Source organism: Citrobacter sp. 50677481 (genome assembly GCF_001463265.1).
In the GTDB taxonomy this organism is placed as follows: Bacteria; Pseudomonadota; Gammaproteobacteria; order Enterobacterales; family Enterobacteriaceae; genus Citrobacter_A; species Citrobacter_A sedlakii.
The window spans coordinates 57,672-115,342 of record NZ_LNHZ01000036.1 but is presented as its reverse complement, the minus strand read 5'-3'; the positions used below and the strand labels follow the sequence as shown (position 1 = coordinate 115,342).

Annotated in this window: 54 protein-coding genes (2 of these 54 cut by a window edge); 26 read left to right on the top strand and 28 right to left on the bottom strand. The window is 55.0% G+C overall.

The window, feature by feature from the left end; genetic code table 11:
- On the bottom strand, positions 1–183 hold the 5' portion of the coding sequence (locus APU02_RS09385; RefSeq protein WP_042285063.1) for a DksA/TraR family C4-type zinc finger protein. The gene continues 84 nt to the left of window position 1, outside the view; the window shows 183 of its 267 coding nt (coding positions 1–183); the start codon lies at positions 181–183; the stop codon falls past the left edge of the window.
- 112 nt (positions 184–295) lie between these two features.
- Positions 296–556: a DUF1471 family periplasmic protein McbA gene (gene mcbA, locus APU02_RS09380; RefSeq protein ID WP_042285061.1), complete on the bottom strand. Its 261-nt coding sequence runs from the start codon at positions 554–556 to the stop codon at positions 296–298.
- A 284-nt stretch (positions 557–840) separates the two neighbouring features.
- On the opposite strand from mcbA, the gene rlmF reads away from it, so the two are divergent.
- Positions 841–1,767 (top strand): 23S rRNA (adenine(1618)-N(6))-methyltransferase RlmF, encoded by a 927-nt coding sequence (gene rlmF, locus APU02_RS09375; RefSeq protein WP_042285059.1) that lies wholly within the window; start codon positions 841–843, stop codon positions 1,765–1,767.
- Here rlmF and ybiO read toward each other — a convergent pair.
- From ybiO to rhtA, 6 genes are all read right to left on the bottom strand, one after another.
- Entirely contained in the window at positions 1,764–4,004 is a 2,241-nt protein-coding gene (gene ybiO, locus APU02_RS09370; RefSeq protein ID WP_060569907.1) for a mechanosensitive channel protein, read from the bottom strand. The genes rlmF and ybiO overlap by 4 nt on opposite strands.
- 117 nt (positions 4,005–4,121) lie before the next feature.
- Positions 4,122–4,844, bottom strand: a complete 723-nt coding sequence (gene glnQ, locus APU02_RS09365) for a glutamine ABC transporter ATP-binding protein GlnQ (protein WP_042285053.1) — start codon at positions 4,842–4,844, stop codon at positions 4,122–4,124.
- Positions 4,841–5,500 (bottom strand): glutamine ABC transporter permease GlnP, encoded by a 660-nt coding sequence (glnP, locus tag APU02_RS09360; RefSeq protein WP_042285051.1) that lies wholly within the window; start codon positions 5,498–5,500, stop codon positions 4,841–4,843. The genes glnQ and glnP overlap by 4 nt, the downstream gene beginning before the upstream one ends.
- Positions 5,501–5,605: 105 nt before the next feature.
- On the bottom strand, positions 5,606–6,352 hold the full coding sequence (gene glnH, locus APU02_RS09355; RefSeq protein ID WP_060569906.1) for a glutamine ABC transporter substrate-binding protein GlnH: 747 nt from the start codon (positions 6,350–6,352) through the stop codon (positions 5,606–5,608).
- A 364-nt stretch (positions 6,353–6,716) separates the two neighbouring features.
- Positions 6,717–7,220, bottom strand: a complete 504-nt coding sequence (gene dps, locus APU02_RS09350; RefSeq protein ID WP_042285046.1) for a DNA starvation/stationary phase protection protein Dps — start codon at positions 7,218–7,220, stop codon at positions 6,717–6,719.
- 309 nt (positions 7,221–7,529) lie between these two features.
- Entirely contained in the window at positions 7,530–8,417 is an 888-nt protein-coding gene (rhtA, locus tag APU02_RS09345) for a threonine/homoserine exporter RhtA (RefSeq protein ID WP_060569905.1), read from the bottom strand.
- 412 nt (positions 8,418–8,829) lie between these two features.
- On the opposite strand from rhtA, the gene ompX reads away from it, so the two are divergent.
- Positions 8,830–9,345, top strand: coding sequence for an outer membrane protein OmpX (gene ompX, locus APU02_RS09340; RefSeq protein ID WP_042285041.1), 516 nt, complete (start codon positions 8,830–8,832; stop codon positions 9,343–9,345).
- 58 nt (positions 9,346–9,403) lie between these two features.
- Here the strand turns inward: ompX and APU02_RS09335 are convergent, their stop codons facing one another.
- Positions 9,404–10,984 (bottom strand): phosphoethanolamine transferase, encoded by a 1,581-nt coding sequence (locus tag APU02_RS09335; protein WP_060569904.1) that lies wholly within the window; start codon positions 10,982–10,984, stop codon positions 9,404–9,406.
- A 277-nt stretch (positions 10,985–11,261) separates the two neighbouring features.
- A complete protein-coding gene (gene mntS, locus APU02_RS25055) occupies positions 11,262–11,390 on the bottom strand; it encodes a manganase accumulation protein MntS (RefSeq protein ID WP_072014953.1) in 129 nt (42 codons plus the stop codon).
- Positions 11,391–11,576: 186 nt separating this feature from the next.
- Here mntS and mntR point away from each other — a divergent pair, with 186 nt between their 5' ends.
- Together mntR and APU02_RS09320 are read left to right on the top strand one after the other, a co-directional pair.
- A complete protein-coding gene (mntR, locus tag APU02_RS09325) occupies positions 11,577–12,050 on the top strand; it encodes a manganese-binding transcriptional regulator MntR (RefSeq protein ID WP_042285036.1) in 474 nt (157 codons plus the stop codon).
- A complete protein-coding gene (locus APU02_RS09320) occupies positions 12,047–13,156 on the top strand; it encodes an anion transporter (protein ID WP_060569902.1) in 1,110 nt (369 codons plus the stop codon). The genes mntR and APU02_RS09320 overlap by 4 nt, the downstream gene beginning before the upstream one ends.
- Positions 13,157–13,244: 88 nt before the next feature.
- On the opposite strand, the gene ldtB is transcribed toward APU02_RS09320, so the two are convergent.
- Positions 13,245–14,165, bottom strand: coding sequence for a L,D-transpeptidase (gene ldtB / locus APU02_RS09315; protein ID WP_042285033.1), 921 nt, complete (start codon positions 14,163–14,165; stop codon positions 13,245–13,247).
- Positions 14,166–14,383: 218 nt separating this feature from the next.
- On the opposite strand from ldtB, the gene APU02_RS09310 reads away from it, so the two are divergent.
- Together APU02_RS09310 and APU02_RS09305 are read left to right on the top strand one after the other, a co-directional pair.
- Positions 14,384–15,976 (top strand): ABC-F family ATPase, encoded by a 1,593-nt coding sequence (locus APU02_RS09310; RefSeq protein ID WP_042285031.1) that lies wholly within the window; start codon positions 14,384–14,386, stop codon positions 15,974–15,976.
- 121 nt (positions 15,977–16,097) lie between these two features.
- Complete coding sequence (locus APU02_RS09305) at positions 16,098–17,012, top strand: DUF4019 domain-containing protein (RefSeq protein WP_239692860.1); 915 nt, start codon at positions 16,098–16,100, stop codon at positions 17,010–17,012.
- Between the two features lie 55 nt (positions 17,013–17,067).
- Here APU02_RS09305 and APU02_RS09300 read toward each other — a convergent pair whose 3' ends face one another.
- The 4 genes from APU02_RS09300 to APU02_RS09285 form a co-directional block, all read right to left on the bottom strand.
- A complete protein-coding gene (locus APU02_RS09300; protein ID WP_060569900.1) occupies positions 17,068–18,330 on the bottom strand; it encodes a DUF1479 domain-containing protein in 1,263 nt (420 codons plus the stop codon).
- 142 nt (positions 18,331–18,472) lie between these two features.
- The gene (locus APU02_RS09295; RefSeq protein WP_060569899.1) at positions 18,473–19,288 is read right to left on the bottom strand and encodes a Cof-type HAD-IIB family hydrolase; all 816 of its coding nucleotides are present in this window, start codon (positions 19,286–19,288) and stop codon (positions 18,473–18,475) included.
- 172 nt (positions 19,289–19,460) lie between these two features.
- Positions 19,461–21,893 (bottom strand): formate C-acetyltransferase/glycerol dehydratase family glycyl radical enzyme, encoded by a 2,433-nt coding sequence (locus APU02_RS09290; RefSeq protein ID WP_060569898.1) that lies wholly within the window; start codon positions 21,891–21,893, stop codon positions 19,461–19,463.
- A 4-nt stretch (positions 21,894–21,897) separates the two neighbouring features.
- Complete coding sequence (locus APU02_RS09285) at positions 21,898–22,797, bottom strand: glycyl-radical enzyme activating protein (protein WP_060569897.1); 900 nt, start codon at positions 22,795–22,797, stop codon at positions 21,898–21,900.
- A 132-nt stretch (positions 22,798–22,929) separates the two neighbouring features.
- Between APU02_RS09285 and fsa the strand changes: the two genes are divergently transcribed.
- Positions 22,930–23,592: a fructose-6-phosphate aldolase gene (gene fsa, locus APU02_RS09280; protein ID WP_060569896.1), complete on the top strand. Its 663-nt coding sequence runs from the start codon at positions 22,930–22,932 to the stop codon at positions 23,590–23,592.
- Positions 23,593–23,738: 146 nt separating this feature from the next.
- Here fsa and moeB read toward each other — a convergent pair whose 3' ends face one another.
- Positions 23,739–24,488 carry a molybdopterin-synthase adenylyltransferase MoeB gene (moeB, locus tag APU02_RS09275; protein ID WP_060569895.1) on the bottom strand — a complete coding sequence of 250 codons (750 nt, stop codon included), beginning with the start codon at positions 24,486–24,488 and terminating at the stop codon, positions 23,739–23,741.
- On the bottom strand, positions 24,488–25,723 hold the full coding sequence (moeA, locus tag APU02_RS09270; RefSeq protein ID WP_042285012.1) for a molybdopterin molybdotransferase MoeA: 1,236 nt from the start codon (positions 25,721–25,723) through the stop codon (positions 24,488–24,490). The genes moeB and moeA overlap by 1 nt, the downstream gene beginning before the upstream one ends.
- 184 nt (positions 25,724–25,907) lie before the next feature.
- On the opposite strand from moeA, the gene iaaA reads away from it, so the two are divergent.
- From iaaA to gsiD, 5 genes are read left to right on the top strand one after another with little or no spacing between them, the layout of a single operon-like run.
- Positions 25,908–26,873: a beta-aspartyl-peptidase gene (gene iaaA / locus APU02_RS09265; RefSeq protein ID WP_042285009.1), complete on the top strand. Its 966-nt coding sequence runs from the start codon at positions 25,908–25,910 to the stop codon at positions 26,871–26,873.
- Entirely contained in the window at positions 26,860–28,731 is a 1,872-nt protein-coding gene (gene gsiA, locus APU02_RS09260) for a glutathione ABC transporter ATP-binding protein GsiA (RefSeq protein WP_060569894.1), read from the top strand. The genes iaaA and gsiA overlap by 14 nt, the downstream gene beginning before the upstream one ends.
- A gap of 28 nt (positions 28,732–28,759) precedes the next feature.
- A complete protein-coding gene (gsiB, locus tag APU02_RS09255; protein ID WP_060569893.1) occupies positions 28,760–30,298 on the top strand; it encodes a glutathione ABC transporter substrate-binding protein GsiB in 1,539 nt (512 codons plus the stop codon).
- A gap of 17 nt (positions 30,299–30,315) precedes the next feature.
- Complete coding sequence (gene gsiC / locus APU02_RS09250; RefSeq protein ID WP_060569892.1) at positions 30,316–31,236, top strand: glutathione ABC transporter permease GsiC; 921 nt, start codon at positions 30,316–30,318, stop codon at positions 31,234–31,236.
- Positions 31,237–31,238: 2 nt separating this feature from the next.
- Positions 31,239–32,150 (top strand): glutathione ABC transporter permease GsiD, encoded by a 912-nt coding sequence (gene gsiD, locus APU02_RS09245; RefSeq protein WP_060569891.1) that lies wholly within the window; start codon positions 31,239–31,241, stop codon positions 32,148–32,150.
- Positions 32,151–32,221: 71 nt separating this feature from the next.
- Here the strand turns inward: gsiD and rimO are convergent, their stop codons facing one another.
- Positions 32,222–33,556 carry a 30S ribosomal protein S12 methylthiotransferase RimO gene (gene rimO / locus APU02_RS09240; protein ID WP_042285002.1) on the bottom strand — a complete coding sequence of 445 codons (1,335 nt, stop codon included), beginning with the start codon at positions 33,554–33,556 and terminating at the stop codon, positions 32,222–32,224.
- A gap of 264 nt (positions 33,557–33,820) precedes the next feature.
- Here rimO and bssR point away from each other — a divergent pair, with 264 nt between their 5' ends.
- Both bssR and APU02_RS09230 read left to right on the top strand, forming a co-directional pair.
- Entirely contained in the window at positions 33,821–34,204 is a 384-nt protein-coding gene (gene bssR / locus APU02_RS09235) for a biofilm formation regulator BssR (RefSeq protein WP_060569890.1), read from the top strand.
- A gap of 128 nt (positions 34,205–34,332) precedes the next feature.
- Entirely contained in the window at positions 34,333–35,448 is a 1,116-nt protein-coding gene (locus APU02_RS09230) for a PQQ-dependent sugar dehydrogenase (RefSeq protein WP_060569889.1), read from the top strand.
- Here the strand turns inward: APU02_RS09230 and APU02_RS09225 are convergent.
- The gene (locus APU02_RS09225) at positions 35,445–36,731 is read right to left on the bottom strand and encodes an ABC transporter substrate-binding protein (protein ID WP_060569888.1); all 1,287 of its coding nucleotides are present in this window, start codon (positions 36,729–36,731) and stop codon (positions 35,445–35,447) included. The genes APU02_RS09230 and APU02_RS09225 overlap by 4 nt on opposite strands.
- Before the next feature lie 22 nt (positions 36,732–36,753).
- On the bottom strand, positions 36,754–37,845 hold the full coding sequence (locus APU02_RS09220) for a cellulase family glycosylhydrolase (protein ID WP_042284995.1): 1,092 nt from the start codon (positions 37,843–37,845) through the stop codon (positions 36,754–36,756).
- A gap of 143 nt (positions 37,846–37,988) precedes the next feature.
- Between APU02_RS09220 and APU02_RS09215 the strand changes: the two genes are divergently transcribed.
- Entirely contained in the window at positions 37,989–39,026 is a 1,038-nt protein-coding gene (locus APU02_RS09215; protein WP_060569887.1) for a LacI family DNA-binding transcriptional regulator, read from the top strand.
- Positions 39,027–39,044: 18 nt separating this feature from the next.
- On the opposite strand, the gene APU02_RS09210 is transcribed toward APU02_RS09215, so the two are convergent.
- Complete coding sequence (locus tag APU02_RS09210) at positions 39,045–39,671, bottom strand: glutathione S-transferase family protein (RefSeq protein ID WP_060569886.1); 627 nt, start codon at positions 39,669–39,671, stop codon at positions 39,045–39,047.
- A 248-nt stretch (positions 39,672–39,919) separates the two neighbouring features.
- Between APU02_RS09210 and dacC the strand changes: the two genes are divergently transcribed.
- Entirely contained in the window at positions 39,920–41,122 is a 1,203-nt protein-coding gene (dacC, locus tag APU02_RS09205; protein ID WP_060569946.1) for a serine-type D-Ala-D-Ala carboxypeptidase, read from the top strand.
- Between the two features lie 39 nt (positions 41,123–41,161).
- Here dacC and deoR read toward each other — a convergent pair whose 3' ends face one another.
- Positions 41,162–41,920, bottom strand: coding sequence for a DNA-binding transcriptional repressor DeoR (deoR, locus tag APU02_RS09200; protein ID WP_042284989.1), 759 nt, complete (start codon positions 41,918–41,920; stop codon positions 41,162–41,164).
- A gap of 71 nt (positions 41,921–41,991) precedes the next feature.
- The gene (gene ybjG, locus APU02_RS09195; RefSeq protein WP_060569945.1) at positions 41,992–42,600 is read right to left on the bottom strand and encodes an undecaprenyl-diphosphate phosphatase; all 609 of its coding nucleotides are present in this window, start codon (positions 42,598–42,600) and stop codon (positions 41,992–41,994) included.
- 299 nt (positions 42,601–42,899) lie between these two features.
- On the opposite strand from ybjG, the gene APU02_RS09190 reads away from it, so the two are divergent.
- Positions 42,900–44,132, top strand: a complete 1,233-nt coding sequence (locus APU02_RS09190) for an MFS transporter (protein WP_042284986.1) — start codon at positions 42,900–42,902, stop codon at positions 44,130–44,132.
- A 93-nt stretch (positions 44,133–44,225) separates the two neighbouring features.
- Here the strand turns inward: APU02_RS09190 and APU02_RS09185 are convergent, their stop codons facing one another.
- Both APU02_RS09185 and APU02_RS09180 read right to left on the bottom strand, forming a co-directional pair.
- Positions 44,226–45,038 (bottom strand): Cof-type HAD-IIB family hydrolase, encoded by an 813-nt coding sequence (locus APU02_RS09185; RefSeq protein WP_042284982.1) that lies wholly within the window; start codon positions 45,036–45,038, stop codon positions 44,226–44,228.
- Entirely contained in the window at positions 45,039–46,247 is a 1,209-nt protein-coding gene (locus APU02_RS09180) for an MFS transporter (protein WP_060569885.1), read from the bottom strand.
- Between the two features lie 85 nt (positions 46,248–46,332).
- Here APU02_RS09180 and APU02_RS09175 point away from each other — a divergent pair, with 85 nt between their 5' ends.
- A complete protein-coding gene (locus tag APU02_RS09175; protein WP_042284976.1) occupies positions 46,333–46,875 on the top strand; it encodes a TetR/AcrR family transcriptional regulator in 543 nt (180 codons plus the stop codon).
- A 175-nt stretch (positions 46,876–47,050) separates the two neighbouring features.
- Here APU02_RS09175 and APU02_RS09170 read toward each other — a convergent pair whose 3' ends face one another.
- Positions 47,051–47,842: a DUF6216 family protein gene (locus tag APU02_RS09170; protein ID WP_042284974.1), complete on the bottom strand. Its 792-nt coding sequence runs from the start codon at positions 47,840–47,842 to the stop codon at positions 47,051–47,053.
- Between the two features lie 559 nt (positions 47,843–48,401).
- Positions 48,402–50,087 carry an aspartate:alanine antiporter gene (locus APU02_RS09165; protein ID WP_042284971.1) on the bottom strand — a complete coding sequence of 562 codons (1,686 nt, stop codon included), beginning with the start codon at positions 50,085–50,087 and terminating at the stop codon, positions 48,402–48,404.
- 268 nt (positions 50,088–50,355) lie between these two features.
- Here APU02_RS09165 and APU02_RS09160 point away from each other — a divergent pair, with 268 nt between their 5' ends.
- The gene (locus tag APU02_RS09160) at positions 50,356–50,733 is read left to right on the top strand and encodes an inner membrane protein YbjM (RefSeq protein ID WP_042284968.1); all 378 of its coding nucleotides are present in this window, start codon (positions 50,356–50,358) and stop codon (positions 50,731–50,733) included.
- 47 nt (positions 50,734–50,780) lie between these two features.
- Here the strand turns inward: APU02_RS09160 and APU02_RS09155 are convergent, their stop codons facing one another.
- Complete coding sequence (locus tag APU02_RS09155) at positions 50,781–51,044, bottom strand: GrxA family glutaredoxin (RefSeq protein WP_042284966.1); 264 nt, start codon at positions 51,042–51,044, stop codon at positions 50,781–50,783.
- A 189-nt stretch (positions 51,045–51,233) separates the two neighbouring features.
- Here APU02_RS09155 and nfsA point away from each other — a divergent pair, with 189 nt between their 5' ends.
- The 7 genes from nfsA to potI form a co-directional block, all read left to right on the top strand.
- Positions 51,234–51,956 (top strand): nitroreductase NfsA, encoded by a 723-nt coding sequence (gene nfsA, locus APU02_RS09150; RefSeq protein WP_060569884.1) that lies wholly within the window; start codon positions 51,234–51,236, stop codon positions 51,954–51,956.
- Between the two features lie 60 nt (positions 51,957–52,016).
- Positions 52,017–52,919, top strand: a complete 903-nt coding sequence (gene rimK / locus APU02_RS09145; RefSeq protein ID WP_060569883.1) for a 30S ribosomal protein S6--L-glutamate ligase — start codon at positions 52,017–52,019, stop codon at positions 52,917–52,919.
- Positions 52,920–53,007: 88 nt separating this feature from the next.
- A complete protein-coding gene (locus APU02_RS09140; protein ID WP_042284958.1) occupies positions 53,008–53,484 on the top strand; it encodes a YbjN domain-containing protein in 477 nt (158 codons plus the stop codon).
- Between the two features lie 364 nt (positions 53,485–53,848).
- The gene (gene potF / locus APU02_RS09135) at positions 53,849–54,961 is read left to right on the top strand and encodes a spermidine/putrescine ABC transporter substrate-binding protein PotF (RefSeq protein ID WP_042284956.1); all 1,113 of its coding nucleotides are present in this window, start codon (positions 53,849–53,851) and stop codon (positions 54,959–54,961) included.
- 106 nt (positions 54,962–55,067) lie between these two features.
- Complete coding sequence (gene potG, locus APU02_RS09130; RefSeq protein WP_042284953.1) at positions 55,068–56,201, top strand: putrescine ABC transporter ATP-binding subunit PotG; 1,134 nt, start codon at positions 55,068–55,070, stop codon at positions 56,199–56,201.
- A 9-nt stretch (positions 56,202–56,210) separates the two neighbouring features.
- Positions 56,211–57,164, top strand: a complete 954-nt coding sequence (gene potH / locus APU02_RS09125; protein WP_060569882.1) for a putrescine ABC transporter permease PotH — start codon at positions 56,211–56,213, stop codon at positions 57,162–57,164.
- Positions 57,161–57,671: the 5' portion of a putrescine ABC transporter permease PotI gene (gene potI, locus APU02_RS09120; protein WP_060569881.1), read on the top strand. Its footprint extends 335 nt past the window's final position; only the first 511 of its 846 coding nucleotides appear in the window; it begins with the start codon at positions 57,161–57,163; the stop codon falls past the right edge of the window. The genes potH and potI overlap by 4 nt, the downstream gene beginning before the upstream one ends.

Below are 57,671 nucleotides of genomic sequence, written 5' to 3'. Positions count from 1 at the left end.
GAGGCATAGCCGCACGCCGGGTATCGCCTGGCGTCGTGCTTCAGGGATGGGATCACCGCATTCTGCACATTCATACAGACTATCACCACGCGGAATTTCACCGCGTACGCGGGCAACGGCATCTTCAATCGTACTGTTGATCTGTTCGTTTACGGCGTCATCATTAGCCCAACCGGAGGCCATAGCGTGTTCTCCTTATGATAGATGGATAATTAAGTATAACGGGTCTGCGGATTCGCAGGGTATCAGCCCGAAAGACGCATGCGCCATCGGGCCGGAGGAGATAAAAGGAAGGTTATTTATAGATCGTGGCCGTGCCATACATCTGATTTTTACCGCCTGCGGAATTAACGACGAAGCCGGTTGCGCCTTGCTCCTTCGCTTTTTCCGCCAGTTTGTCTTCCAGTTCGCTCAGGTTGGTTGCGCCGGTGGCGGAAACGGTGCCCGATGCGCGCAACTGTCCGGCATCCGGACTGCTCAGAGGCTGTGCGGCTGACGCCGCGGACGCTATACCGGCAAACGCGGTGGCGAGGAGGAAGGCGAGGCATTTTTTCATGATGCGCTCCTTGGTGAAACAACGTGTTGTGCCTCCTAAGTGTAGGTCGCCACAGTCGCGGCAACAGCGGAAAAAATTGATGAAGATATGCTCAATTTTTGAACGATAATAATTGACGTATTTTTACAAATCAATAACATACATCATGCTGATTTTCTGAGGATTTGAGCGCAGCCCGTCACAGGACGACGCTGATCAGGTCATTTGAACGGGTTTTCGCTTTGCACAGGTTTACCACATTGCGTTATGCGGGTATCTTACGCCGCTGTTAAAAGGAGAAAGCTATGGCCCCCCAGAAACCGGGATTACACCCGCGTAACCGTCACCACAGTCGCTACGATCTGACCGCGCTCTGTAAAGTCACGCCTGAGCTGACGCAGTTTCTGACCCGAACACCCGCAGGCGAACAAAGCGTCGATTTCGCCAATCCGCAGGCGGTCAAAGCGTTGAATAAAGCGCTGTTGGCCCATTACTACGGGGTGGCGAACTGGGATATCCCTGACGGTTTTTTATGCCCACCGGTACCGGGACGGGCGGATTACATCCATCACCTGGCCGATCTGCTGGCTGAAACCACGGGCAGCGTTCCCTCATCGGCCACGCTGCTTGATATCGGCGTGGGGGCAAACTGTATTTATCCGCTGATTGGCGTTCATGAATACGGCTGGCGCTTTACCGGTAGCGAGACCAACGATCGCGCCTTTGCCAGCGCACAGGCGATTATCAACGGCAACCCCGGACTGACGCGCGCAATACGTTTGCGTCGGCAGAAAACCGCTTCGGCTGTCTTTAACGGCGTTATCCATAAAAACGAGCAATACGATGCGACGCTGTGCAATCCACCGTTTCATGACTCTGCCGCCGCCGCGCGTGCGGGTAGCGAGCGTAAACGGCGTAACCTGGGGCAGGATAAAGACGACGCGCTGAACTTTGGCGGCCAGCAGCAGGAGCTGTGGTGTGAGGGAGGCGAAGTGGCGTTTATTAAAACCATGATTGCCGAAAGCCGGGCTTTTGGACGCCAGGTGATGTGGTTTACCACACTGGTGTCACGGGGGGAAAATCTGCCGCCGCTGTATCGGGCGCTGACGGATGTCGGCGCCGTCAGGGTGGTGAAAAAAGAGATGGCCCAGGGCAATAAGCAGAGTCGCTTTATCGCCTGGACCTTTATGGACGATGACCAGCGCCGCCGTTTTAACGCGCGTCAACGCTAAAGCGTCGGGGCGTTTGGCGGTAGCGGCGTGGAAGCGGTTTCTGCCGCCGGCGACATCGTCGGCGCAGGCAGGACCTGATACGTCTGCACCGGTGGGCGCACCCCGGCCAGGTCGAAATGTTTTTTCACCTGGCTGTCCAGCGCGAAGCGGACCGTCCACTGTTTTAGCGGCAGGGTCGTGAACGACACGCGCAGGGTAAAGGCGGTGTTGGTCAGCCCTACGATACCGGCAAAGGTCGGCTCACCGATGATCAGGCCCCGCACCTCCTCATTTTCCATCACCGCGTTAACCGCGTCTTTCAACGCCTGATTGGCTTTGTCGGCATCTTCCTGACGGTCCACGTCGTAGTTCGCCACCACCGAACCAATGCCGCGCACAAAGTTGGCGAAGGTCGTGATCGAGGACCAGGGAATAATATGATATGCCCCGGTGTCCTGCCGCACGCCAACCGAACGAATTGACATCCGCTCAACCGTTCCGGTCAGCGGCCCGATGGTGACCAGATCGCCGGTATTCATGCCATTTTCGAACTGGATAAACACGCCGGTAATAATATCTTTGACCAGCGTTTGCGACCCGAACGAAATCGCCAGTCCCAGCGCGCCGGCGCCTGCCAGCAGCGGAGCGATATTCACCCCGATCTCCGAAAGCACAATCATAATGGTGATGGTGCTGATGATCACCGCCAGCGCATTGCGAAACAGCGTCAGCAGCGTGCGGGTGCGCGCACTGGGTAACGGACGACCATGAATATCGGAGGCCAGACGGTTTTCGATTAGGCTGGCGAGAACGGTCCAGCCCACCGCCGAGAAGAACAGGATCAGCGCGATACGGATCAGGATATCCACCGTCTTTTCACCCGCGCCGTTGTGCAGCCAGTTCCAGAAGTCGAACAGTCCCCAGGCATTCAGCAACAGCATGATGGCGACGCACACCGTCAGGAAACGCGCCACTTTAAGCGCGGTGGACAGCCAGCCGTTCAGGCGCTTTTGCAGTTCAGGATAATTTCGCTGCGTGTGTGGAGAGAGGGTAATGGTTTTGGCGATCCAGCGAGAGAACATCCCCGACACGAAAGCGGCAATGGCGATGATGGCCAGACTGCGCACCGTTGCGCCCATCATAAATTTCAGGCTGTTCCCCGGATCGAACAGCGAAAAGAAAAACAGGACGATGAAATAGGCGCTTGCCAGCCAGTGCCACACCAGCGCAAAAGCGCGAATAAACAGGCTAAAAAAGGCCAGCGAACGATCGGCCAGGTTCAGCAGATGCCCGGTGATATCCTTTTTATTATGAAAGATCAGATACAGCGCCCACAGCGTTATGCACAGCATGATCGCCACGTTCGCCATCGCGCCGACCTGCACGTTGACCTGATTAGAAATAATGGGAACGGCGACGATCAGCCCATAGCCAATCAAACTGCTCAACGAGCTTAACCGGCGGTTCCAGTACCGGGCATTGCTGTCCTGAATTGAAAACGGACGCAGCTCCGCCACTTTCGGGCAGAAGATCAGACGCAGTATCGCTTTAAAAAACTCAATCAGGGCAAAGGCATTGAGAAACAGACTCTGCTGAAACGCAATGGTGCGGCTTCCGGCGTTTAGCCTGTCGCTCAGTAACTGCCCGACAAATAGCGTCAGCGCCAGCAGTAGCAGATCGATAATAAAAGCCCCGACGATCATCGCCGGAAGCTGAAGCCAGTTGCGGCGCTCACGATTTTTCTTCCGCGCCCAGTTACCCATTTTGCGATACAGCGGAAGCGCGCACCGACGAATCAGCCAGTAAAAGCTGAACACGGCGACCGCCAGCATCAGGAAGTGGGTGAGGGCGTTGGTGAACGTCTGGCTGTTAAAGGGTTTATGCGGTGCGTCGGTGATATTACGATAAAGCTGGGCGAAGCGCCCGGCGAAGGCCGCACCGTAGCGATGACTGATGTCGGTGATATTCTCCAGCACCGTTTTTTCTTCCACAACGGCAGGAGGAACGATTTTGGGGGGGGACTCAGGCGCGGATGTTGTGGCGGCGCTGCGCAACTGGCCAATGAGTTCCTTGCGCGACGCCTCATTTTCCAGCACATCGGCCAGAGCGGCATAAGCCGCTTTTTTTTGTTCAATGTCCGGCTCGGGCGCGGGCGTAGTTTTAGCATCTGCCGCCGGGCTGGCGGTCACGCCGGGAATCGTCACCGCATGGGCGGGCGCCCCCGCCAGACAAATGAGGACAAACAGGATCCACCGCATGACTCCTCCAATGAGAAAATTGTGCAAAACAATAAGTATAGTTGCTGGAGGGATGAGGTTTGGATTTGGGAGGAGTCGTAGAAAACCTCCCCTTCGGCGCGAAAGGGAGGCGAATCGTCAGGAAACGTGCTGCAAAAATTCCTGTAGACGCTGACTTGGCGGGTTTTCAATCAGCGCCTGCGGATTGCCGTCTTCGGCAATCCGGCCTTTGTCAATGAAGATAAGACGCGAGGCCACTTTTTCGGCAAAGCCGATTTCATGGGTTACGATGACCATGGTCATGCCTTCTTCCGCCAGATCCTGCATGACTTTCAGAACCTCGTGGCGCAACTCGGGGTCAAGCGCAGAGGTCGGCTCATCAAACAGCATCATTTTCGGCTTAACCGCCAGGGCGCGGGCAATCGCCACACGCTGCTGCTGCCCGCCTGAAAGCTCAGACGGATAGTGGTGCGCGCGTTCGGCAAGGCCGACCTTCGCCAACAGCGCTTTCGCCTGTTTTTCCGCCTCTTCTTTACGGGTGCCGCGCACGCGCAGCGGGCCGAACATGACGTTTTCCAGGGCGGTCAGATGAGGAAACAGGTAAAACTGCTGGAATACCATTCCCGCTTCCTGGCGAATCAGACGCTCGTCTACCTTCGGATCGTTGACCTTCAGGCCGTCAACGATCAGATCGCCGGAGGTGATCTCCTCCAGTTTATTAATGCAGCGTAACAGCGTGGATTTTCCGGAGCCTGACGGCCCGATAATCACCACCACTTCGCCCTGTTTGATGTTCAGATCGATATTATGCAGCACCTGGGTTGGGCCAAAGTGCTTGGAGACGTTTTTAAATTCAATCACAGGATTTTCATCCTTCTTTCCAGACTACGAAGCACGATGTTCAGAACCTGCGTGATGATGAGGTAAATCACGCCGACAGCGGTCCAGATTTCCAGCGCGCGGAAGTTGCCGGCGATGATCTCCTGGCCGCTGCGGGTCAGCTCAGCCGCCCCAATCACGATGAACAGCGAGGTGTCTTTAATGCTGATAATTAACTGGTTGCCAAGCGATGGCAGCATGCGGCGCAGCGCCAGCGGCATAATCACGTGACGAATGGTTTCGCGACGTGAAAGCCCGAGCGCCAGCCCAGCTTCGCTGAACCCTTTGTGGATCGACAAGACCGAACCGCGGGTAATTTCCGCGATGTACGCGCCGGAGTTAATCATGATGGTGATTACCGCCGCGCTAAAGGTGTCGATGCGCAGGTCCGGGAAGGCCATCGGCAGGGCGAAGTAGATGTACATCACCTGCACGACGATAGGCGTGCCGCGAATGATTTCGATAAACACAAGGGCGACGTGATTGGCGATCCAGCCGCCGTAAGTACGGGCTAACCCCGCCAGCAGGCCAATGACGATCCCCCCGGCGAGGCCGAGGATCGAGATCCACAGGGTCATTTTGGCGCCCTGAAGCAGGATCGGAATGGCGGGCCAGATGGCGCTCCAGTCAAACTGCATATGTTATTCCTGTTACCGTGGTGAAAATAGCCGATCGTACGATGGCTAAAAGTGTAGGCCCGGCAAACGCTGCCGGGCGTTACAGAGCCTGGCTCTCAGGCTGTTTTATTTCGGTTCAGTACCGAACCATTTTTTGTAAATTTCGTTGTAAGTGCCGTTCTCACGCAGGGTTTTAAGCGCGCCGTTCACTTTTTCACGCAGATCGTCACTGCCTTTCGGGAACGCGATACCGTACTGCTGCGCTTCCAGAGACTCACCGACCGCCTTGAACTGGCCGTTGCCGGCGGTTTTGATGAAATAGAGGATGTTTGGCGTGTCGTGCAGAACCGCGTCCGCGCGATTGGTGCCCAGCTCCATATAGGCGTTATCGATATTCGGGAACTGGCGCAGATCTTTGGTTTTGATGTTCGCTTTCGCGTAGTCAACGGAGCCGGTGCCGCTCTTCACCGCCAGCACTTTACCGTCCAGATCATTCACGCTTTTCACATCGTTGTTATTCGCTTTCACCATCACTAACAGGCCGCTTTTGTAGTAGCCGTCAGAGAAATCGATCGCTTTTTTACGCTCGTCGGTAATGGTGATGCCCGCCAGCGCCAGGTCGACGTTGCGGGTTTGCAGTGCCGGGATAATGCCGCTGAAATCCATCGGCTTCAGTTGATAGTCCAGCTTCAGCTCTTTCGCGACGGCAGCCCACAGATCCACATCAAAGCCAACGTATTTGTCACCTTGTTTGAATTCAAACGGAACGAACGCGGTGTCAGTCGCCACAATCAGTTTTTTTTCCGCCGCGTGAGAAGAGACGGCAAAAGCCAGGGTAAGTGCTGCCAGTGAAACGTTTAATAAAGACTTCATAGCATTTCCTTTTTTATCCACGGGGCGATCCCCTGCAAGAACAGTAAGCGTAATGAAAGATTCGTGCCAGTTTTGCAACCCCTTGTTTTAACAAGAGGCCGCAACGCAAGTTTGCACACGCAGCGTGGCAAGTGTCGCTTTTTGCACCAAAACGGGGCACTAAATGAGTGCATGACCGGAGTGGCGCTAGCAGTCTGCTTATTTAGCGTAAATATTGCTGTTAAAACAATCTTTCGTTAACGATTGTGTGAGGTGATTATTACAATAAATTTACTTTATTGCGGCAGGGAGGCCGGGCGATGCACTATAAAAGTGCAAAACCCCCGCCGAAGCGAGGGTTGTAGAGGTCTTACTTATGACGCGATTATTCGATGTTAGATTCGATAAACCACAGGAATTTGTCGAGATCGCGTGACGCGGCGGTGAAGATATCAGCGGTGTCTTCATCCTTCGCTTCGCCAATCGCTTTACGCACGTCGTTTGCCACGACAGCATAACGATCTGCCAGCTCCTTCAGGTGATCCTGAACGGTATGGATGTCCAGCGGATAGCTTTTCAGCGGGGTTTTGCTGTTGATAACCTGAGTCGTCCCTAAGGCAACGCCACCCAGTTGTACGGCACGTTCGGCCATAGTATCCAGATGATCGGTTAACGCAGTACGGAAGCCATCCAGCATTTCGTGTACGGCAATAAAATTAGCACCGCGCATGTTCCAGTGAGCCTGTTTCGTAATCAGAGACAGGTCGATAAACTGGATAACCTGACGATTCAGCAACTCAACCGTTGCTTTCTTATCGCTGTCGGAGACATCGTTGCGGGTATAAAGCAGATTGGACGCTTTTGTTTTTACCAATTTAGCGGTACTCATAATTTCATATCCTCTTGATGTTATGTCCCGGTAATTAACGAAACTAAGTATAGCACCGGTTATCGATCCTGCTTTTCTGGCTCTCCCTATCGCTTTAATAGCGCATTGCCATGTTCATCAGGAATTGCATTGCTATTCATAATGTTGCAAATGAAAAATTATTCCGTAACGCCATAGCGATATTAACCTGAGTCCAGGAAAATCCTTGCAAATAAACATCGGTAAAACACATAGCGCCAGGGCGGAAAATAGCGTGGGTAAGCGGAAGGATATTCTGCATGATTATGCAAACCATGCAGAAATGTAAAATTACTTTACGTCAACTTTTTTAATTTCAGTATCGCGTCGAATCGTTAACGTTGAACCCATAGAGGCGGCAATGATAGCCCCCAGCGCCAGCAACTGGATGACGGTCAGCGTTTCGCCGAGGAACACGATGCCGGCTACCGCCGCCAGCGCGGGCTCCATGCTCATCAACGTGCCAAACGTTCGTGTCGGCAGTCGGGTTAAGGCGATCATCTCCAGGGAGTAGGGGAGCGCAGTAGACAGCACCGCGACGGCCAGTCCCAGTGGGATTATCGACCAGTGCCAGAGCGCCTCGCCAGCCTGTGCTGCGCCGAGAGGAACAAACACAATGGCGGCAATCAGCGAGCCGACTGCGACCGTTGCCGGCCCATGTTCCGCCCCGGCGCGCTGGCCGCTAAGAATATAGATAGCCCAGCAGGCGCCCGCGCCCAGCGCCAACGCTGCGCCTGCCAGGTCGACATGCGACACATCCTGACCCAGCGGCAGCAAAAACCACAGCCCGAGTACCGCCAGCACCACCCAGATGAAATCCACCGGACGTCGAGACGCGAACAGCGCCACGGCCAGCGGCCCCGTAAATTCCAGCGCAACCGCGATGCCGAGCGGCACCGTCTGAATCGACAGGTAAAAAAGATAATTCATCCCACCCAACGACAGTCCATAGAAAAGCAGCGGCAGCCGCTGTTCTTTCGCAAAGCGCAGACGCCAGGGTTTAAAAAAGGCAACCAGAATAAGTGTGCCCAGCGCCAGGCGCAGCGCGGTAACGCCCGGCGCGCCAACCAGAGGGAACAACGATTTTGCCAATGATGCGCCGCTCTGAATGGAGCACATCGCAATCAGCAGTACGACTATCGGCAACCAAACTGGGATTTTACGTGAAGACCCTGGCATCCTTTCTCCTGACACTGGACGGTAAAACACGCCATCGTTGAGCCTGGCAAAGAACCAGCCGCACGATGGGGCGCGTGATGTATAGAAAAGTAAAACAGGCAGTGTAATGGAATAAACCTTTAACGGTTGAGTCTTTGTTGAAAAATTTTTCGTGAAACGTCGTAGAATGAAAGGGTATTGATGAATTAATAAACTTTATGATTAGGAATAATCTGGATGAATGTCCGTTGTTATGCGCGTAATAATGTGCTGTATTTCCAGAAAAGTGATGTTATTTGAATAGGATAGCGGGTTGTGGAAATGTTTTGTTACATGAATTGACCCGTTAGACATCGTGAATCGCAAAGAGTTTCTCATCAATTTTTGATATATTTAAAACTTAGGACTTATTTGAAGCACATTTGAGGTGGTTATGAAAAAAATTGCATGTCTTTCAGCACTGGCCGCTGTTCTGGCTTTCACTGCAGGTACCGCTTCTGCAGCAACTTCTACTGTTACCGGCGGTTACGCACAGAGCGATGCTCAGGGCGTAGCGAACAAAATGAACGGTTTCAACCTGAAGTATCGTTATGAGCAGGACAACAACCCGCTGGGCGTAATCGGTTCCTTCACTTACTCTGAAAAAGATCGTACTAACAGTGCGGGCGATTACAACAAATCCCAGTACTACAGCATCACCGCGGGTCCGGCTTACCGTCTGAACGACTGGGCAAGCATCTACGGTGTTGTGGGTGTTGGCTACGGTAAATTCCAGCAGACTAACTACCCTGGCTACAAAGATGACACCAGCGACTACGGCTTCACCTACGGTGCTGGCCTGCAGTTCAACCCGATCGAAAACGTAGCTCTGGACTTCTCCTACGAGCAGAGCCGTATTCGTAGCGTTGACGTTGGCACCTGGATCGCCGGCGTTGGTTACCGCTTCTAATCACTTCGGTGATATAAAAAATCCGCCTTTCGGGGCGGATTTTTTTTGCCTGTGCCGGTTACTTCGTCGAGAAAATGTCCGTCCCCAGATGGTTATAATCCACTTTCTGTAACTTGAAGTTGGTAATGTACACTGGCCCGGCCTTTTGCTCGGAGATAAAACGGTAGCGGGTTTTGATCTCCTTCGCGCGAATCCCCGTCCACTGGGAGAAGAAAGCGAGAAAGTCGTTAGCCGAGCGCCGCGCTTTAATCACCTTATGCGCTTTGTCATCGCTGGAAAGCACCATAAACGGCACCTGGAAGTTTTGCTGGAACGCGTCATCGTGCGCCAGATACTGCACCTCTTTTCCGCGTTCCTTAAAGGCCAGTCCGTGATCGGAGAAATACACCAGCGAGAAACTGTCGCCGCTGTTGCGCAGTTGATCGTAGAGTTGACGAAGCAGGTCGTCGGTCTGCGTCATGGTATAAAGGTAGCAGGAGGTCTCTTTCGACTGTACAAACGTTGCGTATTTGCCAAGTGTCCGGTCGCAGGCCTGCGGATGTGAGCCCATTAAATGCAGCACAATAAGCTGCGGCTGGGTGCGCTCGGTCGCCAGTACCTGAGCGGTCATTTTCAGCAGGGCGGTGTCCTGAGTGTTTTTATCCGCTTCGAAGTCGCCGCTTTTCAGGAACTGAACTTCGTCTGCCCGCCTGGCGATGCTGGCGATGGCGGTGTCGTACTCCCCGATTTGCCCCTGATTTGAGAACCACCAGGTCTGAAAGCCCGCGCGGTTCGCCAGCGTGACAAAGTTATCCTGGAACTGCGGTTTGTCCTCCACCACCCGATTAAGCGTAAGGCCCAGTGATTTTTGCGTGGAGCCGCTGGCGGCGACATAGTCGGTAAACAAATACCCGTTAACGCTGCTGGCAAACGGTGTGTTATCCCAATGTCCACCAAACGCGCCAAGCGCATCGCGACGGGCGCTTTCGCCTATCACCACCACGTAGGTGTGATATTTCGGCTTCACGGCGGTGACGGTCCATGTATCTTTCATGCTGGCAAGTTTCGCCATGCGCGCCTGTTCGTCAATCACCTCGTTATTGTTTACGATAACGTCTTTTGCAAAGCGGAACACCGGATAACCGGTATCTTTGAGCTTAAATACCCCGCCCCAGGCCAGGTTTTGCAGTGGCGCGACAAAAAATGCAACTACGCTGAAGAGCAGGCAGAGGCTGTCAAACGTGTTCCAGCGCGCCTGCACTTCCTCTTTTTTGCGACGAACGGCAATAACGCCGAGCGCAAAAATAAACACGCCAACCAGATAGCTGTACCACGGGAAGATGGTCAGTATTTCCGTTGACTCTTCCATATTGGTGGAATGCAGCGCCAGCAGTGTATTAAAGTTCGGCGCGCCGTAAGCCTGGCCAAAAGGGAAATACATCGCCGCCACCAGCGAGCAGAGGCCAATCAGTCCTTTTTGTACACGCGGCGCGGTACGCCACAGCAGAAGCAAAATGCAGGTAAAGGCCGTGGTATAGAGCAGACTAAACGGGTAGCCCAGCGCCAGGTTGATCAGCAGAGACTGTAATAAATAAAAGGCCGTCCACGGGCTCATTGCCCGGGTGCGCGTCAAAAGCGTCTCTTTGAGGGTTACATTCATATGCCACTATCTTAAAAACGCCATGTGCTCACCCTGGCGCCAAGGGTCATCGCCTGCTGAGCGTGCGTTAAGAGGGGAAGAGGTCCGCATCTGCGAGCCGCAATATAGGCAGGGCTGCAAGAAGATAGAGCCTGTGAAACAGAAGGTCAACTGGCAGTATGAAATTGTTTTGCGAAGACGTTAGCAAATCCGACAAAAAGAAGGGATATTCTGGCTGGCAGGTGAGTATAGCCGTCGAACATGACAGCAAGATGAAGCGGCGTACCGCGACGCCGCATTATTTTTTTGACGGGGTGTCCTGTTCCGGTTTGCTGCTAATCATATCGCACAGCATCGAGAGCAGCATTAACCGAACCTTAAAGGGAGAATGGCTGAACACGCTTAAGCACCTCTTGAACTCATTCATTGTGACCTCCTGACTGACCGATCCCCTCGATCCGTGAAGGGTGTCTGCATTACATACAGATATAGCACAGGCTATATTATATAGCTATTGCTAAAACGTTAATTTTTTGTGCCGGGGCAACTCTGGTTTACAATGAGCGTTCTCCAGAACGATGCGGTCAATGCGTCACAGGAATGAGGAAGCAGAATGAGTCGTCGCGCAGGTACGCCAACAACGAAAAAAGTGACGCAGTTAGTGAACGTTGAGGAACACGTCGAAGGGTTTCGCCAGGTCAGAGAGGCTCACCGTCGCGAACTGATTGACGACTATGTGGAGCTAATCTCCGATCTGATCATTGAGGTCGGCGAAGCGCGTCAGGTCGATATGGCGGCGCGTCTTGGGGTTTCCCAGCCTACGGTGGCGAAAATGCTGAAACGCCTGGCGTCGGTAGGTCTGATCGAAATGATCCCCTGGCGCGGCGTCTTTTTAACGCCGGAAGGGGAAAAGCTGGCGCAGGAAAGCCGCGAACGGCATCAAATCGTTGAAAACTTCCTGCTGGTGCTGGGGGTGAGTCCGGAGATTGCCCGGCGTGACGCGGAGGGGATGGAGCACCACGTCAGTCAGGAGACGCTGGACGCTTTTCGCGCGTTTACGCAGCAGCATGGAACAGCCTCTGAATGAACCTGCCTTTTTTTCGGGCACTGAAACGCGACCGTTTTTTCCATCTCTTGCTCGTTGTGGGCGTGGGATTAAGTTTTTACGTGCCCTTCAGGCCGCAAAGCTGGGTCGCAGCGATTGACTGGCATACGATCGTTACCCTGAGCGGGCTGATGCTGCTTACAAAAGGCGTAGAGCTGAGCGGCTATTTCGATGTAGCAGGGCGGAAAATGACCCGACGGCTGGCGACAGAGCGCCGTCTGGCGATATTTATGGTGCTGGCCGCCGCGCTGCTTTCCACGTTTCTCACTAACGATGTCGCCTTGTTTATCGTTGTTCCGCTGACCATCACCCTTAAAAAGCTGTGCGCCATTCCGGTAAACCGACTGATTATCTTTGAAGCGCTGGCAGTCAACGCCGGTTCGCTGCTTACGCCTGTCGGCAACCCGCAAAACATCCTGATGTGGGGACGCAGCGGGCTTTCATTCGCCGCGTTTATCCTGCAGATGGCCCCGCTTGCCGCGGCGATGATGCTGACGTTGTTGGTACTATGCTGGTTCTGCTTTCCGAACAGACCGCTGGAATTTCACAGCGGAACGCGGTCGCCAGAATGGCAGCCGCGGCTGGTGTGGAGTTGTCTGGCGCTGTATCTCGTCTTTCTGACGGCGTTAGAGCTGAAACAGGCGCCTGTAGGGCTGGCGATTGTGGCGGTGGGTTTTTTGCTGCTGGCGCGTCGCGTGGTGCTGAGCGTGGACTGGACGCTGCTGTTGGTGTTTATGGCGATGTTCATAGACGTTCATTTACTGACGCAGTTACCCCTGTTACAGGGAGCGTTAAATCATGTCAGCACGCTCTCTGAACCGGGACTGTGGCTGACGGCGATCGGCCTGTCGCAGGTTATCAGTAATGTGCCCGGCACCATCCTGCTGCTGAATTATGTGCCGCCGACGATGTTGCTGGCGTGGGCGGTGAACGTGGGCGGGTTTGGCCTGTTGCCTGGCTCGCTGGCGAATTTGATTGCCTTACGGATGGCGAATGACCGACGCATCTGGTGGCGCTTTCATCTTTATTCGCTGCCGATGCTGGTGTGGGCGGGACTGGTAGGATACGGGCTGTTGTTGGTGTTGTGATGGCCCGATGGCGCGGTGCTTATCGGGCCGACGATCTGACTCAGCAGGATGGGTAGGGCGCAAGCCGCTACCCAACGCTGGTCACTGATTAGTTCAGACGAACCGGCATACCGGAGCGGTTTTCAATGGCCTGGGAGAGAACCGCCTGGTCAACGTCAGCCTGTTCGGTGATGCTCTTCACGCCCTTCGTCAGGGTGATCGGTACGATCTCTTCGCCTTCGAACTGCGCTTCGGTGGTAGACAGCGGATTATGTACCTCGATATAGCGGCTACCGTCTGGCTCGGTGGTGGCCTTGACCGGCTCATCGATAAACTGTACGCGGGTACCGACAGGCACGTTTTCGAACAGGAATTTAATGTCCTCGTTACGCAGACGTACGCAACCGTGGCTCACGCGCAGGCCGATGCCGAAGTTAGCGTTGGTGCCGTGGATCGCATACAGGCGGCCAATGTATAGCGCGTAAAGACCCATCGGGTTATCCGGGCCAGCCGGTACGACAGCCGGCAGCGGTTCGCCCGCCGCGCGGTACTCGGCGTGCATTTTCGCGGTTGGCGTCCAGGTCGGGCCCGCTTTCTTACGTTCAACCTTCGTGGTCCAGTTGATCGGCGTATCTTTGCCTAACTGACCGATACCGATAGGCAGTACGATCACGGTATTGGTGCCTTTCGGATAGTAATACAGGCGCATTTCCGCGCTGTTAATGACGATGCCTTCATGCACGGTGTCCGGCAGGATCAACTGTTGCGGAATATTCAGCACCGTACCGCCTTTTGGCAGGAAGGTGTCCACGCCCGGGTTTGCTTCGAGCATGTTTGAAAGCCCCATCTGGTATTCAGCCGCAAAATATTCCAGCGGCTGGGTATTACCTTCCGGGATGGTGATAACCTGGTTTTGACCAATCAGACGGCTACCATCGGTTGGCAGCGGATAAGTCACGGCAGAAGCGGTACTGCAAAAGCCGACTACAGCGAGTGCCGCCGCGAAAAACGTTGTTAATTTCATATTCATGTTATGCGAGATTCAATGCCTGGCAGGCTGTTGGGTTGAGAATTCTGTAGTGTTGGGAGCGCATTATATGTGCATTCCCGCTAACAGGGAATTCGGATGTGTACGAAATCACATTTTTTTCCCCCGGTTTAACGCGTCGCCGTTTACCGCAGGGCGGGATCTTATTGAAGACTTGTGGCATAATGCGCGGTTTGTCACATCTTCTTTAGGATACGTCCGTGTTAGTTTCCAGTAACGTCACCATGCAGTTCGGCAGTAAGCCGCTGTTCGAAAACATTTCCGTCAAGTTTGGCGGCGGCAACCGTTACGGCCTGATTGGCGCCAACGGTAGCGGTAAATCCACCTTTATGAAGATCCTCGGCGGCGATCTTGAGCCGACGCTCGGCAACGTGTCTCTCGATCCCAACGAGCGGATCGGTAAACTGCGCCAGGATCAGTTTGCCTTTGAAGAATTCACGGTGCTTGATACCGTGATCATGGGTCACGGCGAGCTGTGGGAAGTGAAGCAGGAGCGCGATCGCATTTACGCGCTGCCTGAAATGAGCGAAGAAGACGGCTACAAGGTGGCCGATCTGGAAGTGAAGTATGGCGAGATGGACGGCTATTCCGCGGAAGCGCGCGCCGGTGAACTGCTGCTCGGCGTGGGTATCCCCGTAGAACAGCACTACGGCCCGATGAGCGAAGTCGCGCCAGGCTGGAAGCTGCGCGTGCTGCTGGCGCAGGCGCTGTTCTCCGATCCGGATATTCTGCTGCTCGACGAACCGACCAACAACCTGGATATCGATACCATTCGCTGGCTGGAACAGGTGCTCAACGACCGCGACAGCACCATGATCATCATTTCGCATGACCGTCACTTCCTGAATATGGTCTGCACTCACATGGCGGATCTGGACTACGGCGAACTGCGCGTGTATCCCGGCAACTACGATGAATATATGACTGCCGCGACCCAGGCGCGTGAACGCCTGCTCGCCGATAATGCCAAGAAAAAAGCGCAAATTGCCGAGCTGCAGTCTTTTGTCAGCCGCTTTAGCGCTAACGCGTCAAAATCACGTCAGGCCACGTCCCGCGCCCGTCAGATTGATAAAATCAAACTCGACGAAGTCAAAGCGTCAAGCCGTCAGAACCCGTTCATCCGCTTCGAGCAGGACAAGAAACTGTTCCGTAACGCGCTGGAAGTGGAAGCCCTCAGCAAAGGGTTTGACAACGGTCCGCTGTTTAAAGGCGTTAACCTGCTGCTGGAAGTGGGCGAGAAGTTGGCGGTGCTCGGCACCAACGGCGTCGGTAAATCCACCCTGCTGAAAACGCTGGTCGGCGATCTGGAAGCGGACAACGGCACCGTGAAATGGTCTGAAAATGCGCGCATAGGGTATTACGCGCAGGATCACGAATATGAATTCGAAAACGATCTGACGGTGTTCGAATGGATGAGCCAGTGGAAACAGGAAGGCGACGATGAGCAGGCGGTGCGCAGCATTCTGGGGCGTCTGCTGTTCAGCCAGGACGATATCAAAAAGCCGGCAAAAGTGCTCTCCGGTGGCGAGAAGGGGCGGATGCTGTTTGGTAAGTTGATGATGCAGAAGCCTAATATTCTGATCATGGACGAACCGACGAACCACCTGGATATGGAGTCTATCGAGTCGCTCAATATGGCGCTGGAGATGTATCAGGGTACCCTGATCTTTGTTTCCCACGACCGCGAATTCGTTAGCTCGCTGGCGACCCGCGTGCTGGAAATTACGCCGGAACGCGTCATCGACTTTAGCGGAAGTTATGAAGACTACCTTCGCAGCAAAGGTATCGAATAGTTTTTCCGTCGTCTTTCACACGACAGGCGCAGCGAATGCGCCTGTCGCGCGAAATACAGAGAAATAAATCATTAATCCCTGCTGTGGTGTTAATCTGAAAGCGTGTCACAAGTGATGAAATGTGGCCGACATTCCGGCTAAGATGCTTCCCGTTTATTTTAACAAGGACAGGGAAGAAAGAATGAATCAGCCAGTAACGGTCTCTTTAGCTACGCTTAAAACACAGTTATTAAACCTGAATGCCAACAACGACAAGCCGTTTATTCTTCAGGAAGAGGGCAATGAAATCGTTGCCACATGGAATATTGTGGATGCCAAATGGCAGGAAATTTTAGGCAAAGCAGGTCTGAAGAAACAGTACGAGCTACGGCTGTTTTTCGATGAACGCAAAAAACAGGTTCGCTATCGCGAGACATCCACCGACGTGGAATGGAATGCTAATGCTGGCGGTTTTACGTTTGGCAAGTCAGCGCATCTCGGTAAGCGACTGGAATTCTCTACGGGTAATGCCTGGGGCGTCAAAGAAGATGGCAGCGTGGGCAAAATTTATGGTTATACATTTGTCTCAACAGAAATAATGGATCCCGTCTTCGACATCGTCCGTAATGCCGGTTGGCAGGTACAGGGCATTCTGGCAGACAAGAAAAAAAGAAAATATGTTGTCGCAGGCGTCATTGGCGCAATATTGCTCGCCGTCGTGGGTATCGCTTCAATCCTCTTCGTTTCGTTGGGCGGAGTAAAAGAGGCTGCCCGTGCGGAAATCGATCTGCTGCGCAATGAGCAATATGGTGAAGCCTGGCGGGCGAGCGCCCATGCTATTCAGCGGAAAATGACGGAAGAGGAATTTATTCAGGCGACGAAAGCCATTAACTTCTCTGAAATTGACGATTATTCATTTAATAGCATTAGCGTTGCCGACAATGTCGGAACCTTGTCGGGCAAAGTCACGTTCAGGAATGGTGCGCCGGGGGTGATTACCGTCACTATGTACAAAGAAAACGAACAGTGGAAACTGGCCGGGGTTTCCGTCAATTAAAAGCGTTCCGGTTTTCTTTCTGCGGGAAGAAAACCGGAATGATTGAGGGTAAGTATTAAACCATTCCCAACGCCCGTTTGCCGTGAATATTCAAATCATTCAGCGTAAAGCGGCCTTCCCAGTTCATTTCATAATCTTCACGTGGGAAATCTCCCGGGGATGCGCCTTTCTCCAGGGCGGCTCTTACCGTGTGCGCGTACGCCAGATTCTTTTCGCACATGGGCGCGGCGGGAATATACATCACGTTTCCCCAGCCCTGCTGGTTTTCGACCGGGGCGACAGCGTGGATTACGTCGCAATGCCACCAGACGGAGTCCCCGGCTTCGAGTTGAGGAATACTGGTCAGCGCCTCCATCAACAGCGGATGCCACTGTTCTGAGACGGGCAGTACCCTGCCGGGCGCCACGCCGCACAGTTCATCGTCTGGTACATCGTCCAGCAGCGGACGCAGCAGGAGATATGCCATCGCTTCAGGAATGGGGACCACATGCAGTAAACCTTGACCAGGAAGCATATCGGACAACGCTGTCCAGCCCTGGAAAGTGCGGAAGACCGAGCATTTTGTGGTGTTATCGACGGTATATTCTTCCACGTCGGTACGGTATGCCGCATCCCACGGATCGTATTTCGCCAGATTACCGTTAAACACGTTGGCGAAGACGCGCTGATAGGCCGGGAGCAGCCAGCGTTCCAGTGCGCCGGAATCGGTATGCGCGCCAAGCCCTTTCGACGTGGTTCCCGGTGGTCGACGACGAATGCGGTCCGGATAAATCACGCTGACGTCCGGGTCAAACCACTGCTTACCGTCACGGGCAAATGTCCACAGCCGGTTAAGGAAAGACTGAACGTTTGCCATCTCTTCACTTTGTCGGGCCTGCATTTGCGCCTGAGACCAGTAGATCGGAAAGATCTCCGGGCGGGAGGCGGACAGCGTCCCGAAGAAGTTATCCCCCGGACCTTTATACACGTCATCAAAGTGATTGCGGTCGAGGTAGTTGAGCATGGACTGATCCCAGTCAAGCGCCTGCTGACGAGGGAAATGGCCTTTAATTACCGCGCAACCGCGCCGTTTGATGAGTTCGCGCTGCTCTGCCGTGATCTTGCCCGCGTTGAGGTCCGCATATGTCAACTCAGGCCAGACTGCTGCTCCCCGCGCTTTAAGGTCATTGATCTCGGCTACCCGGGTAGCGAGGGCATTATTCAATTGATTAAAGAGTCGTTGTACATCACCCAACTGCGCGCGCAGTTCTTTTTTCATCTGGCGGATCGCCGCTTTGTGATCGACAGGTAACGTCTCGCTTGTAAATGTAAAGGCCATAACTACCTCGCATAACTTTCATTCGAAACTTATTTAAATTACAAATGACACTATAAGTTATAAATAGGTTAATGCAAGTTTAAAAAATTGAATGCTTAGGGTGACGCTGGAGAACCGGAGCGCAGGGCTCCGGCATGTGGGATCAGGCGTTGAAAGGGGAGGTATTGTCCAGAACGGCCTGAATGACGTTTAGCGCGCCCTGATGGTTATTGTCATCGGTGCGGTAGCGGGAGAGGGCTTTGATGCTGTCGGCGGCATTGGCCATGGCAAAGGAATAGCCCGCCATTTTGAGCATTTCGGCATCGTTACCGCTGTCGCCTATCGCCACCACGTTTTTTGGCGACAGCGCCCAGCGTTTCAGCAGGCGGGAGATACCATTGGCTTTATGCAAACCCGGAATAATTAAATCAATAAAGCCAAAACCGCTGGTCACTGGCTTCATTATGCCGTCAAGCGAGGTATGTAACGCATCCATCACCAGAGGGATCTGCTCGTCCGCCAGGTTCAGCGAAAACTTGAACAGCACGTCGTCAATGTCGTGATAGTCCTTAACTGGCTTCAGGCGATGGTAATGTTTTGACATTAAAGCGACAAACTCTTCGGGGGCGTTTTCACTTACATAAGCGCTTTGCAGACCGCAGGCCACAAAGTTAAGTTGCTTATCTTTCAGCAGTTCGCCGATCACAATGCGTGATTCGTGACGGGTCAGTTCGCCATGAAAAAGCTGCTTGCCATGCTCAAACACCAGCGCGCCGTTTTCGGCCACGAAACTGATTTCATCCTTGAGTTCAGGAAAGAAAGAGATGAGCTGGTAATACTGATTGCCGCTGGCGACGACAAACTCAATATTACGTTTTTTGAGTTCCTGATACTGGGCCATAAAGCGGGTACGATCGTACTTTTTGGCGTCATCAAGAAACGTACCGTCCATATCGGTGACGATAACGTTGACTGTCATATAAGTGCTCCTGGCTCAAAACTGCGACCAGAAACATTTTAATAACAATGTGACCGAAACCACAAATTTATTTCGAATGAAAGCAACAGGCCGGAGAAGCGCAAGCCGCTCCGGCGACAGGGGGATAAGGCCGGACGGCAACGCTTAGGCGTTTTCTCCGGCCAGAAGCGCATTACAACATATGCTCGGTACGGGCGATGATATCGTCCTGCGCATCCGGTGAGAGGGCGGTAAAGAAGGCGGAATAGCCAGCCACTCGCACCACCAGATCGCGATACTGATCCGGATGTTTCTTCGCCTCCAGCAGCGTTTCACGGGAGACAATGTTGTACTGAATATGCCAGCCCTTGTGATCCTCAAAGAAGGTACGCAGCAGGATCATCAGCTTCTGCTTGTCGGATTCATTCTCCAGCGTGGCTGGATTCAGCTTCTGGTTCAGCAATACGCCGCCAAGAATCGAACCGGTCGGCAGCTTACCGACGGAGCCAATCACCGCGGTTGGCCCAAGGTGGTCGGTACCGGAGGCCGGGCTTGCCCCTTCCGCCAGCGGCGTATGGGCTTTTCGGCCATCCGGAGTTGCCATCGTCGCCGCGCCAAACGGCACATTTGCGGAAATAGATGACGTCCCTGCGTAATAGTTACCGCCAACCGGGCCGCGTCCATAGCGTGGGTTATGGTATTGCTTCAGTTCGTCGATATAGGTCTGATAGGCGCGTGCCAGCAGGGTATCGACGGAATCATCATCGTTACCGTATTTCGGCGCGCCGTTGATTAAACGCTGGCGCAGTTGCTCGTGGGTCAGGCCGTCAAAATCCGCCGCCAGCGCGGCCGCCAACTGTTGCTGACCAATAGCGCCTTGTTCAAACACCAGTTTTTTCACCGCCGCCAGGCTGTTGCCGAGGTTGGCAATGCCCACCTGTAAACCGGACACCCAGTCATACTTCGCGCCGCCCTGCTTGATGCTTTTCGCGCGTTCGATACAGTCATCCACCAGCGCTGAACAGAGGATATCGTGCACATTCTCCTCCAGCATTGTGTCGACAACGTACTCAATTTCGATCGATTTACGCGTGTAGTAACGAATCTGGGTATCCCAGGCCGCCATCACGTCGTCGAAATCCGTGAAGTTACCGGCAGAGAGCGCTTTTTCCTGCGGCAGGAACACCTTGCCGCTGGTGGCGTCGCGGCCGCCTTCCAGCGCCGCCAGCATGACGCGGGCAAAATTGATGAAGCTCATTCCGGTGCAGCGATAGCCCCATTTGCCGCCAACGGCGGTTTCGATGCAGCCAATCGCCGCGTAATCGTAGGCGTCCTGCGGTTCAATACCGAGCTTAATGAATTCGGGAATGACAATTTCATCATTGTTAAAGGCGGGCATCCCGAATCCGCAGCGGATCACCTGCACGCAGGCATCGAGGAAGTCGTTGCTCATACCGGCGTGATAACGCACGCTCAGATTCGGCTGGGTAGAGCGCAGACGACCGCAGGATTCCAGAATGGCATAAGAGAGCGGGTTCACCGCATCCATCGGCTGGCCGTTAACCAGATTCTGACCGCCAATGGTCACGTTCTGGTACAGCGGGCTGCCCGCCGAGGCTTTAGAGTGCGAGCCGGAGCGGATCTTGTTCACCTCCAGCAGCTTGAGCCAGCAGCTGTGCAGCAGCTCGATGGCATGCTCGCGATCCAGGCTCTGGTCCAGCTCCACGTCGCGGCGGTAATACGGATAAAGGTACTGATCCATACGGCCAAACGAGACGGAGTGACCGTTAGACTCAATTTGCAGAATCAGTTGAATGAAGTAGCACAGCTGGAGCGCCTGCCAGAACGTTTGCGGCGGCTGATGGGCGATGACGTCGCAGTTCTCCGCCATCGTCAGTAGCTCCGTGCGGCGGCTCTCGCGGGTTTCTTCACTGGCCATTTTACGCGCCAGCTCAGCGAAACGCGCGATATGATCGCTGACGGCAACCAGCACGATATCAATGGCTTTCAGGAACTGTTCGCCGTGCAGATCGTCAAGGACGGTGAGGTTAATGCGTGAACGACGTTCCGCCACTTTGCCACGCAGACCGTCGAGCCCTTTTTCCAGTAGCAGCGGGAAATTCACCGCCAGATGCGCGTCGCCGGAGGTCATATTGCCTTCGGCTTTGATGATGCCGGTTTCCAGCAGCGCTTTTTGTTCATCGGTAAACATCCCGTAGCAGCGATCCTGTACGGTCTGGCCTCGCCACCACGGGCAGACTTCATGCAGCACGCGCTTATTCTCTTCGCTGACTGCGAAGCCCGCGCCCGGTCTGTCCGCCAGGTCGTCAATTTCTTTTTCAATCCACGAGACGGTATATTCCGGGAAGATCGGCGCGGCGCGCACTTCGCTCGCCTGGTTGCCGATGATCAGCTCGTCGTGCTTGATCCAGATGGTGCGTTCCGCCAGGTGGTGCGCCAGCGCCAGCGCGCGGCGTACCGGAATCGGTTTGTCGAGATGCTGTTTGTACATTTCGGTATAGTGCTGTGCGCGTTCGGTACATACCGGCGGTTTAACGATATGCACCAGCGCGGTTTTGTGCGCTTTAATGCGTTCGCTGAGCGTGTCCAGTTTCAGTTGCGTCATAGGGCTATCCTCGTAAAGTCGCGGTTAAACCTTTCGCGCAGGCGTACTGCTGCGCATAGGCAAGCAGTTCTGGCGCATCCAGCGGTTTTTCCGGCGCGTTGTAGGGTTGATTGAGTAAGTGATATTTGTTGATGCCCAGCGTGTGATAGGGCAGAAAGTGAATTTCGCGAACGCGCAGCGTGTCGGCGGCAAAATCGGTGATGGCTTCGATCGCTTCTTTGTCGGCGTTAAATCCCTGAATCAGTGGGACGCGGATAATCATCTGCTTACCCGCCGCCGCGACCCGCTTCAGGTTGCCCAGCACCCGCGCGGCGCTGCCATCGGTCCACTGTTTGAACGGCGCCTCGGCGACGTGCTTCAAATCGGCGAGGAATAAATCAACGTATTCCAGCGAAGGCGCAATGTACTTCCACGGGACATGCAGGCAGGTTTCAACTGCGGTATGGATCCCTGCTTCATGGCTGGCTTTCAACAGCGAAGCGGCAAGAGCCGGTTGCATAAAGGGTTCGCCGCCGGAAAGGGTGATGCCGCCGCCGCTGCGATCGTAAAAGGGTTTGTCGCGCAGCACGGTAGCCATAATGTCGTCCACGTTCCGTTCTTCGCCACAAACCGTCAGGGCCTGAGTCGGACAGCAATCGTTCAGCGCGGCGATCTGTTTTTCGGTAAGATTTTCACGGTGGATCACAAGGCCATTCAGCGCGCGTTCGATCACGGCTGGCGCAGCCTGGGCGCACAGCTGGCAGCCGTCCAGACACAGGCGCGGATCAAACAGCAGATCCGGCGTGCGCGACCGGCTTTCCGGATTCTGGCACCAGCGACAGCCCAGCGAGCAGCCCTTCAGGAACACGACGGTGCGGATGCCGGGACCATCGTGGGTTGAATAACGCTGAATATTAAAAATCATAACCGGCCTCACTTGTTTCGTATAAAGATTAAAATACTTTCGAATGAAAGTTATATTGACGTGTATCAACTAACATGGCGGTTTTATCGTGGTATCTTGGTTTTAAGCTAACGATCAGTTTGAGGAATAGGTATGGAACTTTATCTGGATACTTCCGACGTTGAGGCCGTTAAGGCACTGGCGCGGATTTTCCCTCTCGCGGGCGTGACCACCAACCCGAGTATTGTCGCCGCAGGCAAAAAACCGCTGGAGGTATTGCTGCCTGAATTACGTGATGCGATGGGCGGTCAAGGGCGTCTGTTTGCCCAGGTGATGGCGACGACGGCGGAAGGGATGGTCAGCGATGCGCGCAAGCTGCGTGGGATCATTGCGGATATCGTGGTCAAAGTTCCGGTAACGGCGGAAGGGCTGGCGGCGATTAAATTGCTGAAAGCGGAAGGCATTCCGACCCTCGGCACGGCAGTGTACGGCGCGGCGCAAGGGCTTCTCTCCGCCCTGGCGGGGGCAGAGTATGTCGCGCCATACGTTAACCGCATGGATGCGCAGGGAGGGGACGGGATCCAGACCGTGACCGATCTCCAGAACCTGCTGAAAATGCACGCTCCTCAGGCGAAAGTGCTGGCGGCGAGCTTTAAAACCCCGCGTCAGGCGCTGGATTGCCTGCTGGCAGGCTGTGAGTCGATCACCCTGCCGTTGGACGTTGCGCAGCAGTTGATCAGCTATCCGGCAGTGGATGCCGCCGTCGCCAAATTTGAGCACGACTGGCAGAGCGCGTTCGGTCGTACCTCAATCTGATCCCAGGCCGGCTGGGGCGTAAGCCTTATCCGGCCTCATAGCAGTCCGGTCCAGACAAACATGCGCATGGCGCGCCAGCGTTACAGCGCGACGTTTTCCTAACGCTCGAGTCCCTGTGCGCCAGTGGGTCGTCACCGGGACGTATGTTATTTCCCGCACACTTCGCAGGTTGGATTGCGCATCAGTTTCATTTCGCGAAACTGGCAGGTCATCGCGTCGTAGATGACAATTTTGCCGCGTGCGGGCTGTCCATAACGCGCCAGCAGTTTTATTGCCTCCATTGCCTGTAGCGAGCCAATCACGCCAATCAGCGGCGCCATGACGCCCGCTTCGACGCAGGTGAGGGCGTTTTCGCCAAACAGGCGGCTCAGACAGCGATAGCAGGGTTCGCCTTCCTGATAGGTAAAGACGCTGATCTGACCCTCCATGCGGATTGCCGCGCCGGATACCAGGGGAACCCTAGCGGCAAAGCAGCCCGCGTTGAGCTGGTTGCGAACGGCGACATTATCGGTACAGTCCAGCACCAGATCGTGTTTAGCGATAAGCGCGCTAAGCGCTGTGTCATCCAGCAGAGCGTTGATCGGCGTAATCGTAATGTGTGGATTAATCCGTTGCAGCGCCTCCCGCGCAGACTCAACTTTAGCCTGCCCGATCGTCGCGTCGCTGTGCAGGGTCTGACGCTGCAGGTTGGACAACGACACGGTATCGAAATCCAGTAGCGTCAGTTGTCCGACGCCTGCGCTTGCCAGATATTGCGAGGCGGCGCAACCGAGTCCGCCGAGCCCGACGATCAGTACTCTGGCCGCCTTCAGCGCTTCCTGACCGTCAAAATCGAAGCCGCGCAGGATGATTTGCCGGTTGTAGCGCAGCATCTCCTGGTCGCTGAGTTCCGCCATTACAGGCCCCCAAACAGTGCGTTAAACGGCTCGACGTCCACCCATTCGCCGGCCTCCACATTCCCGCGCTCGCGCTCCAGCACAATGAAGCAATTTCCTTGGCTGAAGGAGCTAAAAATATGCGAGCCCTGGTGTCCCGTCGTGCTCACTTCCAGCTCGCCGTTTGCGTTGCGCTGTAACACGCCGCGCTGGAAGTCGAGACGTCCCGGCGTTTTTTTCAGACGCGAGGCGGTGCGGACCCGCTGACGGGGCGGTAAGCCGCTGGCGTTGTTACCGCTCAGTTTCGCCAGCAACGGTTGCACCAGCTGGTAAAACGTCAGCGCTGCGGAGACGGGGTTGCCCGGCAGGCCACAGAACCAGCTGTTGCTGAGCTGACCGAACGCGAACGGTTTGCCTGGCTTGATCGCCAGCTTCCAGAAAGCGATCTCGCCGAGTTCTTCCAGAATGGTTTTGGTGTAATCCGCTTCGCCAACCGATACGCCGCCGGAACTGATAACCACGTCGGCCTGGCTGTCGGCTTCAATAAACGCCGCGCGCAGGGCGTTCGGGTCGTCGCGAATAATCCCGAGATTGATCACCTCACAACCCAGTTGTTCCAGCATCAGGTGCACCGCCAGGCGGTTGGTGTCATAAATTTGCCCCTCGCCGAGCGGCTGACCCGGCAGCTGCAGTTCATCCCCCGTGGAAAACAGCGCAACGCGCACTTTACGCACCACCGGCACCCCGGCAATGCCGAGCGACGCCAATACCGGCAGCTCTGCGGTGGTCAGGCGCGTACCGACAGGAAATACCACCGCGTTTTGGCTGATATCTTCTCCGCGACGGCGAATATTTTGCCCGGCGCGAACGTCAGCGGTAAACCGAATACCGCTGTCCGTTTGTTCGGTGTGCTCCTGCATTACCACCGCCTCACAGCCTGCGGGAACCGGCGCGCCGGTCATAATGCGAATGCAGCTTCCGGCGGGCCAATCACCGTCAAACGGCTGACCGGCAAAGGCTTTACCGGCGACGGGCAGGGGGTGCCCGGCAGCGAGGTCGGCGAGGCGTACGGCGTAACCGTCCATTGCGGAATTATCAAAGCCCGGCACGTCCAGCGGCGAGACCACATCGGTGGCCAGAATACGACCAAAGCACTGCACCAGCGGCAGCGTCTCAACGGCGGTAAGCGGGGTCACACGCGACAGCATATTGGTAAGCGCCGTTTCCAGCGGCATCAGTCCGGCGGTAAATTCCATGAAAACACTCCTGCGGGGCAAACTCGAATCCGTCTATTATGTCAGAAAATGGCGGGGGACTGTATGCTCCCTCGGACGTAGCCTGCGTCCTGAACCTTTACATGCCAAACGCATCTTTCTATATTCAAAAATCGAATCAATAACTCTACGAAATTCTGATATTTGTAGAAGACGGATGATAATCATGGGCAAAGCAGTCATTGCAATTCACGGCGGCGCTGGCGCTATCTCGCGCGCACAGATGAGCCACGAGCAGGAGTTACGCTATATCCAGGCGTTGTCTGACATCGTAGCGGTCGGACAAACGATGCTGGAAGCAGGAGAAAGCGCACTGGATGTGGTGACGGAGGCCGTGCGGTTGCTTGAAGAGTGTCCGCTGTTTAACGCGGGCATCGGCGCGGTATACACCCGCGACGCCACCCATGAACTGGATGCCTGCGTCATGGACGGTAACACCCTGAAAGCCGGGGCGGTGGCGGGCGTCAGTCATCTGCGTAATCCCATTCTCGCCGCCAGGCTGGTGATGGAACACAGTCCCCATGTCATGATGATTGGCCCTGGCGCGGAAGCATTTGCTGCCGGACTGGGGATGGCGCGTGTCTCCCCGGAAATTTTCTCGACGCCGGCACGTCTGGAACAGCTTCTGGCCGCGCGCGCCAGCGGTGAAACGCGGCTCGACCATAGCGCCGCGCCGTTGGATGAAAGTAAAAAAATGGGCACTGTTGGCGCGGTGGCGCTCGATTTACAAGGTAACCTGGCGGCGGCAACCTCGACGGGCGGCATGACCAATAAACTGCCAGGACGCGTGGGCGACAGCCCGTTGGTCGGCGCGGGCTGCTATGCCAATAATGCCAGTGTGGCGGTGTCCTGTACCGGCACCGGGGAAGTGTTTATTCGCACGCTGGCCGCCTATGACATTGCCGCGTTGATGGAGTACGGCGGCCTGAGTTTATCCGAAGCCTGCGAGCGCGTGGTGATGGAGAAATTACCGGCATTGGGCGGCAGCGGAGGGCTGATCGCCGTTGATCATGAAGGGAATGTCGCGTTGCCCTTTAACAGTGAAGGCATGTATCGCGCCTGGGGCTACGCGGGCGATACACCAACCACCGGAATCTACCGGGAACAAGGGGATACCGTTGCCACACAGTGATGAGCTTGCCGCCAGCGATGTACTGGCGGTCAGCAAACTGACCATTGCCTTTCGGCACGAGCAGCAACGCGTCGAGGCGGTGCGGGATCTGTCGTTTCGCCTCAAGCGCGGCGAGACGCTGGCGATTGTCGGCGAATCCGGATCGGGAAAATCGGTAACCGCGCTGTCGCTGATGCGGCTGCTTGAGCAGTCCGGCGGAGAAGCGCACAGTGAACAGATGCTGCTGCGCCGACGAAACCGCGACGTGATTGAGCTGGGGGAGCAAAGCGCCTCGCAGCTGCAGCGCATTCGCGGCGCCGATATCGCGATGATTTTTCAGGAGCCGATGACCTCCCTCAACCCGGTGTTTACCGTAGGCGAGCAGATCGCCGAGTCGATCCGTCTGCATCAGGGGCTAGGGCGGGAAGAGGCGATGGCGGAAGCTAAACGCATGCTCGATCAGGTTCGCATTCCTGAAGCAAACGCGATTCTGTCGCGCTATCCCCATCAACTTTCCGGCGGGATGCGCCAGCGGGTTATGATCGCGATGGCGCTCTCCTGTCGTCCGGCGGTGTTGATCGCCGACGAACCGACAACCGCGCTGGATGTCACTATACAGGCGCAGATCCTGCGCCTGATCAAGGTGTTGCAGCAGGAGATGTCGATGGGGGTGATTTTCATCACGCACGATATGGGCGTGGTGGCCGATGTCGCCGACCGCGTACTGGTGATGTATCAGGGCCAGGCGGTAGAAACCGGCGATGTTCAGCATATTTTCCGTGCGCCGCAGCATCCCTACACACGGACGCTCCTGGCGGCAGTACCAACACTGGGCGCGATGCAAGGGTTGCCTTATCCGCGCCGCTTCCCGCTCATTTCCCATGACGAACCGGATACCTGCGAGCCGCCGACGGATCAGAATACGGTGGTGGACGGCGAGCCAATATTGCAGGTGCGCAATCTGGTTACCCGTTTTCCCCTGCGTAGCGGCATCCTGAACCGCGTGACGCGGGAAGTACATGCGGTTGAAGACGTCAGCTTCGATCTCTGGCCGGGCGAAACCCTGTCGCTGGTGGGGGAGTCCGGCTGCGGTAAATCCACAACCGGCCGGGCGTTGCTTCGGCTGGTGGAAAGCCAGTCCGGCGAGATTATTTTTCAGGGGCAGCGTATAGATAACCTGCCTGCCCGCAAGCTGCAGTCTTTGCGGCGTGATATTCAGTTCATCTTTCAGGATCCTTATGCCTCGCTCGATCCCCGCCAGACCGTAGGGTATTCCATTGGGGAACCGCTAAGAGTACATGGGGTGCTTGAGGGGGACGCGGCGGCAAAAAGAGTGGCGTGGCTGCTGGAACGGGTTGGGTTGCGCGCCGAGCACGCCTGGCGCTATCCGCATGAGTTCTCTGGCGGACAGCGCCAGCGTATCTGCATTGCCCGCGCGCTGGCGCTGAACCCGAAGGTGATCATCGCCGATGAGGCGGTTTCGGCGCTGGACGTCTCGATTCGTGGTCAGATTATTAATCTGCTGCTCGACTTACAGCGGGAAATGGGCATTGCTTATCTGTTTATTTCGCATGATATGGCGGTGGTGGAGCGCATCAGCCACCGCGTCGCGGTCATGAACAGGGGGCGTATTGTGGAGATAGGGCCGCGCGCAGCGCTGTTTGAACATCCGCATCATCCCTACACGCGCAAGCTGATGGCGGCGGTTCCGGTGGCTGACCCCGGGCGGCAACGACCGCAACGCGTGTTGTTATCGGACGAACTTCCCAGCAATATTTATCGACGCGGGGAGAGGGTGGCGCCTGTTTCATTGCAGTTAGTCGGGCCAGGGCACTATGTCGCACGTCCGCAACAAGAAAATGCGCTTTCGCGCTTATAACAATCAGGCAGGGTACAGGAGAAAAATTATGACAACATTCGTTCCCCGGCAGTGGCTATTGGCTCTCGGCGCGGCCTCCGTACTGGCCGCCACGCCCGCGTTTGCGGCGAAAGACGTCGTGGTGGCGGTAGGTTCCAATTTCACCACGCTCGATCCTTACGATGCGAATGACACCTTATCGCAGGCGGTCGCTAAATCTTTTTACCAGGGGCTGTTTGGACTGGATAAAGAGATGAAGCTGAAAAACGTGCTGGCGGAAAGCTACACCGTTTCCGATGACGGCCTGGTGTATACCCTAAAACTGCGTCAGGGCGTGAAGTTCCAGGACGGAAGCGACTTTAACGCCGACGCGGTGAAAGCGAACCTCGATCGCGCCAGCAACCCGGATAACCGACTTAAACGTTATAACCTGTATAAAAATATCGCTAAAACGGAAGTGGTTGATCCCGCGACCGTAAAAATTACCCTGAAGCAGCCTTTCTCGGCGTTTATCAACATTCTGGCGCATCCGGCAACCGCGATGATTTCGCCGAAAGCGCTGGAAAAATATGGCAAAGAGATCGGCTTTCATCCGGTCGGGACCGGGCCTTACACGCTTGAAACTTGGAACCAAACCGATTATGTGAAGGTGAAAAAATTCCCCGGTTACTGGCAAAAAGGGTTACCGAAGCTCGATACCATTACCTGGCGTCCGGTAACTGACAACAATACCCGCGCGGCGATGCTGCAAACCGGCGAAGCGCAGTTTGCGTTTCCTGTTCCTTACGAGCAGGCCGCGCTGCTAGAGAAAAACAAAAATTTGCAACTGGTGGCCAGCCCGTCGATCATGCAGCGTTATATCAGCATGAACGTGACGCAAAAACCGTTTGATAACCCGAAAGTGCGTGAGGCGTTGAACTACGCCATTAACCGCCAGGCGTTGGTGAAGGTGGCGTTTGCTGGCTATGCGACCCCGGCGACCGGAGTGGTACCGCCGTCCATTGCCGGGGCGCAAACCTACACGCCGTGGCCTTACGATCCGGCAAAAGCGCGTGAGCTGCTGAAAGAGGCCGGATACCCGAACGGCTTTAGCACCACGCTGTGGGCTTCGCACAATCACAGTACCGCCCAGAAAGTGCTGCAGTTTACTCAGCAGCAACTGGCGCAGGTGGGCGTTAAGGTTCAGGTGACGGCGATGGACGCCGGACAGCGCGCAGCGGAAGTGGAAGGTAAGGGGCAGAAAGAGAGCGGGGTGAGGATGTTTTACACCGGCTGGTCGGCTTCTACCGGCGAAGCGGACTGGGCGTTGTCGCCGCTGTTTGCCTCGCAAAACTGGCCGCCGACGCTGTTTAACACCGCCTTTTACAGCAATCAACAGGTAGACCGCGATCTGGCGCAGGCATTGAAAACCACCGACCCGCAGGAGAAGGCGCGGCTGTATAAAGAGGCGCAGGATATCCTCTGGCAGGCGTCGCCGTGGATCCCGCTGGTGGTAGAAAAACTGGTTTCGGCGCATAACAAAAAGCTGACTGGCTTCTGGATTATGCCGGATACGGGCTTCAGCTTTGACGACGCCGACTTGCAATAAGCCACCCCGGGAATCTGATGCTTAACTATATTCTCAAGCGCTTGTTGGGGTTGATTCCGACGCTGTTTATTGTGGCGGTGCTGGTTTTTTTATTCGTCCATCTGCTCCCCGGCGATCCGGCGCGGTTGATCGCCGGGCCGGAAGCCGACGCGCAGGTCATCGAACTGGTGCGTCAGCAACTGGGGCTTGACCAGCCGCTGCATGTCCAGTTCTGGCATTACATGACCAACGTGTTGCGCGGCGATTTTGGCCTTTCGATGGTCTCCAGGCGACCCGTTTCCGAGGAGATTGCCAGCCGTTTTATGCCTACGCTGTGGCTGACGCTCACCAGTATGGCGTGGGCGGTTCTGTTCGGCATGGCCGCGGGTATTGTCGCCGCTGTCTGGCGCAACCGCTGGCCCGATCGCCTCAGCATGACGCTCGCCGTTACCGGGATCTCCTTTCCGGCCTTTGCGCTGGGGATGCTGCTGATGCAGGTGTTTTCCGTCGGGCTGGGCTGGCTGCCGACCGTGGGGGCCGATAGCTGGCAGCACTATATTTTGCCGTCAATCACCCTGGGCGCAGCGGTGGCGTCGGTGATGGCGCGCTTTACCCGCGCGTCCTTTGTCGATGTGTTAAGCGAAGATTACATGCGCACCGCGCGGGCGAAAGGGGTGAGTGAAACCTGGGTGGTGCTCAAGCACGGACTGCGCAACGCCATGATCCCGGTCGTCACCATGATGGGGCTGCAGTTTGGCTTTTTGCTCGGCGGTTCCATCGTGGTGGAGAAGGTCTTTAACTGGCCGGGGCTGGGGCGTCTGCTGGTGGATTCGGTGGAAATGCGGGATTACCCGGTGATACAGGCCGAAGTGCTGTTATTCTCGCTGGAGTTTATTCTTATCAACTTAGTGGTGGATGTGCTCTACGCAGCCATTAACCCGGCTATCAGGTACAAGTAAGGATGCGATTACGTCACTGGCGCCGTCAGGCGATATTGAACGCGATGCCTCTGGTGAAACCGGAGCGGGTGCGCACGCCGTGGTACGAATTCTGGCGGCGCTTTCGTCGCCAGCATGCGGCGCTGATTGCCGGTCTGTTTGTGCTGGCGCTGATTGTGGTGGCGGTGTTTGCCCGCTGGCTGACGCCGTTTGATGCGGAAAATTATTTCGACTACGACCGGCTCAACGAAGGTCCGTCGGCGCTGCACTGGTTCGGCGTGGACTCGCTGGGCAGGGACATCTTCAGCCGGGTGCTGGTCGGCGCGCAAATCTCCCTCGCGGCGGGGGTATTCGCTGTGCTGATCGGCGCGGCGATCGGTACGGTGCTGGGGCTGCTGGCGGGCTACTATGAAGGCTGGTGGGATCGGCTGATTATGCGCATCTGCGATGTGTTGTTCGCCTTTCCCGGCATTCTGCTGGCGATAGCCGTGGTGGCGGTGCTCGGCAGCGGCATTGCTAACGTGATTATCGCCGTGGCGATATTCTCGATCCCGGCCTTCGCGCGCCTGGTACGTGGCAATACGCTGGTGTTGAAGCAGCAAACATTTATCGAGTCGACCCGAAGCATTGGCGCCAGCGATGCGACGATCCTCTTCAACCATATTCTGCCCGGAACCGTTTCGTCGATTGTGGTGTTTTTTACCATGCGCATAGGGACGTCGATCATTTCGGCGGCAAGTCTGTCGTTTCTTGGTTTAGGGGCGCAGCCGCCGACGCCGGAGTGGGGCGCGATGCTTAATGAAGCGCGAGCGGATATGGTGATCGCGCCGCACGTGGCGCTGTTCCCGGCGGTGGCGATATTTTTGACGGTACTGGCGTTTAACCTGTTAGGCGATGGACTGCGGGACGCGCTGGATCCGAAAATTAAAGGGTAAGCGAGGGGAAGGGACCGGTGTTGACCGGATGCGACATAGATGGCGCATCCGGCAATCCTGAGGGGCAAACGTTAAACCCGGGAACCCCACAAATCATATTCGTCGGCGTTTTCCACCTTAACGCGAATCACATCGCCGGGCTTCACGTGGGTCTCACCGTTCAGGTAAACCGCGCCGTCAATTTCCGGTGCGTCCGCCATGCTGCGGCCGATCGCGCCTTCCTCGTCCACCTCATCAATGATGACCAGTATCTCGCGGCCCACTTTCTCCTGCAGGCGTTCGGCGGAAATCTGTTGCTGTAGCTGCATAAAGCGGTTCCAGCGCGCTTCTTTTACCTCTTCCGGCACCTGATCCGGCAGCGCGTTCGCGCCTGCGCCCTCGACCGGGCTGTATTTGAAACAGCCGACGCGGTCGAGGCGCGCTTCTTTCAGGAAGTCGAGCAGCATCTGGAAATCGTCTTCCGTCTCACCCGGGAAACCGACGATAAACGTCGAACGCAGCGTCAGTTCCGGACAGATTTCACGCCACTGTTTGATGCGCGCCAGCTGGCGGTCAACGGAACCCGGACGCTTCATGAGCTTTAGAATGCGCGGGCTGGCGTGCTGCAACGGAATATCCAGATACGGCAGGATTTTGCCTTCCGCCATCAGTGGGATCACGTCATCGACATGTGGATACGGATAGACGTAATGCAGACGCGTCCAGATGCCGAGCCTGGACAACTGCTCGCACAGACTCACCATGCTGGTTTTCACCGGCTCGCCGTTGTGGAAACCGGTGCGGTGTTTCACGTCCACGCCGTAGGCGGAAGTGTCCTGGGAAATCACCAGGATCTCTTTTACCCCTGCGTCGACGAGGCGTTTGGCTTCGCTCAGTACTTCGCCAATGGGACGGCTGACAAGATCGCCACGCATGGACGGAATAATGCAGAAGGTGCAGCGATGGTTACAGCCTTCGGAAATTTTCAGATAGGCGTAGTGACGCGGGGTCAGCTTCACGCCCTGTTCCGGCACCAGGCTCAGGAACGGATTATGCTTCGGTTTGGGCACGTAATGATGGACGTGTTCCAGAACCTGCTCATAGCTGTGCGGTCCGGTAATTTCCAGCACTTTCGGATGGACTTCGCGGATCTGATCTTCTTTCGCGCCCAGACAGCCTGTCACGATCACTTTGCCGTTTTCATTCAGCGCTTCGCCGATGGCTTCCAGCGACTCCTGCACGGCGCTGTCGATAAAGCCACAGGTATTAACGATGACCATATCTGCATCGTCATAGCTCGGGACAACGTCGTAACCTTCAGTGCGCAGTTCCGTCAGGATACGTTCTGAATCGACAAGGTTCTTCGGGCAGCCAAGAGAGACAAAACCAATCTTTGGCTGCAGGGAGGGATTTCGGGTTTGTGACATGCTGATTTACTCACGTTGCATCAATGGCGCGGGATTTTAACGGCATAGTGGCGGAAATTATACAGGAATGTGCGCGTCCCGACAGAATAGTTATTAGCGGCGGCGAAAACGCCCTGGCTCAGCGCTGCTGAGGGAGGTCAGATGTACTATTAACATTGTAAATAATGTTAATTCCCGGTGAATTATTGATCTCCGGCAGCTTTTTGAGCAAAAAACGACCATACTATAAAATTGCACTATGGTTGCAAAAAGGAGGAACGAAGTATGTTCGTTGACAGACTGAGAACCGATCTGCTGAATAAGCTGATCAACGCCAGGATAGACCTCGCTGCGTATCTGCAGCTACGGAAGGCGAAAGGATACATGTCAGTCAGCGAGAATGATCATCTACGTGATAACTTTTTCGAACTGAACCGTGAGCTGCACGATGAATCGTTGCGCTTCACTTTGCATCTCGACCAGGAAGAGTGGGATGCTTTGCACCGTGCCGAAGGGGCGCTGGCCGCTGCTGCCGTGTGCCTGATGAGCGGACATCATGACTGTCCGACTGTCATTGCCGTCAACGCAGATAAACTCGATAACTGCCTGACGACGTTAACGCTGAGCATTCAGAGTCTGCAGGCCAACTCAACGGCTGAATATGCCTGAAGCCAGTTCTGGAAACCTGTCTGTAATAAGGGGGAGGATGCTCCCCCTTCATATTAAGTTTTTGTAAAAATCGCCGCGTTATGTTCCTTGCTGACTACGCTTTAACCCAGAGCCATCAAGGAGGCGTTATGCGTCTATCGCTTATCCCGTTTATCCCCGCACTGTTATTTTCAGCGTTAGCGCAGGCCGCCCCCCCCGCGGTCAACGTTGAGGTATTGCAAACCAAACTGGACCACCCGTGGGCGCTGGCGTTCCTGCCGGAGGATACCGGTATGCTGATCACCCTGAAGGGGGGTCAGCTACGTCACTGGCAGGCGGGAAAAGGGCTTTCCGACCCGCTGGCGGGCGTCCCTAAGGTCTGGGCGAACGGTCAGGGCGGTCTGCTGGACGTGGTGCTGGCGCCGGACTTTGCCGAAACGCGGCGTGTCTGGCTCAGCTATGCGGAAGCCGACGCGGAGGGTAAAGCAGGCACGGCGGTCGGCTTCGGGCGGCTCAGCGACGATCTTTCGCGGCTGGAGAACTTCCAGACCGTATTCCGCCAGATGCCCAAACTGTCCACCGGTAATCATTTCGGCGGCCGTCTGGTGTTTGACGGTAAGGGACATCTGTATATTGGTCTTGGCGAAAACAATCAGCGACCCACGGCGCAGGATCTCGACAAACTTCAGGGCAAAGTGGTGCGTCTTACTGAGCAGGGTGAAGTACCGTCTGATAACCCGTTTGTCAACAAGGCGGGGGCGCGTCCAGAAATCTGGTCTTACGGGATCCGCAACCCACAGGGGATGGCGATGAATCCGTGGAGTCAGGTACTGTGGCTGAATGAGCACGGCCCGCGTGGCGGTGATGAGATCAATATCCCAGAGAAAGGCAAAAATTACGGCTGGCCGCTGGCTACATGGGGGATCAACTACAGTGGCTTTAAGATCCCGGAAGCAAAAGGGGAAACGGTGGAAGGCACCGAGCAGCCGATTTTTTACTGGAAGCATTCCCCGGCAGTCAGCGGCATGGCGTTTTACAACAGCAACACGTTCCCGCAGTGGAAGCAAAAGGTGTTTATCGGCGCGCTGAAGGATGAAGATGTGATCGTCATGAACGTCGACGGGGATAAGGTCAGCGAAGAGGGACGCATTCTGGGTGAACGGGGTCAGCGCATCCGCGACGTGCGCGTCGGACCCGACGGTTATCTGTATGTTCTGACCGACGAGTCCGACGGCGAGCTGTGGAAAGTTAGCCCGCGTAGTTAGCGCATAATCCGCCTGAGTACGCGGTTAGCCTGCTGTTCAAATTCGCTGGCCGCTTCATCGATCGTTGCTTTTCCATGGTCGATGTTTTCCCGTGCGGCGGTAAAGAGAGCGATAATTTGCGGATCTTCCAGCCACGGCATAACCGGCGAGTGGTTCGGTAGCGCCGCGGACTGCTGGAGTCCGGTGACCACCGGATCGTCGTCTTTTAATACGCCGGCGTCGCGCAGAATTTTCTCGCCTGCCGCACTCAGCGGAACGCCACGTTCCAGCCCGGTCGCCAGCACACCCTCGGGCTGACTCATCAGAAAATCGATCAGCATTGCCGCTTCCTGAGGGTGTTTGCTGTGTTTACTAATAGAGAACATGAGCGCGGTTTTATTAAATTGCCCGGCATCTTTTGCGCCTTCACGCATCGGATATGGCCCCATTACCAGATCGGACGGATTGGGGAGATTCTGTGATTCCGCTGGATACAGCACATTCCAGTTATAAATACCGGCCCATTCACCGTTGATCCACGGCTTCATTTCGTAATAGACCCCTTTACCGTAGGCCGCCAGCTCTTTGGCATCCGGGATGACGTGCTGGTCGGTCAGTTGCTTATAGAAGGTAAAGGCTTCCACCAGCTCCGCATGACTCCAGGCGATTTTGCGCCGTTGCTCATCAACCATGGGCTTTTGGTATTTTTGATACAGCCAGGAACGCAACAGCAGCAACCCGTCCTGTTCTGAAAGGATCAACGGATAATAGTTATCGCCGAGCTTCTGTTTGAAAACCGGTCCGGCCTTCAGCAGTTCATCCCAGGTTTCAGGAAACGCCACGCCCGCTTTTTTCCATGTCGCCGCGTTGTAATAAAACAGCATGACGTTTGCCGAGACGGGAATCGCGTTAATTTTGCCCTTGACGGTGGTGGTCGCCAGCGAGGCGGGAGAATACTGGTCCAGCCCAATCGGCCCGCTGAGCTGGCGGAGATCGTAAAAACCCTCGCCGTTTTTCGACAGCAGGGTCAGCCAGTTCCAGTTGGTTTGCATAACGTCGGCTTCCGTGCCGCTGTTCATTTGCGTGGTGAAACGCGAATAGTAACCGTCCCAACCGGTATATTCCGCTTTCACCTTAATACCGGGATACCTGGCCTCGAATGCGTCCAGCGCTTTCAACGTGGCCTGATTACGTACTTTCCCGCCCCACCAGGCAAAGCGAATCTCTACCGGTTTAGCGGACCAGGCGCTGGCGGCGGCGCTCAGACCGCAGCAAACCAGCAGAAATAACAGTGATTTTCTCATCGTAAACGTTCTCCATGTTGATTTATGTCCGGCTATTGCGCTGCTGCCGACGAGAATCAGTAAGTTGTTTCACCAGGCGCATTTCCTCTTCGCGCCATGGCGTGCCGTCCGGTTTCAGCACATCGTGAAACCAGAGCGACTGCGGGTCAGGATGGCATTTATTGACCCCAGGCCAGGGGATCCAGGTTTGCGTTTTGCCCTGCACCAGCCCCCAGTGATAGCAGCCGGTATCGAAGGCGCTGAACAGCGGCAGTTGCTCGCTGAAGACACACTGGGTGTGGCGGGAAAGCCATTCGGTGCAAAGCACCGGACGGCCGTAGCGGGAAAGGGTATGCAGAAGCGATGCCTGGGTTGCTGCTGGCGCGTAGGCGTGATAGCTGATGATATCCGACAGCGCTATTGCGGCAACGTCAATGGGATGTTCAAGGGTGCCCCAGACATCATGCTCAACGTGCCAGGCGGCAGCGGTCAGCGGCTGTGAGGGGCTGGCGCTCCGCGCCCAGCTAAAAACCTTGCGCAGCAGTCGCAGGGCGTGTTCTTCCAGTTCCACATCCACTTCCGCATAGTCGGTGGGGGAGACGAACACGCCACGGTTGCCCGGTTCGTTGTACAGGTCCCAGATGGCGATGCGCCCGTCGTTGGCGAAACGGGTAATGATATCGCAAACATAGGCTTCCACCTGTGGCCACGGGTCAGCAGACATCACTATCTCCCGGCCCGGGCTGGCGGCGGCCTGGCTGTTATGTACGCCGGGAGTGGGCGCTTTTTGCGGTCCATACCACGGCTCGTCGCCGGAAAAACCACAGTCGTCCAACAGCGTCAACATCACCTGCATATTGTGGCGCGCGGCAACGTTGAGAAAAGCGTCAATACGCGCCATCAACCCGTCCCGGTCATGCTGCCAGACCACATACGGCAGATTAGTACGCAGTGCGTTGTAACCGTATCGTTCCGCCCACGCCAGCTCCTGTTCAATTACCGGTAAATCAAAGGTCTCAGCCTGCCACATTTCGTTCCAGTTAACGGCGGTCCGTGGAAGATAGTTGAATCCGCAGGCCCAGCCGTGCTGCGCAAACCATGCCTGCGCCTGGCGAATAGTCCATTGTTGTTGCATCGTTTTTCTCCTTGCTAATATTATTAGCTAATTTTTATTAACTTTATTTCAGATGCAATCACGGCGCGAGGAATCTGCAAAGGCGTTCACAAATTAACGCCGGGGAGAGTGTGGTATAGTCTGGCGAGGCAGAAGGAGTTGATATGCAAAAGAAGAATAAAATAACCATGAGTGATATTGCCCGCGAAGCGGGGGTATCACAGGCTACCGTGTCGCTGGTTCTGAATAACAGCCGCAGCATTCGCTTAAGCGAGGCCACGCGCGAGCGCGTGTTTCAGGCCGCGCGGCTGTTGGGTTATCAAAAACTGACGGTAGCGCATCGCCAGGAAGGGCAGGAGGAAATCGCCCTGCTGGTCAGCGGGATGCCGGGCTACGACCCCTTTGTCGACGCGTTAAGCGAGGCCAGCAGCACCGCCTGGCAGCATGACATGCTGCTTAGCGTCTATGATTACGGTGATGACGTTGAACTGGCGCGGCATATTTTGCAACAGCTTGCCCAGCGCCACTGCGCGGGCGTTATTTTTGCCAGTCCGGTTACCCGGGTCTTTGACTTTTCCCCGTTCAGACATGCCGTTCAGATGCCTGTGGTCCTGCTGAATCAGTACGATCCGACGCGTCCTCTGTTGCCTACCTTCTTGCCGGATGATAAGGCTAACGCCTGTCAGGTGACACAGCATTTGCTCGATCAGGGCGTGACGCGTATCGCGCATATCATGGGCGACGAATGGATGGACGCCAGTCGGTTACGTCTGGAAGGTTACCAGCAGACCCTCGGGGCCGCGGGCATTCCTCTGGAAGAACAGCTTGTTCGCCAGACAGACTGGTCGCTGAACGCAACCTATCACGCCACCCAGGCGTTGATGCAGTTGCCTCAGCCGCCTGAGGCCATTTTTTGCGCCAGCGACTGGATGACGTTGGGCTGCTATCAGGCGCTGGCGGCGATGGGCGTGAAGATCCCCGACGATATACTGGTGTGCGGTTATGACGATCAGCGCATTTCACATCAGCTCACCCCGCAGCTTACCAGCGTTCAGCTGGCCTATAACGAGCTGGGGAAAATGGCGGTGGAATATTTATGTCAGGGCGATGATAACGCGACGCACTGTAGGCTGGTGGGTAAACTTCAGGTACGCGGCAGTAGCCTGCGTACCGGAAAAGGGCCGGGGCGAAAAGAATCTTAACCGGCCTGATTGCGCGCATTAACTTACCGGGATCATCACCGTTTTACGAAACGCCGGGCGTTCGGCAAGCTGCTGATACCAGCGTTCGAGGTGCGGGCGCGGGGTCCTGGTCAGGCCGACGTTAAACAGGTTATAGACGAACGGCGCGATGGCGATGTCGCCCAGGCCGAACGCATTTCCCGAAAACCAGGTGTGATTCGCCAGTTCTGCATCAAGAATCGCAAACAGCTCATCACAGCGTTTGGCGCCGGCATCAATTACGGCCTGGTCGCGCTGCTCCGGTGGGGTGCGCACCAGGCCCATCAGCACCACGCGATGCGCCGGGCTGAGCGTCTGGTTCGCCCAGTCCATCCATTTTTCACCCTCAGCGCGGCGCGCAGGCGCATCGACCCACAGGCGTTTCTGTCCATACTGCGCCGCCAGATAACGCACGATTGCGTTGGATTCCCAAAGCACAAGATCCGTTTCATCGTCACGCAACAGAGGCACCAGCCCGTTCGGATTCATCGCCAGATAATCGGGATCCTGATTCACACCAAACTGGCCTCCCGCCAGGATATGGCTAAACGGTAATTCCAGTTCTTCGAGCGTCCATAACACTTTCTTGACGTTGGTTGAGTTATTGCGACCCCACAGCGTAATCATAATTACCCCTCACAAAATGGACAGCCTCCGGGCTGCGTTCGTCTTCCATGGTGAGATAAACCTAACATTTACGCAACAGTCTGCAAAAAAAACGCCCCGGTTGCAGCGTGACGGGGCGTTATTGCATAAACTTTAAAAACTTTACCAACTTACGGTTCCCTTACGCTTCTTAGTGCGTTATTACTCACCGCACTTATTATACGGTGGTATGACGTATATTTTTTTGAATGGATACTCGGGTGGCATTTATGACGTATTTATCTTCTTCCCTCCGTAATATCGCAGCGGGTTCAGCCCTGTTATTCCTTTTCGCGCCAACCGCAATGGCGGCGGAACAGACCATTGCCGCGCCTGCCGTGGATGCGCGCGCGTGGATTTTAATGGATTACGCCAGTGGTAAAGTGCTGGCGGAAGGTAACGCTGACGAGAAGCTGGACCCGGCGAGCCTGACGAAAATCATGACCAGCTACGTTGTCGGGCAGGCGCTGAAAGCGGGCAAAATTAAGTTGACCGATATGGTGACCATTGGTAAAGACGCATGGGCGACCGGCAACCCGGCGCTGCGCGGCTCGTCGGTCATGTTTCTTAAGCCTGGCGATCAGGTGGCGGTATCTGACCTGAATAAAGGGGTGATCATCCAGTCCGGCAACGACGCCTGTATTGCCCTGGCGGACTATGTCGCCGGCAGCCAGGAATCGTTTATCGGTCTGATGAATGCTTATGCGAAAAAGTTGGGGCTGACCAACACTACGTTCCAGACAGTTCACGGCCTGGATGCGCCGGGCCAGTTCAGTACCGCGCGCGACATGGCGCTGCTTGGCAAAGCGTTGATCCACGATGTGCCGGAAGAGTACGCCATCCATAAAGAAAAAGAGTTTACCTTTAATAACATCCGCCAGCCTAACCGTAACCGTCTGCTGTGGAGTTCCAGTCTCAACGTTGATGGTATGAAAACAGGTACCACGGCGGGCGCGGGGTATAACCTGGTGGCATCGGCAACCCAGGGCGATATGCGCCTGATCTCGGTGGTGTTGGGGACCAAAACCGATCGCATCCGCTTTAACGAATCGGAAAAACTGTTGACCTGGGGCTTCCGCTTCTTTGAGACCGTGACGCCGATCAAACCAGACGCCACTTTCGTCACCCAGCGCGTCTGGTTTGGCGACAAGAGTGAAGTCAACCTGGGCGCTGGTGAAGCCGGGTCGGTGACCATCCCGCGCGGACAGCTGAAAAACCTGAAGGCCAGTTTTACCCTGAATGAACCGCAGCTCACCGCGCCACTGAAAAAAGGTCAGGTTGTCGGCACCATCGACTTCCAGCTTAACGGGAAATCCATTGAACAACGTCCGTTGATGGTCATGGAAAACGTCGAAGAGGGCGGCTTCTTTAGCCGGATGTGGGATTTCGTGATGATGAAGTTCCACCAGTGGTTTGGCAGCTGGTTCTCTTAAAACGCCAGAAGGCCGGAGAAACGCCGTCTCCGGCCTGATTTAGTACATCACCTTTATCCGCTGCGCTTTGGCGAAGTGGATAAATTCATCGTCGGGACAGCGGTCGCTGACTATTGCGTCAAAGCGTTTCAGATCGCCCATTCGCGCCGGGCGCACTTTGCCGAATTTACTGTGATCCACCACCAGGACATGACGCTGCGCCATCGACATCGCCCAGTGCTTCACCGGTAATTCTTCCAGGTTAAAACAGGTCGCGCCTTTGCTGATATGTACCCCTGCGGCGGAATAAAAGGCAATGTCCGGACAGATATTGTTCAACGTTTCCTGCGCGTCAAGCGGCTTGAAAATGGCGTTGCTGGCATGAAATTCACCGCCGCAAAGAATGGCGCGGCACAGCGGTTTTTCCTGCAGCGCGAGAAAGGTATTCAGTGAATAACAGACCGCGGTGAACGGTGTGTCGTTATCGATCGCTTCGATGATCCACGGCGTGGTGGTGCCGCAGTCAAAAAACAGCGTTTGATGAGGCTGAACCAGTTCTGCCGCCAGGTGCGCCGCACGCCGCTTTTCTTCGACCAGGCGAGACTTTTGATCGCTTAACAGGTAATGGCTGGCGCTGCGGGGCTCCAGCACAATATAGCCGCCCAGCAGCACGACCGGCGCGCTACGGCTATTCAGGTCGCGACGAATTGTCATTTCAGAAACGCCCAGCAGGGTCGCGGCTTCCTTGAGATGAAGTTTATCGCTGCGTTTCAGTGCCTGCAGCAGTTGACCAATACGCTCATCGCGACGAGTTTCCATAATTCCCCTGGACGAATAAATAAGCACGCTGCTGATAGCAGAGTGCTTAATATTACTCTTTTTCCCCCGGTTTAGTCACGCACCCAGCCTTTGCGAATGGGCAGGGCAAAGCAGAACCGATAGGCATTTTGCAGCCCGCGATACAGAGCCGCGCCGTATTTTTGCCAGATCATCTGCGCGTTCAGACAGCCAATCATCCCCGCCAGCAGTCCGCCGAGCATATCAAGCGGCCAGTGAACGCCAAGATAAATGCGGGACCAGGCGATGGTGAGCGCCAGCGCCATCAGGATGACGCCGGACCACAGGCGATGCCAGAAAAGAAACGCCAGCGCAAAGGTAAAAATGACCGTTCCGTGATCGCTTGGATAAGAGTCGTCCGCCGCATGGGGAAGATAGTGGTAGCCCACGCCTTCCGCAAACGGGCGCTCGTGGGGGAACAGGTACCCCATCAGCCAGGAGACCAACAGGCTTACCGCCAGCGCCAGCGTCATTTTGACAATCAGTTGGCGCTGGGCGCAAACCTGGCCGCGCGGCCCCCAAAGCCAGAGCGCTACGGCGGCGAGGGGCACGATACCGATCAGATCTTTTGCGATAAAGATAGCGAGGGAAATCATCCAGGACGCCGAGTCCGGCGTAGCGTTAATTAACGAGAACAATGAATAGTTTATATTTTCCAGCATAACTTCCAGACTCAGTGCGTTGACGTAATAACCTGTGCAGGAACGAGAATAAAATTGGCGATCCCACGGGTAAAGCGGCATTGTCCTATTCACCTGTTAAATGAGGTGTTTTTAAGACATTAACGCCTGTTAATCGCTCATGATAAAGCCGCTAACGTAGACTGACCTTAAACCAACGGTGGCGGTAGAGATGAGACGGTAAAAATGTGCGCAATTTACTTTCGCTGCGCATAATTCACTATCTCCGGTGGCGCAGTTTCATTACACTTTGCGCGATTTTTAACTGGCGATGAGATTGCATGCAAAACCGTTTACAACAAGGTGCCCGGCTTGGACGTCAGGCGCTGCTTTTCCCCCTCTGTCTGGTGCTCTACGAATTCTCAACCTATATCGGTAACGATATGATCCAACCCGGCATGCTGGCGGTGGTGGCGCAGTATCAGGCGGGGATTGACTGGGTACCGACATCCATGACCGCCTACCTGGCGGGCGGCATGTTTCTGCAGTGGTTGTTAGGGCCGCTGTCGGACCGTATTGGCCGTCGGCCGGTCATGTTAGCTGGCGTGGTATGGTTTATTGTCACCTGTCTCGCCACGCTGCTGGCGCAAACGATCGAACAGTTCACCCTGCTGCGTTTTTTGCAGGGCATCAGTTTATGTTTCATTGGTGCGGTAGGTTATGCGGCGATACAGGAGTCGTTTGAGGAAGCGGTGTGTATCAAGATCACCGCGTTAATGGCCAACGTCGCGCTGATCGCGCCGCTATTAGGTCCGCTGGTTGGCGCGGCCTGGGTGCACGTTCTGCCGTGGGAAGGGATGTTTGTGCTGTTTGCCGTACTGGCGGCGATGGCGTTTTTTGGACTGCAACGGGCGATGCCTGAAACGGCGACGCGCATCGGCGAGCCGCTTTCGTTAAAGGCGCTCGGACGTGATTACCAGCAGGTCATGAAGAACGGGCGCTTTGTCGCTGGCGCGCTGGCGCTCGGATTTGTCAGTTTGCCGCTGCTGGCCTGGATTGCGCAGTCGCCGATTATCATTATCAGCGGTGAACAGCTCAGCAGTTATCAATATGGCCTGCTGCAGGTGCCGATTTTCGGCGCTCTGATTGCCGGAAATCTGGTGCTGGCGCGTCTGACTTCCCGCCGCACGGTGCGTTCGCTGATTATCATGGGCGGCTGGCCGATTGTGCTGGGGCTGATTCTTGCCGCGGCGGCAACGGTGGTTTCATCCCATGCTTATCTGTGGATGACCGCCGGGCTGAGCGTCTATGCGTTTGGTATTGGTCTGGCGAATGCCGGGCTGGTACGTTTGACCCTGTTTGCCAGCGACATGAGCAAGGGCACTGTTTCCGCGGCGATGGGGATGTTGCAAATGCTCATTTTCACCGTCGGCATAGAGGTCAGCAAATATGCTTATCTGAGCGGTGGAAACGGATTGTTCAGCCTGTTTAACCTCACTAACGGTATTCTTTGGCTGCTGCTGATGGCGATCTTCCTGAAAGATAAACGGGTCGGGAACACCCGGGAAGGATAACGCCTTGATGCCTGATGGCGTTGCGCTGGCCTGGAGAGCAAAAATTGACAGGCTGTAAGACGCAAAGCGTTGCCATCAGGCTTTCATCAGATCTTAATGAAACGGCGCTTCGTTGTTTAACACCTTATCAATAATATCCAGCACACCTTCCTCGTTATTCGAACCCGCGCGGTATTTCGCCGCGGCGGCCACCCCTTTCCCCGCATGTTCCATCGCAAAGCTAAAGCCTGCCTGGCGCAGCATTTCAATATCATTACCGCCATCGCCGAAGGCCACCACTTCGCTGTCGTCAATGCCCCAGCGCTGCTGTAGCAACCGCAAACCGTTGGCTTTGTGTACGCCCGGGATGATCAAATCGATACTGCCGTAGCCGGTGTGGACCGGCACCATGATATCGCCGATAGCCTCATGCAGCGCGCGCTGGACCTGCGGGATTTTGTCATCTGAAATATTCAGGCCGAATTTGAAAAACACATCGTTAATATTGTCGAAGCTGTCAACGAATTCGAGTCGGTGATAGTACATACCTGCCATCGTTTTCATCGCATCGCTATAGGTTTTCAGGGTATAGGCGCTGCTTTTTCCGCAGGCGATAATGTCGACATCGCGCCGGGTCAGCAGATGATCAACGATGGCGCTAAACGCCGCTTTCGGCAGTTCGCCATTAAAAACATCTTCACCTTCACTGACCACCCAGCCGCCATTTTCCGCGACGAAGGCAATCTCATTGGCTATCTCTGGAAAGAAAGAGATAAGCTGGTAATACTGGTTGCCGCTGGCGACCACGAAACGAATCCCTCGTGCTTTCATCTGCGCGTACTGCCTCAGAAAGCGTTCGCGGTTATAGGTTTTCCGATCGCTCAGAAAGGTGCCGTCCATATCCACAGCAATTAACTTAATAGCCATTTATCCCTTCTCCGTCGCAGTTTGCGTTGTTGATTCCGGTTTGGCGACCGCTCTCGCCACGATTGCCGCCAGTAGCACCAGCGCCAGCACCACCAGCATGGCGCTGCGCAGTCCGTAGTGCTCACCGAGATAGCCTAACAGCGGCGGTCCAACCAGGAACGCCAGATAACCCGTCGTTGCCACAACGCTGACGCGGGTTGGCGCGTCCGGACCCGTATCGCTGGCGGCAGAGATGGTCAACGGGAAGCCCAGCGATGCGCCGAGTCCCCACAATATGACCGAAACGCCCGCCACCCAGGCGCTGTCGACAAAAATGATCAGCCCGATGCCGAGCGCGCCCATCAGCGCGCTGGCACGAACAACCGCCACGCGACTGTAGCGATCGATAAACCAGCCGCCAGCAAAGCGTCCGACGGTCATACCGAGGGTAAAGCCAGCGTAAATCAACGAGCCGGACGTCGGACTGAAGCCGTGGCCGTCAACCATCAGCAGCGGTAGCCAGTCATTCGCGGAACCTTCGGCAAAGGCCATTGCCAGCACCACGACGCCGATAAGCAGCAGTTGCATATCACGCCAGAAGGGAACACCTTTTGCCTGAGGCGTTGAACCGTCGCTGGCGTTTTTGCCCGTGCCGTCCGGAATTGCCCGAATAGCAATAAAAATCGGGGCGATGGCCACCAGAGAGGCCAGTAATATGTGCGTGGTCGCCGCCACGCCAAAAGCGGTTAAAAACATCCCCACGCCTGCGCCAGCCAGCGTTCCAAGGCTGTAAAACCCGTGCATCATTGGCAACACGGTCTTATTCATCTCACGTTCAACCGCCGCGCCTTCGATGTTAATCGCCACTTCCGCCGATCCAAAACTGGCGCCGAACACGCCTAATCCCAGCGCAAACAGCAGCGGCGAGGCGAACCCTAACGCGAGACACAGCACTAACATTCCCAACACCGCGCAGGACATAGTGGTGCGGATCACGTTGCGGGTGCCAAATCGTTTCACCAGCCAGGCCGAACAAAGGATGCCGCTCATCGAACCAATGGACAAACCAAACAGGACGGCGCCCATTTCCGCCGTTGAGACGGAGAGCGTGTCGCGAATCGCTGGCGTACGCGTCGCCCAGGAAGCCATCAGCAGGCCGGGCAAAAAGAAGAACATAAACAGCGCCCAGGTTCGGCGTTGCAGGGCTTTACGTGAGGAAAGGGCAGTCATTAAGTTCACATCGTTAATGAAGGACAGGAGACAACATTAGCAATAAAGTGTACATTTGTACATAAACCCGTTCTGAGGAAAAAATGTGCGACGTGCTAATGACCCACAGCGGCGAGAGAAAATTATTACGGCCACGCTTGAGGCGGTAAAAGAGCACGGCATTCACGCCGTCACGCATCGCAAAATCGCGGCGATTGCCGGTGTTCCGCTGGGATCGTTAACCTACTATTTTTCGGGTATCGATGAGCTGCTCACTGAGGCATTGAGTCAGTTTACCGATACCATGTCTGAGCAGTATCAGGCCTTCTTTGCCGACGTGAGCGACGCGCAGGGCGCCTGTCTGGCTATTACCGGGATGATCCACAGTTCGCAGGTCACCACGCCGGAAAACATGGCGTTGATGTACCAGCTTTACGCTTTCGCCAGCCGTAAACCGGCATTAAAAACGGTGATGCAAAACTGGATGCAGCGCAGCCAGCGTACGCTGGAACAGTGGTTTCCCCCCGGCACTGCCCGCGCGCTGGACGCGTTTATTGAAGGGATGACGCTGCACTTCGTGACCGACCGCACGCCCCTGTCGCGGGAGGAAATCCTGCTAATGGTGAAGCGCATAGCGGGAATAGTGTAAGCATGTCGGAAGGGATCGCGGCTGGAGTTTTAAGTAATAAAAACACTTTATTACCACTCCACGGAAAATGGGGCTCCATAGTTATCGTGACCATTCGGATCTGCATAAATGCTTTAGTCGCAAGAGGCAAAAAAGCATTATGCAGAGCAAAGAGTGTCGGGTATTAGCAAAACGTCTAACGATCTAACTCTTGATATATAGCATAGATACCCTCTGTCTTAAATTCACCATGGGCACAATGGATTGCTTTTTTTTGCTCATTCAAAATGTACTTTCTGACTTTCCTGGAATAGTGTATTGTTAGCATAAACCCCAATGGCAACCATAATAAAATAAACATTGTCAGAGGAACAAAAGAGTACATGAAAAACTTATCTTTATTAAATTTTTTTATGGATTTTTCGATATAATTTATTCCGTCTTGCGTGGTTAACAGACTGCATAAATTTTCTTTGTTTTCGATCGTAAGTGCATTGTATTGCCTGGTGCTAGTTGGTGATTTTTGTAAGCAGTCATCAGCAGAAATAGTCCAGTTTGCAGGAGCGAATATTGTCGCTGATGTCGCCATTTTTTTTGATATGTAAAATGCTTCGCCAGTTTTTTTCCAGTAAAGTAATGCCGTATCGGGTGGGGTCTTATAAGTTTGAATAAGTGCAGGCATGAAAAAGTAAACTGCAAGTATGAAAATAAATGAAAACGCAATTGTGATTATTTTCTCTGGCCAACCAGGGGCAGGTAAATTTTTTAAGGGGATGGTTATAAAGAATACGTTTAGTATAAATGCGGGGACACCAGACTTTTTTAATATCTCATTATGTGATTTTCTGTATTGAAAAAGTGCACCTATTAATTTGCATATAAGAATGACTGCGCCGATGATAGAAATCCATGCAGCGGCTGTTGCCGCAGGTGAGCTTAAAAATTCGGCATTGAATATGTTAAGAGGGGCAGAACTAACAGAACTCATAAAATCTCCAGAGGGTTGTTTTTATCCTTCAATCAATTTGTACCATCCAGAGCATAATTTTCAAGAGCTTATGAATTGATTAGCTGTTGCAATTATTTCATATAGATATGCAGCGGAGCGGGGTTATGCACCTTTTCACAAATTTTATCTGTCCTGGTTCTGTCATCGGTGTGGGCCAGAAAAACGGGCGGAGCATGGCAAAAAACCAATAGGGTTTATAGGTTGGATGCTGCGAGCGGCGGGTACGTAGATGGGGTCAGACGCGGGAAGGGCGGTCAGGAAAACGATCGGGTGTTCATGCATTCTATCGCCAGCCTGTTTTCTTCACCGGTCTTGCTGCCGTCACCCATAGAAAGAAAGTGAACAACGTTCATTGATTTGAAGACAACAACATTCCAGGCAACAAAAAACCCATCAACCTTGAACCGAAACGGCGGGGTTGATGGGCTCCACAAATTGGGGACATCAAAGAAAAGCAGTGGCACTAGTTATGACTGACGCCTTTAAGAAAAGTTCTGCGCATTTGCAAAAAATTTTCACTTAAGGCGTAACTTCAGTTTTATCCTAAGCCTGGCCAGATAATGATGATAAGCGTCCCCGCCAGTGTGAGCAGTACGTTCGCGATAGCATAGGTGCCCGCGTAGCCCAGCGCCGGAATGTTACTGCGCGCGGTATCGCTGATGATTTCCATTGCTGGCGCGCAGGTACGTGCGCCCATCATCGCGCCAAACAGTAGCGCGCGGTTCATGCGCAGGACATAGGCGCCAAACAGGAAGCAAATGATGACCGGGACCAGGCTGACGATAAGCCCGGCTACCAGCATCTGACCGCCAATCGCTCCCAGACCGTTGCCGATACCGCTACCCGCGCTCAGGCCCACGCCGGCCATGAAGACCATCAGACCGAACTCTTTCACCATATTTAGCGCGCCCTGTGGGATATAGCCGAATGTGGGATGGTTGGCGCGAAGAAAGCCAAGCATGATCCCGGCGAACAGCAGACCGGCCGCGTTACCGATGCCAAAGCTAAAATTACTGAACTGGAAGGTGATCATGCCGATCATCAGACCAATAATAAAAAATGCGCAGAAGGCGAGCAGATCGGTTACCTGGCTATGAATGGAGATAAAGCCAATGCGATCGGCAATCGTTTTTACGCGACGGGCATCGCCGCTAACCTGCAAAACATCCCCTTTGTTAAGCACCACGTTGTCGTCAATCGGCATTTCAATTTGCGAACGGATCACGCGGTTAAGGAAGCAGCCATGGTCGGTGAGCTTCAACTGAGCGAGGCGACGACCGACGGCATTGTGGTTTTTCACGACAATTTCTTCGGTGACAATACGCATGTCGAGCAGATCGCGGTCAAAAACTTCTTTCCCATTACGAAAGCTCGGATCGAGCCGGGCGTGCGCATCCGGATAGCCCACCAGCGCGATTTCATCGCCCATTTGCAGGACCGCGTCACCGTCCGGGTTAGCGAGTATGCCGTTACGGCGAATACGCTCGATATAACAACCGGTCTGGCGATAAATGCCCAGCTCGCGCAGGTTTTTCCCGTCCGTCCACGCCACCAGTTCGGGGCCGACGCGGTAAGCGCGAATAACCGGCAGGTAGACTTTGCGGTTGGTATCGGTATCCAGTCCCCGCTCACGGGCGATCTGCTGGGCGCTGGTTTGCAGATCCTGATGCTGGAGTTTAGGCAGGTAGCGCGCGCCGACGATCAGACTGACCAGACCGATAAGGTAGGTCAACGCATAACCCAGACTGAGGTTATCGAGCGCGCGGGACAGCTCTGCGCTCTCCATGCCGAAATGCCGCAACGTATCGCCCGCGCCGACCAGCACGGGGGTGGAGGTCATTGAGCCAGCCAGCATACCCGCCGTCAGGCCGATATCCCAGCCAAACAGCTTACCCAGCCCTAAGGCGATCAGCAGCGCGCTGCCGACCATCACCAGGGCCAGCATCAGGTAGTTTTTCCCGTCGCGAAAAAAAATGGAAAAAAAGTTAGGCCCCGCCTCAACGCCGACGCAGAAAATAAACAGCATGAAACCCAGGTTCAGGGCATCGGTGTTAATGCTGAAATGCTGCTGCCCTAATAATAGAGAGACCACTAAAACGCCAATGGAATTACCCAGTTGGACGGAACCCAGGCGCAATTTACCGAGACACAGGCCAAGCGCCAGTACGACAAATAATAACAGGATGTAATTCCCATTTAACAAATCGGCGACGTTTATATTCACGGAGGCTAACTTCTTGTTTACCAGTAAGCTGTTGAAAGAAATGATAATTTACGCTACTGTTTTTGCTATCTAATAAGGGCGGCAGTGTCATATTCGTCGCCCAAATATAAGCAGCACAACAATATATTTGGCTAGTTTAATCTCATTACGTATCAACGGCTATAAGAATCGTATGGGCGTAATTTGGCATGGATTGCTGATCGGCTTTATCTGACTGGACGCCACTGGCGAAAAGTGTGTTCGATAGAGACAGTGTCAGGAGAAACGATTGAAACATAAACAAGGTTGGGCAGGCGCGGTCTGCTGTTTTGTGCTCTTTGTGGTCGTCTGCGTGTTTCTGACGATGAACATGAAGGGGGCATTTCGGGCAGCCGGGCATCCTGAAATTGGGCTGTTGTTTTTTACGCTACCAGGTGCTGTTGCCAGTTTTTGCTCTCATCGTCGGGAGGTGATCAAACCTCTGCTCGGTGCGATGCTTGCAGCGCCTTGTTGTCTGGTGCTTATGCGCCTCTTTTTTACCCCCACCCGTTCGCTTTGGCAGGAGTTGGCGTGGTTATTCAGCGCCGTGTTCTGGTGCGCGCTGGGCGCCTTATGCTTCTTATTCATCAGCAGCCTGTTCAGGCCGCGTCAGCGTAAAAAACAGTAACGCCCTCGGATGAGGGCGTTTGACATGGATCCGCGTGGGCAAACCTGTCAGGCGAACAGGTTCAGATTCTCTTTTGCCCAGGCTTCGAAATCAGTGCAGCCGCCGATGTGTTTCTGATCGACGAAAATCTGCGGTACGGTTTCCACCGGTTTACCGACCGTTTTTTCCAGATCCGCTTTGGTGATGCCTTCAGCGTGAATGTCGATGTAGCGATAGTTAAAATCTTCGCGCTCGTTGCTCAGTTTTTCTGCCAACTCTTTCGCACGTACGCAGTATGGGCAACCCGGGCGACCAAAAATTACGGTAAACATATGTTTCTCCTTCAACTCTGAGCCTGACGGCGAATGGCGTTTATGATGCCGTGATTCGTTCAGCTTGAACAGTAGGTTGCGCCTTTTACTCTAATATCTTTAAGCTATATCTGTTAAGCAGATGAAAGCTAAACGCTTTACACTGTGCCGTCTACACTGATTCTTTCCGCTCAGACAGAGAAAAACGTCATGACTCCAACTATTGATCTGCTTCGTCACCATCGTTCAATTCGTCATTACACCGACCAGGCGATAACCCCCGAACAGCGAGAGGCGATCCTGGCGAGCGCACAGGCCACGTCCAGTTCCAGCTTTTTGCAGTGCACATCGATTATTCGTATCACCGATGCTGCTTTGCGTGAGGCGCTGGTGCCGTTAACCGGTGGACAACAGCACGTAGCCCAGGCCGCGGAATTCTGGGTTTTCTGCGCCGATTTCAACCGCCACCTGCAAATTTGCCCCGACGCCCAATTGGGCCTGGCGGAGCAACTGCTGCTCGGCGTCGTCGATACGGCCATGATGGCGCAAAACGCGCTGACCGCAGCAGAATCACTGGGGCTGGGCGGCGTGTATATCGGCGGTCTGCGCAATAATATTGAGGCGGTGACTGAACTGCTGAACTTGCCAAAACACGTTCTGCCGCTGTTTGGCCTGTGTCTCGGCTGGCCTGCCGACAATCCGGATCTCAAACCCCGTCTGCCTGCCGCCATCGTAGTGCATGAAAATGCCTACCAGCCGCTGAATCACGCGGCGCTCGCCGACTATGACGAACAGCTGGCGCAATATTATCTCACCCGTGGCAGTAATAACCGTCGCGATACCTGGAGCGATCATATTCGTCGCACCCTGATCAAAGAAAACCGTCCGTTCATTCTGGAATATTTGCATAAACAGGGGTGGGCTACGCGCTAAAAATGTTGCCGCTGTGTATGATACGCGGGACGTTGAACGGGTTATTCAGAGAGGTGCAGGGTGAAGATTGCCATATTGTCCCGGGACGGAACGCTCTATTCGTGTAAACGCCTGCGTGAAGCGGCAATGAAGCGCGGTCATCTGGTTGATATTCTCGACCCGCTTTCCTGTTATATGAACATCAACCCGGCGGCGTCGTCTGTTCATTACAAAGGGCGTCGGCTTCCCCATTATGACGCCGTTATCCCGCGTATAGGTTCTGCGATCACCTTTTACGGCACCGCGGCGCTGCGGCAGTTTGAGATGCTCGGGAGCTATCCGCTCAATGAGTCCGTGGCGATTACCCGCGCGCGCGACAAACTGCGCTCGTTGCAGCTGCTGGCGCGCCAGGGCATCGACCTGCCGGTTACCGGCATTGCGCACTCGCCGGATGACACCAGCGATCTCATCGATATGGTCGGCGGCGCGCCGCTGGTGGTGAAGCTGGTGGAAGGAACCCAGGGGATCGGCGTCGTGCTGGCGGAAACTCGCCAGGCGGCGGAAAGCGTGGTGGACGCCTTTCGCGGACTCAACGCCCACATTCTGGTGCAGGAATATATTAAAGAGGCAAAAGGGCGCGATATTCGCTGTCTGGTAGTGGGGGAGGAAGTGGTCGCCGCCATTGAACGCCGGGCGAAGGAGGGCGATTTTCGCTCGAATCTGCATCGTGGAGGAGTGGCTTGCATCGCCAACATTACGCCCCGGGAGCGTGAGATTGCGGTAAAAGCGGCGCAAACGCTGGGGCTTGATGTCGCAGGGGTGGATATTTTACGTGCTGAACGTGGTCCGCTGGTGATGGAGGTCAACGCGTCGCCTGGTCTGGAAGGCATTGAAAAAACGACCGGTGTCGATATCGCCGGACGAATGATCCAGTGGATCGAACGCCACGCGACGCCGGGTTTTTGTCTGAAAACGGGTGGCTGATCTGAATATCGCTGATGATCGTAGCGTGACGCGCGCTTTTTGCGTAAGCTGTGCCGGTATTTTTTTTCGTAAGAGGTAGCACATTATTATGACATCACTGGTCGTTCCCGATCTGGATACGTTGCGACAATGGCTCGACGACCTGGGCATGAGCTTTTTTGAATGTGATACCTGTCAGGCGCTGCACTTACCGCATATGCAAAACTTCGACGGCATTTACGACGCCAAATTAGACCTGGTTGATAACACGTTGCTGTTTTCCGCTATGGCGGAAGTCAGACCGTCTGCGCTGTTGCCGCTGGCGGCGGATTTGTCGGCGATCAACGCCAGCTCTCTCACGGTTAAAGCGTTTCTCGATATGCAGGACGATAATCTGCCAAAGCTGGTGGTTTGCCAGTCTTTATCCGTTATGCGCGGCATCACCTACGAGCAGTTTGAATGGTTCGTGCGTCAGAGCGAGGAGCAGATTTCGATGGTCATTCTTGAAGCGGGGGCGCACCAGATGCTCTACACCGCCGAAGAGGACGCGCAAAAAAGCAACGGCGAAATCCATTTTCTGCATTGATATCCCTTCAGGGAATCACGTGCAGAGCGCAGTCGCTGCCAGTGCGGCTGCGTATTACCCGCTTTTATGCTGCTTTTAACCTTTCTTTAAAGAATTATTCACCTCCTTTCCCGCCAATTCGCTTTATCACATAGACATAAATTGCATAAAAAATTGATAAAAGGCGTTTTTTAATCTGGGCTATGGCCTGAAAACCTGGCTAAAGTTATTCTTGCGATGCGCTGTAACAGCGAGCAATAACGGCCAGGAGAGCGTCCGTTCTTTCCTGAGTGTGCCGGATGACAAAGTATGCACGATTCTTGCATAGCTTTGAGTGCAAATTTTTAGGTTCGTATGTTAACGAACTTGCATAAGGAAAGAGATTATGACCGCCTTAAATAAAAAATGGCTATCGGGTCTGGTTGCGGGCGCTCTGATGGCCGTCTCTGCCGGCACGCTCGCAGCGGAACAAAAAACGCTCCATATTTATAACTGGTCTGATTATATCGCGCCGGATACGGTAGCGAATTTTGAAAAAGAGACCGGGATCAAAGTGGTCTACGACGTGTTTGACTCCAACGAAGTGCTGGAAGGCAAACTGATGGCAGGCAGCACCGGCTTTGACCTGGTGGTGCCGTCCGCCAGTTTCCTTGAGCGCCAGCTGACGGCGGGCGTTTTTCAGCCGCTGGATAAGAGCAAGCTGCCGGACTGGAAAAACCTCGACCCTGAGCTGCTTAAGCTGGTTGCCAAACACGATCCGGAAAACAAATACGCTATGCCATATATGTGGGCGACGACCGGCATTGGCTATAACGTCGAAAAAGTGAAAGCGGCGCTCGGCGCCGATGCCCCGGTGGACAGCTGGGATCTGGTGCTTAAGCCGGAAAACCTCGAAAAGTTAAAAAGCTGCGGCGTCTCTTTCCTCGATGCGCCGGAAGAGGTGTTTGCGACCGTGCTGAACTATTTGGGTAAAGACCCGAACAGCACCGACGCGAAGGACTACACGGGGCCGGCAACCGATCTGCTGCTCAAACTGCGCCCGAATATCCGCTATTTCCACTCTTCGCAATACATCAACGATCTGGCGAACGGCGATACCTGCGTGGCTATTGGCTGGGCAGGCGATGTCTGGCAGGCGGCGAATCGTGCGAAAGAGGCGAAGAACGGCGTCAATATCTCCTTCTCGATCCCGAAAGAGGGGGCAATGGCCTTCTTTGATGTCTTCGCCATGCCCGCCGACGCCAAAAACAAAGAGGAAGCCTATCAGTTCCTGAACTACCTGCTGCGCCCGGACGTCATTGCCCATATCTCCGATCACGTGTTTTATGCCAACGCCAACAAAGAGGCGACGAAGCTGGTGAGCGCGGAAGTGCGTGACAACCCAGGAATTTATCCGCCCGCCGATGTGCGCGCGAAAATGTTCACGCTGAAGGTACAGGAACCGAAAATCGATCGCGTGCGTACCCGCGCATGGACCAAAGTGAAAAGCGGTAAGTAACCTTTCGTCAGTCTGAGACAGGCCGGGTGGCGCATTGCGTGCCCGGCATCAGGCGCACCGAAAGGGGGCGCCTGCACGATTTTTGATTTACGCCGGAGAGCACCCCGTGAATGATGCGATACCTCGCCCGCAGGCGAAACCCCGTAAGGCGCTGACGCCGCTGCTGGAAATCCGTAACCTGACAAAATCCTTTGACGGCCAGCATGCGGTCGACGATGTCAGCCTGACTATCTACAAAGGTGAAATTTTCGCGCTGCTGGGGGCGTCGGGCTGCGGGAAATCCACGCTGCTGCGTATGCTGGCAGGTTTTGAACAACCTACCGCCGGACACATTGTGCTGGACGGCGTCGATCTTGCCCACGTCCCGCCCTATCTGCGCCCTGTCAATATGATGTTTCAGTCCTATGCGCTGTTTCCCCATATGACCGTCGAACAGAATATCGCTTTTGGCCTGAAGCAGGACAAACTGCCGAAAGCGGAAATCGCCAGCCGTGTTGAAGAGATGCTGGGGCTGGTTCATATGCAGGAGTTCGCCAGACGTAAGCCACATCAGCTTTCCGGTGGCCAGCGTCAACGCGTGGCGCTGGCGCGAAGCCTGGCAAAACGGCCTAAATTATTGCTGCTCGACGAGCCGATGGGGGCGCTGGACAAAAAATTGCGAGACCGGATGCAGCTCGAAGTGGTGGATATACTCGAGCGCGTCGGCGCGACCTGCGTCATGGTCACCCACGATCAGGAAGAAGCGATGACCATGGCCGGGCGCATTGCCATTATGAATCGCGGCAAGTTTGTCCAGATCGGTGAGCCAGAGGAGATCTATGAGCATCCGACCACCCGTTACAGCGCGGAATTCATCGGTTCGGTTAACGTGTTTGAAGGGGTGCTGAAAGCGCGGCAGGACGATGGCCTGGTGCTGGATTCGCCGGGGCTGGTGCATCCGCTGAAGGTGGATCCCGATGCTTCGGTGGTGGACAACGTGCCGGTGCATGTGGCGTTGCGCCCGGAAAAAATCATGCTGTGCGAAGAACCGCCCGCCGATGGCGTTAACTTCGCCGTGGGAGAAGTGGTGCATATCGCTTATCTCGGCGATCTCTCCATTTACCACGTTCGCTTAAAAAGCGGGCAGATGATCAGCGCTCAGCTTCAGAACGCCCATCGCTACCGAAAAGGGTTGCCGACGTGGGGCGATGAGGTTCGTTTGTGCTGGGATGCCGACAGCTGCGTGGTGTTGACGGTTTAAGGAGCGAAAATGAGTACACTTGAACCTGCGGCACGCGGAGAAAAGCCTGGCGGTTTGCGGCTGTGGCTGGCGCGCGTGCAGATGAATCATGGGCGTAAACTGGTCATTGCGCTGCCTTACGTCTGGCTGATCCTGCTGTTCCTGCTGCCGTTTCTGATCGTCTTTAAAATCAGCCTTGCGGAAATGGCGAGGGCGATCCCGCCGTACACCGAGCTGATGGCGTGGGCTGACGGGCAGCTGGCGATCACCCTTAACCTCGGTAACTTCCTGCAGTTGACCGACGATCCGCTTTATTTTGACGCCTATTTGCAGTCGCTACAGGTCGCGGGCATCTCCACCCTGTGCTGCTTGCTGCTGGGATACCCGCTGGCGTGGGCGGTGGCCCACAGCAAGCCGTCGACGCGAAATATCCTGCTGCTGTTAGTGATCCTGCCGTCGTGGACCTCGTTTCTTATTCGCGTCTATGCGTGGATGGGGATCCTGAAAAATAACGGTGTGTTAAACAACTTTCTGCTGTGGCTTGGCCTCATCGACCAGCCGTTGACCATCCTGCATACCAACCTGGCCGTCTATATCGGCATCGTGTATGCCTATCTGCCGTTTATGGTCTTGCCGATCTACACCGCTCTGACGCGCATTGACTATTCGCTGGTGGAAGCCTCGCTCGATCTCGGCGCCCGCCCGCTGAAAACCTTTTTTAGCGTGATCGTGCCGCTGACCAAAGGCGGCATTATTGCCGGTTCCATGCTGGTGTTTATTCCGGCTGTCGGCGAGTTTGTCATTCCTGAGCTGCTCGGCGGGCCGGACAGCATCATGATTGGTCGCGTGCTGTGGCAGGAATTCTTTAACAACCGTGACTGGCCGGTGGCCTCTGCGGTGGCGATCGTGATGTTGCTGCTACTGATCGTTCCGATCATGTGGTTCCACAAGCACCAGCAAAAAAGCGGAGGCGTCCACGGATGAACAATTTGCCGGTAATACGTTCGCCCTGGCGCATCGTGATTCTGGTGCTGGGCTTTACGTTTCTGTATGCGCCGATGCTGATGCTGGTGATCTACTCGTTTAACAGCTCTAAACTGGTGACGGTATGGGCGGGGTGGTCGACGCGCTGGTACGGCGAGCTGTTTCGCGATGACGCCATGATGAGCGCCGTGGGCTTAAGCCTGACGATAGCCGCCTGCGCGGCGACAATGGCGGTGATCCTGGGCACCATTGCCGCTGTCGTTCTGGTGCGTTTTGGTCGTTTTCGCGGCGCCAACGGTTTCGCCTTTATGATTACTGCGCCGCTGGTAATGCCGGACGTCATTACCGGGCTTTCGTTGCTGTTGCTGTTTGTCGCGCTCGCCCACGCCATCGGCTGGCCGTCCGACCGCGGAATGTTGACCATCTGGCTGGCGCATGTCACCTTCTGTACCGCCTACGTGGCGGTGGTGATCTCCTCGCGCCTGCGGGAACTGGATCGATCTATTG

Excerpts from the sequence above, each read along its gene's own strand:
- mcbA (WP_042285061.1), bottom strand. The coding sequence starts at position 556 with ATGAAAAAATGCCTCGCCTTCCTCCTCGCCACCGCGTTTGCCGGTATA.
- APU02_RS09225 (WP_060569888.1), bottom strand. The coding sequence starts at position 36,731 with ATGAGAAAATCACTGTTATTTCTGCTGGTTTGCTGCGGTCTGAGCGCC.
- dps (WP_042285046.1), bottom strand. The coding sequence starts at position 7,220 with ATGAGTACCGCTAAATTGGTAAAAACAAAAGCGTCCAATCTGCTTTAT.
- mntR (WP_042285036.1), top strand. The coding sequence starts at position 11,577 with ATGAGTCGTCGCGCAGGTACGCCAACAACGAAAAAAGTGACGCAGTTA.
- dacC (WP_060569946.1), top strand. The coding sequence starts at position 39,920 with ATGACGTATTTATCTTCTTCCCTCCGTAATATCGCAGCGGGTTCAGCC.
- ybiO (WP_060569907.1), bottom strand. The coding sequence starts at position 4,004 with ATGCGGTGGATCCTGTTTGTCCTCATTTGTCTGGCGGGGGCGCCCGCC.
- bssR (WP_060569890.1), top strand. The coding sequence starts at position 33,821 with ATGTTCGTTGACAGACTGAGAACCGATCTGCTGAATAAGCTGATCAAC.
- fsa (WP_060569896.1), top strand. The coding sequence starts at position 22,930 with ATGGAACTTTATCTGGATACTTCCGACGTTGAGGCCGTTAAGGCACTG.
- APU02_RS09155 (WP_042284966.1), bottom strand. The coding sequence starts at position 51,044 with ATGTTTACCGTAATTTTTGGTCGCCCGGGTTGCCCATACTGCGTACGT.
- moeA (WP_042285012.1), bottom strand. The coding sequence starts at position 25,723 with ATGGAATTTACCGCCGGACTGATGCCGCTGGAAACGGCGCTTACCAAT.
- APU02_RS09290 (WP_060569898.1), bottom strand. The coding sequence starts at position 21,893 with ATGACGCAACTGAAACTGGACACGCTCAGCGAACGCATTAAAGCGCAC.
- glnP (WP_042285051.1), bottom strand. The coding sequence starts at position 5,500 with ATGCAGTTTGACTGGAGCGCCATCTGGCCCGCCATTCCGATCCTGCTT.
- ompX (WP_042285041.1), top strand. The coding sequence starts at position 8,830 with ATGAAAAAAATTGCATGTCTTTCAGCACTGGCCGCTGTTCTGGCTTTC.
- APU02_RS09300 (WP_060569900.1), bottom strand. The coding sequence starts at position 18,330 with ATGGCCTTTACATTTACAAGCGAGACGTTACCTGTCGATCACAAAGCG.
- APU02_RS09185 (WP_042284982.1), bottom strand. The coding sequence starts at position 45,038 with ATGGCTATTAAGTTAATTGCTGTGGATATGGACGGCACCTTTCTGAGC.
- glnH (WP_060569906.1), bottom strand. The coding sequence starts at position 6,352 with ATGAAGTCTTTATTAAACGTTTCACTGGCAGCACTTACCCTGGCTTTT.
- gsiB (WP_060569893.1), top strand. The coding sequence starts at position 28,760 with ATGACAACATTCGTTCCCCGGCAGTGGCTATTGGCTCTCGGCGCGGCC.
- APU02_RS09285 (WP_060569897.1), bottom strand. The coding sequence starts at position 22,797 with ATGATTTTTAATATTCAGCGTTATTCAACCCACGATGGTCCCGGCATC.
- deoR (WP_042284989.1), bottom strand. The coding sequence starts at position 41,920 with ATGGAAACTCGTCGCGATGAGCGTATTGGTCAACTGCTGCAGGCACTG.
- rlmF (WP_042285059.1), top strand. The coding sequence starts at position 841 with ATGGCCCCCCAGAAACCGGGATTACACCCGCGTAACCGTCACCACAGT.
- APU02_RS09320 (WP_060569902.1), top strand. The coding sequence starts at position 12,047 with ATGAACCTGCCTTTTTTTCGGGCACTGAAACGCGACCGTTTTTTCCAT.
- rhtA (WP_060569905.1), bottom strand. The coding sequence starts at position 8,417 with ATGCCAGGGTCTTCACGTAAAATCCCAGTTTGGTTGCCGATAGTCGTA.
- APU02_RS09335 (WP_060569904.1), bottom strand. The coding sequence starts at position 10,984 with ATGAATGTAACCCTCAAAGAGACGCTTTTGACGCGCACCCGGGCAATG.
- ybjG (WP_060569945.1), bottom strand. The coding sequence starts at position 42,600 with ATGCTGGAAAATATAAACTATTCATTGTTCTCGTTAATTAACGCTACG.
- APU02_RS09190 (WP_042284986.1), top strand. The coding sequence starts at position 42,900 with ATGCAAAACCGTTTACAACAAGGTGCCCGGCTTGGACGTCAGGCGCTG.
- APU02_RS09180 (WP_060569885.1), bottom strand. The coding sequence starts at position 46,247 with ATGACTGCCCTTTCCTCACGTAAAGCCCTGCAACGCCGAACCTGGGCG.
- gsiC (WP_060569892.1), top strand. The coding sequence starts at position 30,316 with ATGCTTAACTATATTCTCAAGCGCTTGTTGGGGTTGATTCCGACGCTG.
- APU02_RS09295 (WP_060569899.1), bottom strand. The coding sequence starts at position 19,288 with ATGACAGTCAACGTTATCGTCACCGATATGGACGGTACGTTTCTTGAT.
- nfsA (WP_060569884.1), top strand. The coding sequence starts at position 51,234 with ATGACTCCAACTATTGATCTGCTTCGTCACCATCGTTCAATTCGTCAT.
- moeB (WP_060569895.1), bottom strand. The coding sequence starts at position 24,488 with ATGGCGGAACTCAGCGACCAGGAGATGCTGCGCTACAACCGGCAAATC.
- iaaA (WP_042285009.1), top strand. The coding sequence starts at position 25,908 with ATGGGCAAAGCAGTCATTGCAATTCACGGCGGCGCTGGCGCTATCTCG.
- APU02_RS09215 (WP_060569887.1), top strand. The coding sequence starts at position 37,989 with ATGCAAAAGAAGAATAAAATAACCATGAGTGATATTGCCCGCGAAGCG.
- ldtB (WP_042285033.1), bottom strand. The coding sequence starts at position 14,165 with ATGAATATGAAATTAACAACGTTTTTCGCGGCGGCACTCGCTGTAGTC.
- APU02_RS09140 (WP_042284958.1), top strand. The coding sequence starts at position 53,008 with ATGACATCACTGGTCGTTCCCGATCTGGATACGTTGCGACAATGGCTC.
- potH (WP_060569882.1), top strand. The coding sequence starts at position 56,211 with ATGAGTACACTTGAACCTGCGGCACGCGGAGAAAAGCCTGGCGGTTTG.
- APU02_RS09170 (WP_042284974.1), bottom strand. The coding sequence starts at position 47,842 with ATGAGTTCTGTTAGTTCTGCCCCTCTTAACATATTCAATGCCGAATTT.
- rimO (WP_042285002.1), bottom strand. The coding sequence starts at position 33,556 with ATGTCACAAACCCGAAATCCCTCCCTGCAGCCAAAGATTGGTTTTGTC.
- APU02_RS09210 (WP_060569886.1), bottom strand. The coding sequence starts at position 39,671 with ATGATTACGCTGTGGGGTCGCAATAACTCAACCAACGTCAAGAAAGTG.
- APU02_RS09220 (WP_042284995.1), bottom strand. The coding sequence starts at position 37,845 with ATGCAACAACAATGGACTATTCGCCAGGCGCAGGCATGGTTTGCGCAG.
- gsiD (WP_060569891.1), top strand. The coding sequence starts at position 31,239 with ATGCGATTACGTCACTGGCGCCGTCAGGCGATATTGAACGCGATGCCT.
- potF (WP_042284956.1), top strand. The coding sequence starts at position 53,849 with ATGACCGCCTTAAATAAAAAATGGCTATCGGGTCTGGTTGCGGGCGCT.
- mntS (WP_072014953.1), bottom strand. The coding sequence starts at position 11,390 with ATGAATGAGTTCAAGAGGTGCTTAAGCGTGTTCAGCCATTCTCCCTTT.
- APU02_RS09230 (WP_060569889.1), top strand. The coding sequence starts at position 34,333 with ATGCGTCTATCGCTTATCCCGTTTATCCCCGCACTGTTATTTTCAGCG.